The following is a 57,671-nucleotide window of genomic DNA, read 5'->3' on the forward strand; positions in this document are numbered from 1 at the left end:
AGCCTATTCCTTGCTGCTTAAACAAAAAGGGATGAATGATGTATTCTCTGCAGGAAGAGTACAGACACCTACACTAGCTTTAATAGTGAAACGGGAATTGGAGATTGAAAAATTTGAATCTAAGCCATTTTGGGAAGTCATTGCTACGTTTGATATAAATGGGCAGACTTATGAAGGAAAATGGGAAAAGGATCAGGAGTCCAGACTGGATAAGCAGGAGATGGCTCAAAATATTGCAGCTTTTTGTAAAAATAAAGATGCGAAAATTATAGAAATGAAGACGGAGCGTAAAGAATTCCAGCCGCCCTTATTATTTAATTTATCGGCCTTACAGGCAACCGCCAATAAAATGTATAAGTACTCACCAAAACAAACGCTGGATATCACGCAAAAACTGTATCAAAAGGGAATTGTCTCTTATCCGCGGAGTGATTCAAACTACGTGACTAAAGGAGAGGCGGAAACATTCCCGGAGATCCTATCGAAACTTGCTCAGTTCGAGGAATATAAATCATTCATACCCGTTCCAAACGAATCCATTATCAATAACTCTAGGTTTGTTAATGAAAAGAAAGTATCGGATCACTATGCGATTATTCCTACTGAACAGGTGACGAATCCAGCCAAGCTTTCAGGAGAAGAAAGGAATATCTATGATTTAATTGTGCGTCGTTTGATTGCTGCTCACTATGAATCAGCCATATTTGACTATACAACCCTCATAACATTAGTTGATGGAAGAGCAGAGTTCATTTCAAAAGGAAAGCAGCAAATACGAGAAGGCTGGCGACAAATTATTTTCCAGCAAGAAAAGGATGAAGATACCATCCTTCCGAATGTCCAAAAAGATGATGAAGGTAAAGTGAAAAGCGTTAAAGTAAAAGAAGGAAAAACGCAACCGCCTAAACGATATACCGAGGGACAATTAATTACGTTAATGAAAACGGCCGGTAAGCATCTTGATAATGAAGAACTCGAAAAAGTGCTAATGAAATCAGAAGGACTGGGAACGGAGGCAACAAGAGCGGGAATTATTACGATGCTGAAGGATAGAAAATATATAGATGTTAAAAAGAATCAAGTATTTGCGACTGATAAAGCGAAAGTGTTGATCAGAGCGATAGGCGACGAGATATTGGCTTCACCTGAAATGACAGCTAAATGGGAGCAGCGCTTGGCCGAAATCGGGCAAGGGAAAGCATCAGCTGCTCAATTTATGGAGCAGACAAAGAAATTAACGGGGAAGATTATTGAGGATGCTGTAAAAGGCTTTGAAACCTGGGATTTTACAGGATTAAAGGTTGAAACGATTGAACGTACCTCTTCTAAGTTTACAACAGGGAAAAAGGTAGGCGCCTGTCCGCTGTGTAAAGGGGATATAGTCGATAAGGGTGAATTTTATGGATGTGCGAATTATAAGCAAAACCAGTGTAAATTTACATTTTCGAAAAAAATCCTTGGAAAAAAGATTTCCCAAACCAATATGCAGAAATTATTAAAAGATGGGAAAACCAATGTCATAAAAGGGTTTAAAAAAGGAGAAAAATCATTTGACGCGGCGATTGAATGGAAGGACGGTAAAATTAATTTCCTGTTTTCAAATGAAATTGCTCCAAAAACTTAAAAATTTTTGTGCATTCAGGTATAATGGTCGAAGAAGTTTCCATTTGCGCTGGTAAATGGAGTACATATTATATTAAGGGAGTTTTTGTAAATGAGTAAAGTATTGATTTTTGGACATAAAAATCCAGATACTGACACAATTTGTTCAGCAATCGCTTATGCTGAATTAAAAAAAGAGTTGGGTGTTGAAGCAGAACCGATTCGACTTGGTGCGATTAATGGTGAAACACAATATGCACTTGATACATTTAAAGTGGCAGCTCCCCGTTTGGTTGAGAAGGTTGCGGAAGAAACACAGGAAGTTATTCTTGTAGACCACAATGAAAGACAGCAAAGTGCGGATGATATCGATCAGGTTCGAGTATTAGAGGTTATTGATCACCACCGTATTGCAAATTTCGAAACAGCTGATCCATTGTATTACCGTGCTGAGCCGGTTGGATGTACAGCAACCATTTTAAATAAGCTATACAAAGAAAACGGAATTCAAATCAAAAAAGAAGTAGCTGGCTTAATGTTATCCGCTATTATTTCTGATTCTTTATTATTTAAATCTCCAACTTGCACGGAGCAAGATGTTGCTGCTGCAAAAGAATTGGCTGAAATAGCTGGTGTTAATGCAGAAGAATACGGATTGGAAATGTTAAAAGCTGGAGCAGATTTAAGCAAGAAAACTATTGCAGAATTAATTTCTTTGGATGCTAAAGAGTTCTCCATGGGCACATCAAAAGTGGAAATTGCACAAGTGAATGCAGTTGATACAAACGATGTAATGGCGAAGCAAGCTGAACTCGAAGCAGCTATGCAGGCAGCTATTAATGAAAAGGGTCTGGATTTATTTCTATTAGTTGTAACAGATATCCTAACAAATGATTCTGTTGCCCTTGCTATTGGTGATAAAGCTGCAGCTGTTGAAAAAGCTTTCCATGTAACATTGGTAAATAATACAGCTGTTCTAAAAGGGGTTGTTTCCCGTAAGAAACAGGTAGTTCCAGCATTAACAGAAGCATTATCGTAAATTTTACTTGCAAAATTTCTGGCATGATGTTATATTAATATATGCGATGAGCTGAATTGTGTAAGTCGAGCACATACCTTATGGTACACACTATGTGGAGTGTGGTGACTCGCCTCAATTTTTTCGAACAAGGCACCTGTTTTTAACAGGTGCCTTTTTATATATTCATATCCAGAGTGTCGATTGGACATATCAATAATGGTACACAAATAGCGAGCTTTAAAATACATAATGCAGGCAGATCAATCAAAAAATAGTAAAGATAATAATCAGGTTTTCCGAATAGGAAATCGTTGAGAAGGCATTTAACCAAACTAATACATAAGCTCAAGTTAAGAACGATTTACATATGTTAATTAGTATTCAAGGAGGAAATAAAATGAATAAGAAAACAGTAGATGATTACTTACAGGAAGGGATACATGGCGTTAAAGAAATAAAGCCTGCTGAACGGAAAGAATTTCTTGGGAGCTTACGTGAACGTGTGGTTGTCGCATTAACACAGGCTCAGGTTTTTCAAAAACAAATCCCACATGGATTTATTGACCTATTGAAAAAAAATAAGGGCGCTAAGCTTTATTTAAATGGCCACATTAATTATTCCCATCTATCGAAATTCGTTAAAGCAGCAGATGAACATGGGATTCAATTTAAAATCGTGACCAATAAAGACTATAATTCACCTAATGGTTTGGTATTGGCCTATGATCATGCAATTAATAACGATAACATTACATTAGAAGAACCGGCACAGGAAGAAACTAATACTGAGGAGACAGAAAAAAAGACAGGTTTTTTTGAATCACTTAAGCAACTCTTTACAAAAAAATCATAAACAAAATGTCATAACTGTGCACCCCTTAATACGAGAAACAATACGGTGTCTGGATGCATGTTTCGGTTAGGTGAGTATGTGCCATCGACTATTCTAGTTTTAGTTTGTATGGTATAGTTATCAAATTAGAGATAATTTAGGTTTATGATTTGAGGGGCACAAAGAATGAATTCAACACAAGAGTATATTGAAGAATGGCAGGAAGCACTTGAAGAAGAGATTCAGTATTTAAAAAAATATGGAAGTACCCGCTATCACCTGATGAATGGCAATAAGATTATGTCAGGTGATTCTTTTACGTACTATTTTGAGTCATCCAGTATTTTGCGTATACCTGTTGGAACGATTGCTAAGCTGGAATGGGGCGGGAGTCGGTTTGATGCCAGAATCCTATCCTCTGAGGGCAATAGTTTGCTTCTGTCTCTTGAACAATCAATAGGTGAATTGATTGAAGAGGCTACGATTTATCATGACCCATGGGAACTTTTAGATCAGCTGATTGAAAGACTGGATGATATCAGGAAAAGTAAGCGGAAAAGAAGTCGGGTTAAACGGATCATGGAGCCTTCCATGCCTGATAAACGAACGGACAAAACAAGTAAAAGCGCGGTACGCGAATTATATGCCAGATCAAAATATAACCCGGTCACATATGTTTGGGGACCGCCTGGTACAGGAAAAACGTATACTTTAGCACGAACGGCAGCCAATAAATATTTTAAAAAGAAACGTATATTAGTTCTCTCTCACAGTAATCAGGCTGTGGATGTCCTGCTTGCCGAAATTACGGCATTTGTTAAACGAGCGGATCGTTTTCATGAAGGAGATATTTTACGTTACGGCTCTCAAACTGGTGAGGGTCTTCTGATGCATGGGGATATATTGCCGGCTAAATTATTGGAAAGTCATGATGGACATTTAGTGAAGGAAAGGGATTCGATTAATGAAGAAAAGAAACTGCTAAAAAAAGATCTGTCTCTGTCTTTTAGCGTACGTGACTCGGAGCAGCTTCTTGACCTTGAAAAAAAACTGGGCAGAATCTTAGAGAAAATAAGGCAAAAAGAAATTCATTTAGTCAAAAATGCCTTCATTGTTGGGACTACCTTGGCGAAAGCAGCAATGGACCCGAGTATTTTTGAACAAGAGTATGATCTAGTTATCATTGATGAAGCCAGTATGGCCTTTATCCCGCAAATTGCCTTTGCCGGCGCACTTGCCAAGCGTTGTATTATTTGTGGGGATTTTAAGCAATTACCTCCTATTGCGGTTTCGAGGGGAGAGCTTGTAGACCGCTGGCTGAAGGAGGACATCTTCCATCGTGCCGGTGTTGCTGATATTGCACGTGGGGGAAAACTTCATACTCATTTGTTTTTATTAAAGGAACAGAGGAGAATGCATCCGGATATCTCCGCTTTTACGAACCAATATGTTTATAATTCACTGGTTGGCGATCATCCAAGTGTTCATATAAATAAAAAAGATATCGTTTCAAAGACACCTTTTGTAGATCGTGCTTCCGTACTGTTAAATACGAGCTTCACAGGGGAACACTGCTTTACGGGCACTTCCTCTGGTTCTAGAATGAATTTGATGAATCTATTGTTATCCTTTCAGGTTATTCATGAAGCCTACAGCAATGGGAGTAAATCAATCGGTTATGCAACCCCTTATCGTGCGCAGGCACAATTGATGGAAACATTAATTAAAGATCTATATGAGGAAGAGAACGGCCTGCATGATATATTGGCTGCCACTGTCCATCGTTTCCAGGGAAGTGAACGGGAAGTAATGGTATTTGATAGTGTAGATAGTTATCCGCAAAATCGGGCAGGGATGCTTTTAACGGGCAGGGAAAGTGAACGGCTGTTAAATGTTGCAATTACCAGAACAAAAGGGAAACTGATTCATGTCAGCGATGTGGAGTTTATAGAATCAAAAGTTTCGCATACAAAAACTCTTCATCAGCTCGTTCAATATCAAATGAAACGGAATCAAATGGTCAATATGGATCAAATAGGCAAATGGATTGCCAACCATCATCCAAAATTACAATGGATTTATGCAAGAAATTTGGAAGGGTTCTATCAAGATTTAAAAAAAGCCCAATCTTCCATTATCCTTTCCTTGCCAAATTCCAGTGTGTTATCATCGGATTTTGTTCAAAGAGTGAAGACGAGGAACTCAAGAACAAGACTGATGATGTATTCTCCAGATTCCCATTCCTATTTGGATCCGGATATCCATCTTCAGAATGGGCCAAGCTTCACATTTGTCATCCTTGACCAAAAAGTATTGTGGTTGGGGGTTCCTCTTGAAGCCAATAAACGTGTTCATCCGCCATACATTGGAATTCGATTGGAATCCGAAGCATTTATCAATCAATTTCTCCAGCAATTGCCTAAATAAATTGTCGGAATTTTAGTTGCTATTTTCACATATAAGATTTATAATTCTATATGTTGTTATCATTTTATATCTAAAATACTATATATTGATTTTAACGTGTTTAAGGTGTCGTATTACGACTTAATAGGGAATCCGGTTAAAATCCGGAACTGTACCCGCAACTGTAAATGCTGATGAAATAAGTAAACCACTGTAGAGAAATCTATGGGAAGGACTTAGAGTAAAGCGAAGCATGAGTCAGGAGACCTGCCTTTTTCACTGGTTTGCCTTTATCGGGAGCAATGAGGGTGGAACGGATGAAATAGCAATATTGAACAGTTCAATCTTGTTATTATTTCTTTTCCCATTGCTTATTTTTAGGCAATGGGATTTTTTGCGTGGAGGGAACAGACGTTTTTAATCGATTTATCGGCAAACAATAAGGGGGAAATTAGTATGGCAGTATCTTACGAATCAAACTATGCAAGTCTGGAAGTCATAAATTTAAAAAGCATAGAAACATACATAAAGGAATGTGTTAGTTCCTATACATCTATTTATTCAGCAGAGGAATACTTAGAAAAAATCAAGACAGCACTTGAGTATAAGTCTGACTATAGCAAGAAAGAGTTGGTGAATTTACTGGTACTAAGCGCCGTAGAGCGTATCTCTGCTGATGAGCCTGATTGGACATTTGTGGCGGCAACTATTTATTTAGACCAGTTATATGATAAAGCTTCAAAAAGCCGGGGATATGATTTAACACACAAATATGGGAGCTTTCATCAGCTTGTTGAACTATTGACTGATATGGGGATTTATAATCCAGCATTGTTAAATGAATATACGGAAGACGAAATCAATGAACTCGAAGCAGTCATCGATTCATCAAAAGATCAGTTGTTTACGTATATTGGCATTCGGACGCTGGCAGATCGCTATTTAGCCAAATCTCATCATGGAAGCTTATATGAACTTCCTCAGGAACGGTTTATGATTATTGCCATGACATTAATGATGAATGAGCCTAAAGAACAGCGAATCAAATTAATAAGAGAAGCATATTGGGCCTTATCCAATCTATATATGACGGTGGCAACTCCTACGCTTGCTAATGCTGGGAAAAGCTATGGCCAATTATCCAGTTGTTTTATCGATACTGTTGATGATAGTTTGCAAGGTATCTATGATTCAAACACCGATATTGCCAATCTATCTAAAAATGGCGGAGGAATAGGTGTTTATTTAGGGAAAATTAGAGCGCGAGGCAGTGATATTAAAGGATTTAAGGGTGTTTCCTCAGGAGTTATACCATGGATGAAGCAATTAAATAATACCGCCGTCAGTGTGGACCAACTGGGCCAAAGACAGGGTGCCATTGCAGTTTATCTGGATGTTTGGCATAAGGATATATTTGCCTTCCTCGAAGCGCGTTTAAATAATGGGGATGAACGTTTTCGAACGCATGATTTATTTACTGGTGTTTGCATTCCGGATTTATTTATGGAAATGGTCAAGGAGCGGGGTACCTGGTATTTATTTGATCCGCATGAAGTAAGAAAAGTAATGGGATATTCTCTTGAAGATTATTTTGATGAAGAAGCAGGGGATGGCCAATTCAGACAAAAATATACTGAATGTATCAATCATCCGCAGCTTTCCAAAAAAGAAATACCTGCCATTGAAGTGTTTAAGGCGATCATGATTTCTCAGCTTGAAACAGGAACATCTTATATGTTTTATCGGGATACGGTCAACCGCTCTAATGCTAATCGCCATAAAGGAATGATATATTGCAGTAATTTATGTACGGAAATTATGCAAAATCAAAGTGCTACCAAAGTTATTGAACAAAGAACCGAGGATGGGAAAATTATTATTGAAAAAACACCGGGTGACTTTGTTGTATGTAATCTTTCGTCTATCTCCCTTGCCAAAGCTGTAAAGGAAGATGTCCTTGAACGCTTAATTAAGATACAGGTGAGAATGCTTGATAATGTCATTGATTTAAATAATATCCCGGTCATTCAGGCAAATATAACGAATAAAAATTATCGTGCTATAGGACTTGGGACATTTGGCTGGCATCATTTATTAGCGCTTGAGGGCATTGCCTGGGAATCAGAGAAAGCCGTTGAATACTGTGACCGATTATACGAAAAAATCGCTTATTTAACGATTAAATCAAGTGTGGATTTAGCTGGTGAAAAAGGTGCTTACCCATTTTTTGAAGGATCTGATTGGGATAGCGGATTCTTTTTTGACCAAAGAGGCTATGATTCAGATGCTTGGAGTCAATTGAAAAATAGAGTGCATACATCCGGAATTCGAAATGGCTATCTTATGGCCGTAGCACCAAATTCTTCAACTGCGATTATTGCCGGTTCTACATCCGGAATTGATCCAATTTTCAGAAGGGAATATTCCGAAGAGAAGAAGAATTACCGTATTCCAGTGACTGCACCTGACTTGAATCTGGAGACAATGTGGTATTATAAATCCGTTTATTTAATTGACCAAAAATGGAGCATTCTCCAAAATGCACGTCGTCAAAAACATATCGACCAAGGAATCTCGTTTAATTTGTATGTCCGTAATGATATTAAAGCACGTGATTTATTAGACTTGCATCTGCTTGCATGGGAGACCGGATTAAAAACAACATACTATGTACGTTCTACTTCAAGCGCTGTTATAGAAGAATGCGAAAGCTGCCAATAAGGATGGGGGAAATATAATGGATACAAAAACAATAGTGGAAAAACGTAAATTAGTCGATCGGGAAGCACCGAATAGTTCAACGGGTATTATTAATGGCAGAAATTCAAATATTTTAAATTGGGATGATGTGCGCTATCCATGGGCATATCCTAAATATAAAGTAATGCTATCTAATTTTTGGACGCCTTTTGAAATTAATATGGTGAATGATGCGAAACAATTTCCAAATCTTTCAGAAATTGAACAAGAATCCTTTCTAAAAATTATAGGCTTGTTGGCATTGCTTGATAGTATCCAGTCTGACTATGCCAGTAAAGTCGCCGACTATCTGACCGATTCATCTCTGAATGCATTGATGATTATGCTGGCGCAGCAAGAAGTCATTCATAACCATTCCTACTCCTATGTATTGTCAAGTATTGTCCAGGAAAGCAAGCAAGATGAAGTTTTTGAATATTGGAGAACTGAAGAGATTTTGCGTAAACGAAATGATTTTATTACTGATGGCTATCGGGATTTCACAGAAAACCCAACAATTGAAAATCTGCTTAAATCGATTATCTATGATGTAATCCTAGAAGGGCTCTTCTTTTACTCAGGCTTTGCTTTCTTTTATAATTTGGCCAGAAACCAAAAGATGGTGGCAACTTCAACGATGATTAATTATATAAATCGAGACGAGCAGATCCATGTTGGGCTGTTTGAGAAGATTTTTAAAGAAATAGTGGCTGAACATCCTGAAACAAATACAGAAGAATTGAAAAATTTTGCGATTGAAACCTTCCGAACTGCTGCAGAGCTTGAGATTGAATGGGGTTATAAAGTTATAGGAAATAAAATCGAGGGAATTACGATGGCTGAGCTCGAACAATATATCCAGTTTATGGCTAATAAGCGTTGCAATCAATTGGGGTATGGAAGATCTCCGTTTCCAGAGGTTCCGAACAAAAATCCATTAAGATGGATTGTTGCCTATCAGGAAGTGGATTTAGGCAAGACGGATTTCTTTGAGCAGAAATCAAGACAATATACAAAAACAACAGATACCAATGGATTTGATGAACTGTAAATGTAAAAAGACGCCATTACGGCGTCTTTTTGCTTGAAGGCATCCTTACCAGCGGTGAGCTTTCGCATTGCTCCTCAAAATGATATTGGTTTGGGACATTGCAGTATGTCCGTTAACCTGTGATTTTGAGCGCTTCCGCCTTGTCCAGTTATGGTGAAAAAGAGAAGAGTGTGGATCTAAATGATTCCGATAACTCATTGCTTATCACCCCATCAGTAGGATACGTTCTGATGTCCCTTTTGAGGACATCAAGTATAGGATATACAAAATGAGTGCCTTTTAATCTCGGGAAAAGTTCACGAATTATTTTCTATATTATGATAAAATATATATAATATGGATATTGATGGTGGATAATTATGCGAAATTTGGAATATGAACAATAATAACGGAGAAATCTATGCCGCGGTCTCCCATTTTGACAGAATGATTTATAAAATCATCTGTTAAAGGGGAAAATACGATGAAATAGCACTGAAAGAAGTCCGGAAGAATGATATGACTGTTGTTTATAGTCAAGAAGCCTATCCAATCCAACGTTTTATGATGTTGGTACTTTTATATCTAAAAGCCATTCCCTGGAAAGTACCGAGTTTTGAGTTGGATCATTAATTGGATGTATGATATATAATCCACCAGATTATTCAGTCGGATGGGTACTTTGATGTAACACATCATCGAATTATCCTTATTGCGGAACCTGTATAAGTAAATGTGTTATTGAATAAAAGTCGGGCTTTCTTATAGTTTGTTTTCTGCTTATGAGCCAGCACTTCTTTCAGATAAAATTTGTCCAAAAGAAAGATTGCTGTTTCTAATTTTCGTAAAATTAAAGTTAGCATATTTATCTGAAACATCAATTTTTACAGATATGTTATAGTAGCTTAGTGATTGATTTTAATTTATTGGCAGAAATCCATACAGAAACATTCCTCGATATTGTCAAGAAAGAACAGCTTGTTCTCTTTTCAATTTCTTCACCATGTAAAATACACTCTCCCGCAAAATGATAACTAACATCTAAAGAGGTATGTTATATTTTTTTAAAACTATATTAATTTAGGAAATTTAACTCATATTATACTTGTAGCAGCCAGCCTTAAATAGATACTTTTGGTCTTTAATTAATGTGTCAGTTGGCTTATTATAAATGGTATTGGTCTTTCATAGTATATATGGTAGACCTATTATAATTTGGAAAATGTTTGAAAAGTGAGCGCGGTGATAAATATATAGATATCTAGCACTCTAAAGAATCAGTTTGTACTAATAGGAGGAAGTATAAAGTTGTTTAAAGAATTTTCCATCTCGCGGACATCATGTCTTGGCAAATCCCCGATTTATCAGGCAACCATCACAAGTGAAGGGCATGTAAGTTGGCAGGGTGAGAAGTATGTTTCATATATAGGCGTTAAGAACTTTATGGTTTCTAAGCAAAGAGTTAAAAAAATTGAAGATCTCTTGCTATCATTCGATTACAAAAACTTCATTTATAATACTACTGCACAAATTGTGCCGGATAGCCCGACTTGTGTTACCCGATTGGTATATCAATTTGGCGAACATAAGACAGTGGTACATGATTTGGGTGACGAGGATGCTGCTTGTGATAATAGTAAGCATACATTGAAAAAATTGGATGCCTTTGAAAGAAAAATGGAAGAATTATTGGGATTAAAGAATTTAATTAAACAACCTCTCTATCTCTTCCATATTAAAAGAAAGTCGAACTCACATGAGGAATATGTAATATCCAGCTCCAATCAAGCTGATGCATTTCAAATGATTAATGTGAATGAGGCTAATTATCATAACTGGCAGATTGATAAGTTAGGAAAAGATAGTACAGGTCGTATACATCCATATATCATTATGAGCTCGGAGCGCTAAAACATTTGATTATGAGAAATAGTCGATGAATTGGAGTTTTTTTATTAATTTTAAGTTTGCTACTTGCAGGTTCCCTATTTGAGGAGTACAATTAATTTTATTAATTATTCTGACAATTTAAAGGGGACATCACATGGATACTCAACTAATTTCTATCACAAAAACCAATTATAAAAAAGAAAAGCCCAATCCTGAAACACTTGGCTTCGGAAGAATTTTTACGGATCATATGTTTATTATGGATTATGATGAAGAATTGGGTGGGTGGCATGATCCGAGGATTATTCCCTATCAACCTATTACACTTGAGCCTTCCTGCATGACTTTTCACTATGGACAAACGGTTTTTGAAGGGCTAAAAGCATATCGTACTCACGATAATCGGGTTTTTCTGTTTAGACCGGAAAAGAATTTTGAACGGATGAACAAATCTAATGATCGTTTATGCATCCCCCATATAGATGAGTCGTTTGTTATCAAGGCATTGGAAATCCTAATCGATATTGATCGTGAATGGATTCCGGACCGGGAAGGTACTTCTTTATACGTACGGCCGTTTATTATTGCAACAGAACCTTATTTGGGTGTTGCACCGTCCAAGCATTATCAGTTCATAATCATTTTGTCACCAGTGGGAGCGTATTATAAAGAGGGAATCAATCCCGTTCGAATTGGTGTTGAGAAAGATTACGTACGATCTGTAAAGGGCGGTACAGGGATGGCCAAAACAGGCGGTAATTATTCATCCAGTCTTAAAGCACAGGAATTGGCAGAAGCACTTGGCTGTTCACAGGTGCTTTGGCTTGATGGAATTGAGAAAAAGTATATCGAAGAAGTCGGAAGCATGAACGTCTTCTTTAAAATAAATGGTGAGGTTGTCACGCCTGCATTAAACGGCAGTGTATTGGATGGTGTGACTCGTCAATCAATTATTCAGCTATTACAACATTGGAACATCCCAGTTACAGAACGTCGAGTTTCTATGCAGGAGATTATTGAGGCTAATAAAAATGGGAAATTGGAAGAAGCCTTTGGGACAGGAACAGCAGCAGTAGTTTCGCCAATTGGTGAATTATTATGGGATAATGAAATTTTAACCATCAACAAAGGGAAAATAGGAACGTTAACGCAAAAATTATATGATACCATCACAGGAATACAAAATGGAAAAGTAGAAGATCCATTCAATTGGATAAAGGAAGTCAAAGAAGAAAGCCAGATACATGTATATAAATAAAAAGTTTTGAAAGAGAATCGTGGGTAACCACGGTTTTTTTTATGCCTTTTTGTTTGGTTAATATTAATTTGGAAAGTGTATATATAAGATAGTTAAACTATTTAATTATAATATGGTATAATAATTAAGCAAAAAAATTAAAATTATTCTCGATGTAAGAGAGGACAATATAGGATGGATGGTAAAGAAAATCAAATAGAAGAATTTGAAAGTATATTGATTTCAACAATTAGAACAATCATGTCGGAGATTACGCAGCATCAGGATTTGGGGATTACCGGATCGCAATTTCATTTGTTAAATAAAATTGAAAAAGAAAAAGTGACAAACGTTAAACATTTAGCGAAAATCCTCAATGTGAAACCAAGCGCGATCACCGTCATGCTTGAAAGGCTGGTGCAGCATGGATTTGTTTCAAGAGTTCAAGATGAGAAGGATAGAAGGTTTGTCGCTGTAACACTTACCGAAGAGGGGGTTCAAGTTCTTCAGAAGGCAAGAGAGAACTCCCGAGAAATTTTAAAAAAGTATGCAGCTTTACTGGATGAACACGAACTGAAGATATTAAATTCTATTCTTCAAAAATTTACTGATTATCAATCAAAATAATAAATATTTATAAAGAAAGAAGGAATAGTTTTGCCAAAAACACATAAAAAAGCATCTATATTAAAAATACTAACAAGATTTTTCTTCATTACACTTGGTGCAGTCATGATGGCTGTTGCATTGGAACTCTTCTTGGTACCAAACAGTGTCATTGATGGTGGAATAACTGGGATATCCATTATGCTTTCACATATAACCAAATTACAGTTGGGACTATTCATCTTTATTATTAACTTGCCATTCCTTTATATTGGATACAAACAAATTGGTAAAACTTTTGCGATTTCCTCTATTTATGGTATTGCTGTCCTTTCTGTTAGTACAGCAATGTTGCATCATATTGAGCCATTTACAGATGAGAAAATCCTGGCTGTGTTATTTGGAGGATTGATTCTTGGACTTGGAGTTGGGATTGTCATTCGTGTTGGCGGTGCCCTTGACGGTACAGAAATCATAGCGATTTTATTATCTAAGAAATTAAGATTACCAGTTGGACAAATCATTATGTTCATAAATGTTTTCATCTTTATAGCTGCAGGTTTCGTATTTGAATGGGATTCTGCAATGTATTCTATTTTCGCGTATTATATGGCCGCTAAGGTTATGGATATCGTAGTAGAAGGTTTAAATGAATCTAGATCTGTAACGATTATTTCCAACGAATATGCAGAAATTTCAGAGGCTATTCAGGATCGCCTTGGAAGATCGACCACGTTTATTTATGCAAAGGGTGGCTACCTAAAGGAAGATACGCAAATGGTTTATTGCGTAATGACACGTCTGGAATTGGCTAAATTAAAAGATGTTGTACATGATATTGATGAAAATGCCTTTATAGCGATTCAGAACGTTTCTGATGTTATGGGCGGTAACTTTGAAAAGAAAAACATACACTAATATTTAATACGATAGCAGCTCATCATTGGGCTGCTATTTTTGTTAGTTGAATAAATTACAAATATTTCTAGAGTAAAAATAATATTTAATGGGAATAGAAGTGAGAGATTAAGGGAGGAATTTAGATATGAAAAATGATAAACCGATTATTGGGTTAACAAGTAATATATTAAAAATAGAAGGAAACAATACAACAACTGTATTTTTAAGTTATTCAGAAGCAATAAAAAAAACAGGTGGAATTCCATTGATTTTTCCATTGGGTAATGAGGAACTCGCTAAGATTTGGGTTTCGATGGTTGATGGGATTTTATTAACGGGTGGTATTGATGTGAATCCGATATTTTACAATGAACCACCAAGTGAGGATTTAGGAGACACACATAAGGGGCTAGATCAATCACATTTCCAAATCATTGAAGAAGCACGCAAGCAAGGGAAACCGTTATTTGGAATATGCAGGGGTTCACATTTAATTAATGTAGCAGCAGGTGGAAGTCTCTACCAGCATGTTGAAGAAGATAAAGAAGATGATAATTCTGATGATTTGGAGCATCTATCAAATGTAGAGCGGCCTGAGCCAGTTCATACAGTTTTTTTAGAACAGGATAGCCAACTATATAGTATTGTCAAAAAGGATAAAATGGATGTGAATAGTTTTCATCATCAGGGCATAAAAGAGTTAGGTAAAGGCTTAAAACCAGTCGCGAAGGCTGAAGATGGATTAATAGAAGCGTTTGAAGGAATTGATGATTCAATTATGGCAACACAATTTCATCCAGAAGAATTGCGTAAACATGATGCCAGCATGGATCAATTGTTAAGACATTTTATTGGTGTTTGTAAGCAAAACGCTTTATGAGAAATTAAGTAAGCTAAACGAAAAGACTGTCATTTGGCAGTCTTTTTCTATGTGTAGTATATTGGGATAAATAGAATATACTGGGTTAGGGGTCGAGCGCCATGTTGGATGAAGGCAAAGTACCAAGTAATTCAAAAGCTTATTTGACTGATTTAGTTTTACCTGCTGATACAAATCAGTACAATTCGATTTTTGGTGGTAAGGTAATGGCGTATGTTGATAAAATTGCAGGAATTGCTGCGATGCGTCATTGTAGAAAACCAGTGGTTACAGCTTCAAGTGATTCGTTCGATTTTCATGCTCCTATTAAATCTGGGCAGGCTATCTGTTTGGAGGCGTTTGTTACTTGGTCACACAATACCTCAATGGTGGTGTATGTAAGGGTTGAAGGAGAGAATCTGATGACTGGAGAGAGAAGACTAACGTCTGAGGCATTCTTGACCATGATTGCGATTGATAAAGATGGAAGGCCCTCTTCAGTTCCTAAAGTACTGCCTGAAACCGAGCTTGAAAAAGAGCTGTATAATCGTGCTGAAGCGAAGTATCAAGAACGGAAAATGAGAAAGCAGAAATCTAAATAAGGGAGTCACCAAAGCCTTGGAAATATGTTTTTCAAGGTTTTATGATGATTTTTGTAACGGCTAATACTCCTCAATTATTCCTGCTTTTTAAAAAGAAATAGTCCTAAATTAGAAGGAAATTTCTAGAGATGAATAGCTATAGTTGAGTTACTTCTACCAAAGAAGAGAGAAAACATATACATAGATCCAGACCGAATTCAGTAACCTGAGGGAGCTAGTTTACTATTATAGAGATTAACACAGATGATAACAGGGAGGGCTGAGGCCTTCCCTTTTTTATTTCTGAAAAATAAATAATGGTATCTGACTCCTCTAGATATTTCATATTAACCATGTGTATACCTCCGAAACTGAACAGGGTTTACAGAGAGTGATATAGACTCAAGATCAGATGTTCTCAGTATTAATTGGATGATTATCCTATCATAAAAATCTTAGGATCGTCAGATATAAATAACTCAAACGAAGGTACTATATTATATGAAAATACTAATTGTGAATGCTGATGATTATGAGATTTATTGCATTTGAAATTTCTGGTTAGTAAGCCTTTAAAAAGGGTATTGTTTTATCAACGTTATGAATGATTTTTCGACTATGGAATATTGATTGGAAATTCCAATCTGATACGTATTAAAAGATATGAAAATATGGATAGCATAAGATAAAGCAGGAGAATCAGAGATGAGGACTGCAATATTATAAAATATCAAATCTATCTAAATGGAGGGAAAATGATGAATGAAGTAGAAAAATTCAGGTTAATTCTCCATGGTGGAGACGGTCGAAGCTGTGCGGTGGAAGCAATTGCTGCAGCGAAGCACGGAGATTATAGCCTAGCTCACCAAAAATTGAAAGAATCAACAGATGCTATTCTAATGGCTCATCAAACGCAAGTTTGTTTATTACAGAAAGAAACGGAAGAAGTTATGAATGTATCATTCTTAATGCTACTTGCACAGAATAATCTGATGAAAACCTTGACAGTTAAGAATATGGCTGCTGAATTTGTAGAATTATATGAAAGCAGCGAGTTACACACCGGAATTGATAGAAAAATTTATAAAAATGTATGAGGAATAAATTGGCTGTGAAGGGATTATGGTTTACCGATATTGAAGATGGCAAATAAAAACTGGAAAGAGTAGGAACGTTGCCAAATTAAAAAGAAGGTTTGCTTGTATTATCATTGAATTGATGGGTAGAAAGGCATTACAACAAGCTGTCAATGAATAAAGGAGCAATCAGGAAGTTTACTCTATGACAGCGTTGTTGAAATCAGCTGTATTATTACAAGTAAGGGCCTTACCAATAGCAATTGGCGATCTTCCGGTTGCGTCTGAGTACAGTAAAGTAAATTAAATCATTTGAGAGTGAAACGGTAATTTTGGAAAACAGGATTAGCTGTAATTGAGTTAACGAGCAATCAACTTGTATCTTCGGGGGTTAACAAAATAGTTGAAAAACTCTGTAGCTCTATAAATTTCAGCTTTTATAATTCTTCACTTAACTTTTTTTGAAGCCTGAGAGGCTTTTTTTATTGCCTCAATATATTTTCCTTTGCCAATTTGGTTAATTCCTTCACCATGCTTCCACCTAGTTTACCGCCGATTTTTCCTGCATCTGCTGCAGCAATGCGACCATTATATCCTTCATTGAGGGGAATGCCAAGATCTTTAGCTACTTCATATTTTGCTCTGTCCGGGTGGTCGGCTTGCGCCACTTTTGCTTTCAGCTGATCTAATTGTTCCCTGGATTCAGGTACTAAAATTTTTCTGCGTTTGGCCATCGTTAATCACGTCTCCTTTAAATATAAGGTGCCCAAACCGCATTTTATCTACTCGATTTGTTATAATGAATTTTATATGAATTAGATAGAGATATTTAGCAGGGGGAAAATTGAAGTTATGAAATTTGTTTCTTGGAATGTGAATGGGATAAGAGCTTGCGTTGGAAAAGGTTTTTTGGATACTTTTAAAGAATTAAACGCTGATATATTTTGTTTGCAGGAAACTAAACTGCAGGAGGGCCAGATTAATCTGGAGCTGGATGGCTATTATCAATACTGGAATTACGCTGTAAAAAAAGGATACTCAGGCACGGCAATTTTTACTCGTCAAAAACCATTATCCGTTAAATACGGGATTGGGAATGATGAGTATGATGTGGAAGGCAGAGCCATTACATTGGAATTTGATCAATTTTTCATTGTAAATGTGTATACACCAAATTCACAGCGTGACCTGGCAAGGCTTGGGTACCGTTTGGTTTGGGAAGATTTACTTTATGCTTACTTACATGAATTGAATAAAGAGAAAGCAGTGATTTTAACGGGAGATTTAAATGTTGCTCATAAACCCGAAGATTTACGAAACCCCAAATCAAATAAAGGGAATTCTGGCTTCACAGATGAGGAACGAGGTAAGATGACAGCTTTATTATCTATCGGTTTTGTTGATTCCTTCCGTTATCTCTATCCTGATAAAACAGAAGTGTATAGCTGGTGGTCTTATATGAGCAAAGTCCGCGAACGTAATATTGGGTGGCGGATTGACTACTTTATTGTGTCTGAATCAATCGCTAATCTAATTACCGAAGCAGAAATCCACACGTCAATTATGGGTAGTGACCATTGTCCAATTTCTTTGGAAATGAAAATTTGAGTCGATGTAATTTTTAGTTAGTCGTATAGAGAAGTCCATATTCAAAAGTAAGGCATTAATCTAAAAATTATTTGAAAACAAAGAAACACTTTCAGCATTTCGAGAAAGTGTTTCTTTTTGTTTGTTAAAGCATTCTGTAAATCTCTTTATGGTTTACCGTTTGATTAGAATACCAAAAATGAGGTAGAAGATACTCCATAAAGTAATTCCCCATATCAAAAAGATACCCAATAAGGCTGCAATATCCATTAAAGATTTTATTTCAAACCATCCACTGAAAATAAGACATGGAAAAATGGTCAAAAGCATAAAACCAAAGTGAATTATACTCTGCTTCTTCAACGACCAGCCATCAATACTGTATATAACTGAAAAACCTGCAACTAGAGCACTGATTATACCCACAATAAACGTACTTCTTACCTCATGAACCGGTCCAGAGCCGTAATAAAGAACAATTGATATACTAGTCAAAATTAAAAAAGGTATAAACGCTCTTATCATTCCTGCCGTTACATAAGCTATTGTCTTCACCTCGTTCATATATCATATTCACAAGAGTAGACCTTACCAATAAACAGATTATATTTGTTAACATATTTATAATTTTGCCGTAACAGTAGGGGCATGCTGGGCAGTATTTGGCACACGGAGCATGAAGAGCCCGCCAATGATAAATAGGACCACTAAACTAAGCACACCAATATTTGTATTGCCGGTAATTTGCGTTGTGATTCCCATTAAAAATGGACCGGTAATAGCAGCAAATTTTCCAAAGATATTATAAAAGCCAAAAAATTCATTTGAAGACTCTTTTGGCACAAGTTTAGCGTAATAGGAGCGGCTTAAAGCTTGAATCCCACCCTGTGACGTACCTACCAGGATAGCCAATATCCAAAAATCAAGCGCTGACGTAATAAAATAAGCGTAGATACAAATAAATGTGTAGATTGCTATACCTACTAAAATCATGATTTTTTCATTGTATTTAGCTGCCAGTCTGGCATATAGCAAAGAGAATGGAGCGGCTATGACTTGCGTGACAAATAAAACAATTAACAAGGTAGTCGAGCTAAAGCCTAAATCAGTTCCATAGGCAGTCGACATCGTAATAATCGTATGCACACCATCAATATAAAAAAAATAAGCAATCAGGAAAATAAATAAATGACGATAGGCTCTGATATTTTGGAACGTAGCAAACAGGCGTTTAAAACTCATCCTGATTGGGTTTCTAACCCGTTCAATATAATATGTTTGTTGTACATTTCTTAACAGCGGAATCGTAAATAATCCCCACCATAGTGCTGTGATTATAAAGGCTGCTTGCATTGCTGCTGTAATGGAGAGTGGAATGATTTTTTGTTGAGCGAGCAGGGTGAGGGCAATCCCAATGATAAATGGAATGGTACTTCCTATATACCCCAATGCATATCCGTGAGCAGAGAGTTTACTCATTTTATTATCATCGGTCACATCTACTAAAAAGGCATCATAAAAAATATTTGCGCCTGCAAAACCAATGGAAGTGATGATGTAGCAAATCAATAAAATGATCCATTGATCAAAAGGTACGATTGCTAGCATGAAAGTGAAGAGTATCCCCAGTGAAAAAAAGAAAATAAAGAAACGTTTCTTAAATCCTTTAAAATCTGCAATTGTACCCAAGAGCGGTGCCAAAATAGAGATTAATAATGTACCAATAGAATTGGCATAACCCCAATAAGCAGTTGACGTAGCATTCGATATATTCGCTGCATCTGCGGCTGCTTTGAAATAAATAGGAAAGATGGCTGTCACGATTACAATTGAATAGGCTGAATTTGCCCAGTCATAAAAAGCCCAGCTTTTCTCCTGCTTTGTTAGTGAACTCATACCTTACCTCCTTTATTCTTTTGGCTGGATAAACGCTTCTATCACCTTTCCATCTGTTTCTCCCAGGGAGAGACCCAGCATAGCAGCTAATGTAGGACCTATATCGACAAGGTGCATGTTTGGAATGATTTGTCCGCTTGTGACTCCTTTGCCTGCTGCTATAAATACGGTGCTGTAATCTGGTTTTTGAGGAGAATATCCATGTGTGGCCAATGTATATTTGGGTTCACGCTTCACATCTTCTGCGCTTATATGCTTAATGAAATCGCCTTCATAAGATTCCGTGAAATAGAACCCTTTTCTTGCTTCAAGCATGAAGGCACAAGCTGGGTCTGCCCCTAAATTTTCTGCTTCAGTACCAGTCAGGATTTGTTCAATCCCGTTGTCTTTGTTCTCCATTAATTTAGTCAATAATGACTGAACTCGCTTGTAGGTACCGATATCTTCTTTATCTTTTACGTAAATATATGCTGATCCATCACAGGATTTACAATAAGCCTTCCAATTGATCAATTTTCCTTGTTTGTTAATATGTATAAAATTTTCCCGTTTAAATAGGGTGTTTACTTGTATCGCTTTATTTTCATCTAATGCACTGTGATCCCCAAGGACAATCACTGTTGTTTCTTCATATAATTGTATTTCTTTCAATGTGGTAATAATTTGGCCAAGACGTTCATTATGCCTTGTCAGTGCTTCATTAGCTTCGCTGGAATCAAATCCATGGTCATGTCGCTTTGAATCCAAATCTGTGAAATGAACAAGAAGTAAATGTGGCTGCTTCGTTTTGATTGTTTCAAGGCAAGAGGCCAGCACAAAGTCATCTAAATGTGGTTGACTCAGTCCCTGCCTCAGATGGCCGAATTTTTTATTCAGCTGCCATTGGTAGAGAGGACTGCCGCTGAAGAGTGAGACAAGCAGTTGAGTTTGCCAGGGTCTGTTTGGAAAAATTTCCGGCAAATTGTAATCGATGTTCGCACGGCCAGTGACAGGCCATAAAAGGGAAGCGGTTGTTAGGTTGGCCTTTTTTGCCTGATCATATAAAGTAGTGCCTTTAATAGAAGATCTGTACCATTGCCAATCAGGAGATTTCCGGCCGGGCTGAATAAGCGTATTGTTGATAATCCCATGTCTTTTCGGATAATTACCTGTGATGATGGATGTATGACAAGGATAGGTTAAAGAGGGGTAGATGGTTTGAACATGGTTTGCATAAGATCCTCTCTCAATTATATCCCTGAAGTGCGTTAAATTAGTTAATTTAGGAAAATCCAATGCAGATAAGCAATCAAAAGATATTACAATTATTCGCTTTGTTAGGCCGTTCATAGATACCTCCTTTCCGCTTTATCTTTTATTTTACTATTGTGTAATGAATTGTATAGTTTATTTTTTTTGAAAATACATAAAATTGAGATATATTTATATATAATAGATGATTTTCAAGAAGTAAATTGTGTTATACTAATTGGTAAAAAGTATAACATATTAGTTTGAATTTTAAAAAAGTGGTGATACTATTAAGTTAACGAAAAAATTAATTGAGGTTGATTTAGAGAGGGAGATGAACAGAAAAATAACAGTCATTGCTTATATATTACGAATACATAACTAATTTATGGATAGAAGGGAATTGGCTGATGAACAAGAGGGAAATTGTATACGTTATATCTGATTCGGTAGGAGAAACAGCAGAATTTGTCGTAAAGGCGGTTGCCACACAGTTTAATGGCGGACAAGTAGATATTAGAAGAAATTCATATGTAAAAAGTGAAGAAGATATTGATGAAATTATCAATTTAGCAAAACAGGACTCCTCCATTATTGCGTACACCCTTGTTATTCCTTCCTTAAAAGAGCATGTGGATTTGCGGGCTAAAGAAGCGAATGTAGTAGCAGTTGATCTGTTATCTCCATTATTAAATGCATTTGAGGAAAAATTCCATAAGCCAGCCAATCATCTTTCAGGATTAACCAGACAATTGGATGAAGACTATTTTCGTAAGGTTGAAGCAGTTGAATTTGCCGTCAAGTACGATGATGGTAAAGATGCAAGGGGTCTTTTAAATGCAGATATTGTGATAATAGGAGTCTCAAGGACTTCAAAAACTCCATTATCGATGTATTTAGCACACAAAGGGTACAAGGTAGCCAATGTGCCTTTAGTTCCAGAAGTTTCACCGCCTGATGAGTTATTCAAAATTAAAAAGAGTAAATGTGTTGGTCTGATTATAACTCCAGACCAGTTAAATGCAATCCGTAAAGAAAGATTAAAATCATTAGGTTTAACCTCTCAGTCTAACTATGCCAGTTATGAGCGAATATTAGAGGAATTGGATTATGCCGAGAAAATTATGAAAAGAGTCGGCTGTCCGATCATTAATGTTTCCAATAAAGCTATTGAAGAAACAGCGAGTATTATTTTGGATATTTTAAAAGGTGAGAGGAGCTATGTATGATGACTAAATATGTTTATCTTTTTAACGAAGGAAATAGTAATATGAAAGATTTATTGGGTGGTAAAGGAGCTAATTTAGCTGAAATGACGAATATCGGTTTACCTGTACCATTTGGATTCACCATCAGTACAGAAGCCTGTAACTCTTATTATGAAAATGAAAAACAAATTACTGAAGAGATGGAAGAGCAAATTCTCGAGGCACTCCAAAATCTTGAACAGAGCACTGGTAAAAAGCTTGGCGACCCAACTGATCCCCTCTTAGTTTCTGTTAGATCAGGATCCGTCTTTTCAATGCCGGGTATGATGGATACTGTCTTAAATCTCGGTATGAATGATAAAACGGTTGTTGGCATGGCAGAGTTAACAGGAAATCCAAGGTTTGCTTATGACTCTTATCGTCGTTTCATTCAAATGTTCAGCGATGTGGTTTTGGGAGTTGATGGATTTTATTTTGAGCAATTGCTGGAAGATATACGTGAACAAAAAGGGTATCAAAATGATCCTGAATTAACCGCCGAAGATTGGAAAACAGTTATAGAAGGTTATAAAAATATTGTTAGAAAGCACACGAAACAAAGTTTCCCCGAAGACCCTCGTGAGCAAATGTTTTTAGCTGTTAAAGCGGTATTTGATTCTTGGAATAATCAGCGTGCAAAAGTGTACAGACGTTTAAATAAAATTCCTGGACATTTAGGAACAGCAGTTAATATTCAAAGCATGGTTTTTGGGAATATGGGTGAAGATTCCGGAACAGGAGTGGCATTTACCCGAAACCCATCCACCGGAGAGCATGTTTTATATGGGGAATATTTAATTAATGCTCAGGGAGAAGATGTAGTTGCGGGAATCAGGACACCACAGCCTATACATACCTTGGAAAATGATATGCCAGATGTTTTTGAACAATTCGTAAATACATGCAAGCAGCTTGAAAAACACTATTTGGATTTGCAGGATATAGAATTTACGGTTGAGCGTGGACAATTATACATTCTTCAAACGAGATCCGGTAAACGTACTGCACAGGCAGCCATTAGAATTGCTGTAGAAATGGTGCAGGAAGGGATCATCGATAAAAAAACAGCGCTGTTAAGAGTAGATCCGGAGCAATTGGATCAGCTACTCCACTCCCGAATTGATGACACTTATGAACGAAAACAACTGGCTAAAGGCCTTCCAGCATCACCAGGATCTGCTACAGGCCAAGTAGTATTTGATGCGAATGAAGCAGAAAGATTGGGCAATGACGGCCAAAAGGTCATTCTTGTCCGTCCTGAGACGACACCTGATGATATTCATGGAATAGTTGCTGCCCAGGCAATTGTTACAACCCGTGGGGGAATGACAAGCCATGCTGCCGTGGTAGCGAGAGGTATGGGAAAGCCATGTATCTGCGGCTGTGAGCCATTAAAGATTGATTTAAAAGAAAAGCAATTCAGAGTTGGCGATACAGTAGTGAACCATCATGATACCATTACGATAGATGGATCTACAGGTGAAATCATGCTTGGAGAGATTCCAATGATTGATCCAGAATTATCGGATGAATTTTTAACTTTATTATCATGGGCGGATGAAACTAGAAAACTAGGGGTACGTGCAAATGCCGACAATCCAGAGGATGCAAGAAAGGCTCTCGAATTTGGGGCTGGCGGAATCGGACTATGTCGAACAGAGCATATGTTCATGGATGCAAAACGTGTACCGTTTGTCCAACAAATGATTCTTTCTGAGACCATTGCGGAAAGAAATAAAGCATTAGAATATTTATTGCCAATGCAGCAAGAGGATTTTGAAGGCATTTTTGAAGCCATGCAGGGAAATCCGGTTACTATTCGCTTATTAGATCCACCATTACATGAATTCTTACCTGATAAAGAAGAATTAATCATCGAAGTGACGAAGCTTCAAATTACTGATCCTGATTCAAAGGAATTAATGAAAAAAGAGCAACTGTTAAAAAAGGTTCGTCAATTGGATGAATTTAATCCTATGCTTGGACATCGCGGTTGCCGATTAGGCATGATTCATCCAGAAATATACGGCATGCAGGCAAAAGCTATTTTCTATGCGATTGCTAACTTAATGGAGCGCGGTATTCCGGTTCAGCCTGAGATCATGATTCCGCTTGTTGGACATGTGAATGAATTGAAACAAATGCGACAATTGGTGATGGATACAGCGATTCAGGTAGAGGCAGAAACGGACAAAAAGTTCCAGTACACGATTGGTACTATGATTGAAATCCCAAGGGCAGCACTTACTGCTGATCAAATTGCCAAAGAGGCAGACTTCTTCTCATTCGGTACTAACGATTTAACCCAAACAACTTTTGGATACAGCCGTGATGATGCGGAAGGGAAGTTTTTACAAACATATATAGAAGAAAAAGTCCTGCCTGAAAACCCTTTTGCAGTGTTAGACCAAGATGGTGTAGGTAAGCTGGTCGAAATGGGAGTGAAATTGGGCAGACAAACAAAACCTGAATTAAAAACTGGCATATGCGGGGAGCATGGCGGAGAAAAAATATCAATCGACTTCTGTTATAAAGCCGGTTTAGACTATGTAAGCTGTTCGCCTTATCGTGTTCCATTGGCAAGGCTGGCAGCTGCACAGGCAACTTTGCGATATGATGATATAAAGGAAGCCGTGACTAATTAATTATTTGTTTATCTAAGAAGCGCTGTATCAGGCGCTTCCTTTTTTTATGATTAAAAAATAAACAAAGGGGTATAAAATAGTTGAAAGTCAAAAAAGGTCAGAGTATAATGTAATTAAGGTCAAAGATAGTCAAAGTCAAATTGACCAATTTTCAAATGAGTTTAGTAACTGTAAAACGATAAAATAAATTTAGAATTATAAGGAGGATACATCTATGGTTTGCGAAAAATGCCAACAAAACCAAGCAACTGTACAGATGCAATTAAGGGTGAATGGACATCAGGAAAATCATCATTTGTGTTCTTCATGCTATAAAGAGGAACGCAATAAATTAGGAGCTCAAATGGGAGGAATGAATTTACATCCATTTAAGCCATTTACATTAGAATCATTTTTCAACCAGGGTAACGGAGATTCATTTATGTCAGATATGTCTGGCTCAATGGACCAGACAAATCACAACCAGCATAAACAGGTCAGAACACAAACACAGCCGCCTAATGGTGGAGGATTACTTGATCAATACGGTCGTAACTTAACTTATAATGCAAAAGCAGGACTCATTGATCCAGTGATTGGACGTGAAGAAGAGGTTAAACGTGTAATTGAGATATTGAACAGACGTACGAAAAATAATCCAGTCCTGATCGGTGAACCAGGGGTTGGTAAAACAGCGATTGCTGAAGGACTTGCGCTTAAAATTGCGGAAGGGAATGTTCCCTTAAAACTAAAGGATAAAGAAGTATATCTGCTTGATGTTGCTTCCTTAGTATCCAATACTGGTATTCGTGGGCAATTTGAGGAACGGATGAAGCAGCTTATTCAAGAATTGCAAACAAGAAAAAATGTGATTCTGTTTATTGACGAAATTCATCAGCTTGTAGGTGCCGGATCTGCAGAAGGCTCCATGGATGCAGGGAATATTCTGAAACCAGCGCTTGCGCGTGGAGAGTTACAATTAGTAGGTGCAACAACATTAAATGAGTATCGTCAAATTGAAAAAGATGGGGCACTTGAAAGACGTTTCCAACCAGTAATGGTTAATGAGCCTACAACTGCAGAAGCGTTAGATATTCTAAAAGGATTAAGAGAAAGATATGAATCCTACCATTCCGTTGAATTTAGTGATGAAGTATTAGAAGCAGCGGTAGAACTGTCACACCGCTATATTCAAGATCGTTTCTTGCCGGATAAAGCCATTGACTTAATGGATGAAGCTGGTTCTAAATTGAATTTGACAATTGAAAATCAAGGTGAAGAATCAGTAAAAGAAAGATTGGCGCAAATTCACAAAGAAAAAGAACAGGCATTAAAAACAGAAGCCTATGAACAGGCTGCCAAACTTCGAGACGAAGAAGAAAAACTTGAAAATATGCTTAAAACAGGAACTGGTGAAAAGCCGAAGGTAACTGTAGAAGATATCCAGAAAATCATCGAACAGAAAACAGGTATACCAGTAGGTAAGCTACAAGAGGATGAAGCTGTTCGAATGAATAAGCTTCAAGAGGAACTTAAAAATAAAGTAATCGGTCAGGATGAGGCCGTTCAAAAAGTGGCGAAAGCTGTTCGTCGGAGCCGTGCCGGCTTAAAAGCCAAAAATCGCCCAATTGGATCATTCTTATTTGTAGGTCCGACTGGAGTTGGGAAGACTGAGCTATCAAAAGCATTGGCAGAAGAATTGTTTGGCACAAAAGACTCTATGATTCGTTTAGATATGAGTGAATATATGGAGAAACACAGTGTGTCTAAATTAATCGGTTCTCCTCCGGGATATGTCGGACATGAAGAAGCAGGACAATTAACCGAAAAGGTTCGCCGTAAACCATATAGCATCATTCTTTTGGATGAAATTGAAAAAGCTCATCCAGATGTGATGCACATGTTCTTGCAAATCCTTGAAGATGGACGTTTAACAGACAGTCAGGGACGCACAGTAAACTTTAAAGACACAGTGATTATCATGACAAGTAATGCAGGAGTCGGTGAGAAAGTTAAGAAAGTTGGTTTTGGAGCAGGAGGAGTAGAGGAAGAAGTATCTATTCTTCAATCTCTTGGCAGCTACTTCAAGCCTGAATTTTTAAACCGTTTTGATAGCATCATTGAGTTTAAATCATTAACAAAAGAAAACTTACTTGAAATTGTAGATATTATGCTTGCTGAACTATATGAAATGCTTGATCATGAAGGATTTAAACTGACCATAACAGATGAAGTAAAAGAAAAACTGGCTGAGCTTGGATATAATCCTGCTTTTGGAGCACGTCCATTACGTCGAGTTATTCAGGAACAACTTGAGGATGGAATTGCGGATTGTGTCTTCAATCACCCAGACAAGAGAACATTTAAAGCAGAAGTGATCAAAAACGAAATAAAAGTAGTGACTGTCTAATAAAAATGCCTCCTATCCTTGAGATAGGAGGCATTTTTTGATGAGATTTTGTTCTTTAACCTATCATAGTTTTGAAATAGGATACTAACTTCTAATCTTACTATTATTCTTCATTATCAGTATTTTTCTTTCGCAGTAACTGTTTTACGCTGCGTTTTTTTAACTTAGGTGTCAATACATAGAGAAAATCGCCTTCTTTGATCACTGTGTCACCGGTAGGGGTAACCAATTTGTCATCTCTTATGATTGCATTGACCAATGTATGGTCAGGGAATGGTATTTCAATTAGTGTTTTCCCAATCAAGAAAGAGTCCGGTTCCATTTGATATTTCACCATTTCAGCATTGGCCTTACCCAGTGAGACAATTTCAAGTGAATGCTTAGGGGTTTCACTGGCAGGCTCGGCTAATCCAAGTTTGCCAGCCACGAAGGATATGGTGGATCCTTGTATTAAACAACTTGTTAATACAACAAAGAAGACAACATTAAAAATCAGGTGGCTGTCTCCAATGTTTGCAAGTAAGGGAAATGTCGCCAGGACAATTGGTACGGAGCCTTTTAAGCCAGCCCAGGATAAAAATACTTTCTCTTTAAAATTGAAATTCATTTTAATAGTAGAAATGAATACAGCTGCCGGCCTTGCAATCAGGATTAAAATAACAGAAAGCAATAAGCCTTTTAAGATAATTTCAAGTGAAAATAAATCGTCGGGATTAACAAGTAAGCCTAATATAATGAACATTAAAATTTGCATCATCCAGGCAAATCCTTCGGCAAAGAATTGTGTAGCTTTTTCATAGGCGACCTCAGAGTTTCCAATGATAATAGCCATTACATAGACGGCCAGTAATCCACTTCCGTTTAGATTCGCAGTAATACCGTATGTTAATAAAGCGAATGTAACAGCGAAAACAGGGTAAAGGCCAGTTGATTCCAAATTGATCCGATTAAGCACAGCAACGGCTATTTTCCCGAATATCCATCCAAGCAGTAAACCAAGTCCCATCTGGACAATAAAAGATCCAATTAGATTAACTACATTTACTTCAGAAGAGGTAATCATTTCAATACAGGACACGGTTAAAAAGATTGCCATCGGGTCATTGGAACCAGATTCAGCCTCTAATGTTTTACCTGAATGGTCTTGTATGTTTTGTCCTTTTAATACAGCAAATACTGCTGCTGCATCCGTTGATCCAACAATTGAACCGAATAACATAGCTATCAGCCAATCAACATTAAGAATATAATGAGCTGCTATCGTAACTATTGCAGAGGTTATCAAAACACCAATGGTTGCCAGTGAAAGGGAAGGGAGAATAATTGGCTGCAATGATTTCCATTTAGTTTGTATTCCACCTTCAAACAAAATAATAATCAAGGCCAGAACACCAATCGTTTGTGCTAATCCTGCATTCGAAAAATTAATTACGCCGAAGGTATCATTTCCCATGGCCATTCCGACAAGTATAAAAAAGACGAGTGAAGGGACTCCTAATTTTGCTGAGAATTTGGTAGACAGAATTCCGAGGATTAATAGGATCGCTGCTATTAAAATATAAAAATCAGTTGTTAGTACTTCAGATGGCATGAACAATCGACTCACTTTCTGTAAATCTATATAAGCTGTTAATAGAATATATATACCTATCTCCATAATTGCATAATCTTTAAACTTGTTTTTCGAGAATTGCTTTTTATTGAAAGGGAGCAGAAGAGGGGAGAAAATGAAAAACAGGTGCTTTTTTAGCACCTGCTTTCATTAGCGTTTGATAACTACTTTTTCATTTTCAACATCAAATTGTTGAACATCCGCCTTGCTGGCAATTTGAAAATCGCCGATAATGGTATGTTTTAAGGCGAATGATGATAGGGCAAAATTAATGATTTCTTGAGGACTGTATTGATTGTTGATTCCATATAATACGCCAGCTACAAATGAATCGCCCGTACCGATTCGATCAAGAACATTTACTTTAACCGGACCTGCTGTGAAGTGCTCTGTTTCAGTTATAATGGCACATCGTAATTCTTGTACATTGTTACCAAGAATATTTCTTTCAGTTGTGTAAATTTGGTCAAACTGATACTCTTTTTGAAACTCTTTTAATAAAGCGATTTTTTCTTCGAATGTGTTAACTTCTCTTTTTTCCTGTCTGATTGTTAGAACGTCCAGGTAACTTCCGATAATAACATCAATATATGGCAGGATTTCGATGTAAGCTTTTCTTGCTTCATCTAATGTCCATAATTTTGCACGATAGTTAAAGTCAAAGCTGATTTTAATGCCTTTTTGTTTTGCCGCCTTGACCAATTCCATAGTCGTTTCACGTGCATTTTTACTTGCACCTAAACTAATTCCGCTGACATGGAGCCATTTAACTTCGGAAAGCATCGCTTCAAAATCATAATCATTTGGCAAAGCTTCAACAAAAGCGGAGTTTTGGCGATCATAAGTGACTTCTGTAGGTCTGATGGAATGACCTTGTTCAACAAAATATAAGCCCATTTTCTTGCCTTTATAGACGATATGATTAGTGTTTACACCATATTTTCTTAACTGTGTGACAGCGGCAAGTCCAAGGTTATTATCTGGTAAGCAAGTAGCATAGGAGGTTTTTTCACCCCAATGACTGAGAGCGACAGCAATATTTGCTTCAGAACCACCATACATCATATCCAGCTGGCTTGCCTGAATTAACATTTGATGATTGGTTGGTGTTAAACGCAACAGCATTTCACCAAATAACATGATTGATTTCAATACGTGCACCTTCTTTATTTGACTAAGAATATAGGAAAGATAGCGACCGGGTATAAACCCAGATCGCTATTTCCATTTTTTAAATTAAGCTTTTTTAATTTTAATTAACTCTTTGTTAATGGCATACATCATTTTTTCAGTAAATATATCATCCGCCATGGATGCCAGCATATCAATTGACATACCTTCTGCCATACCGAACATTGGATTATCCTCATTGAATCCTTTTAAATACTTCTCTAATACTTTCTTAGTTTCTTCATTTTTATATAACTCACCGAGTGTATTGCGAGTAGAATATACATCATCAGTGATAACAAGTTCTTCAATTTCCATGTCTTCATCTAAATCAGGCATGTCAAACCAGTTAGCAACCACTCCGCCACCATCACTTTCTGGAACTAGGTAGCTTGGATTTGGCTCATCCACTTTATTGAAGTGAGCAGTATCTTCGAATGTATTTCCTTCGGATGTACCGATTGCCTTTACAGTATTCATGCCGTCTTCCAGTGCCACATCATTAAAGGTAAAGGCAGCGCGGTTACGTTCTGTTGTATAGGTAGTCCCGTTTACTACTAACGTTACATCCTCGCAGTTAGAATACACTTTAACTGTAATTTTTTCGTCTGCACGGTCTACAAATCGTTTGCTTGTAATATGCACGAATTTTTCATCAGACCAATTTGCTTTGTACATATAGAATGCATCTTTTTTAATTTTACGGTCGTAAGTCATTAAACCTTTATTATTTCTGCCTTTTACACCGCCTTCATCACGAATGTTGGCTCCGAAATCAAACATATTCCATACATATGTTGACCAAAGGAATGGGCGGTCAGCGAATATATTCCATACAGTTTCATGATATAGAGTATGGTATTCTTCTGTGTAATCTTTTACTTTTGGATCGTTTGTATGGTACTGGATAATACCTTCTGCACCGTACTCAGAGATACCAAGGCTAACTTGTGGGTTCGTTGCATGATAAGCATCAATCCACTCAGCAAAATCTTCTGCCTTACCTTGATACCATCCGTAATATTTATTGTAACCAATCGTGTCGGTGATATAGTTGTATTCATCTGTATCAGGAACAAACATAACGTTGGCCTGTGTAGTTAAACGTGTTGGATCTTCTTTTTTCGTTAACTCATTAAGTTCTTTAACAAGTTTTCTTACTTCTGGTCTGTTACCGCCAATTTGAATCTCATTTTGAACACCCCAGAACATAATGGAAGGGTGGTTGTAATTTTGTCTGATTAACTCAACCATTTGTTGTTTAGCGTTTATACCCTCAAGCTCAGTCTTGGACATGATAGAGATAAACGGAATCTCGGCCCAAACAACCATACCTTCACGGTCACATAAATCATAGAAATATTGATCGTGTTGGTAGTGAGCCAAACGAATGGAAGTAGCGCCCACTTCTTTGATAAATTCCATATCTTCTTTGTGCTCTTTTTTAGTGATTGCCCAGCCCATATCTTTACGATCCTGGTGACGGGAAACCCCATTCAGACGAAGGTGTTCTCCATTTAAGAAGAAGCCTTTTTCAGGGTCCACTTTAAAGAAACGGACACCAAATGGAATGGAAAGTTCATCAATTACATCGTTATAGCTTGTTAAAGATAGGTTAGCTTCATACATATAGGCATTTTTACGGCCATTCCAAAGGATTGGGTTTTCGATTTTGATTGGCAATTCAACAACAGTAGTTTGTCCTGCTGGAAGAACAATCTCTTTTGCTCCATAAGCAGCTGTCTTACCTTCTGCATCAAGCATATCAGCCCATAAACGAACTTTTTTCTCTTCTTCATGATCATTTGTAAGTCTAGTTTTTAGGGTAATGGATGCTTGTTCCTTCGTCACTTCATCTTGAACGATATAAACACCTTGGGAACCATGATCCATTAAATCAAAGTGAACATGGCTAGCAATAACTAAATTAACATCACGGTAAATTCCGCCAAAGAAAGTGAAGTCAGCCATTTGAGGATATACATCTTCAACAACTGTATTGTCGACTTTTACGGCAATCGTATTTTTACCTCCGAAAGTAACAACATCTGTAATATCGAATCTGAAAATAGAGTAACCGCCACGATGTTGGCCAAGGTGTTGTCCATTAACATAAACGTCTGTGACACTATTGCTTCCATTAAATTCGATATATACTTTATTGCCGGCATTTATAGTATCTACAGTAAATTCTTTTCTGTACCAGCATGCTCCTTTATAAAAATCAAATCCATTTGCGCCATCAATCGCATTCCACGTATGAGGGACGTTTACGGACTCCCAATTAGCATCATCATAAACTTGGTTCATTGCATCTTGTACGTTTTCTTTAATGAATTTCCATGCGTCATTCAGATTAATTACTTTTCTCATGTATTGAACTCCCTGTTTATAAATTAATTCAGTAAACAATCAGGATATAAGAACAGATTGTCTTCATATATAGTGTTTACTGAATTAATTTCATTATAGGTATTAATTTTAGAAAAATATCGTACAATTTTTGTTTTTTTAGTATTATTTTTAGTTCGTGATGGCGTTTTCATTGTATAATGAAAATAAAAAAGTGAATTTTAAAGGATGATTTAGATTGAATCAGGAACAGATAAAAGTATACGCTCAGCTATGTAATCTGGTCAGTTCAATTGTTAAATTGGATGTAAAACTGCTTGACCTGGATGGAAATAAAATTATCCTAATGGCTAAACACCAGATACCAAGTGGATTGGCAAATAACGAAGAGGAAAATAAATCAATCACGGAATTTTTAAAGGCAAGTAATAAAAATGAATATTTACATTATATTAATTCGGCTAAATTGGAATGTATTTTTGCTGGAATCTGGAAAGATGATCAATATGCAGGCACAGTGATGGTTGGCCCTTTTTTGTCTGATTTACCTTCAGATTTATTTATCAGCCAAATTATCTCCTCTCAAAGTTTACCCATTAGTGACAGAAAGCAATATCAAGATTTCTACGAGACTTTATCAATCCTAAGTGATGAAGAAATAAGAAGTATTGGAGAGTTATTAGTAAATTTGTGTCCTCACGACTATATTTCGTCATCACAGCTGGTTACACCGACTATTAATAAACAAAGTAATCCAGTAAAACCTATTCAGCATGAAGAAGAGGATCGTGAAAAGATCATTGAACACCGTTATAAAATAGAAAAAAGAATTATAGATGCCATTGCAAGAGGGGATAAGGAAGGGGCATTAAACCAATTAACGGGTTTAACTGATGTACATCTAAAAAATAGGGTGCCGGAAAATCCAATTCGATCGACTAAAAATTTAACGTTTGTTCAGAATACATTATTTAGAATTGCTGCTGAAAAAGGCGGAGTTCATCCGGTTTATCTACATGATATTTCAGAAAAATATGCTATTCTGATTGAAAGAGCAGATAATCTTCCATATTTACACAAGCTTATGAGGAGTATGCTTGATGCATATTGTGAACTCGTCAATGAGTTCTCAACACGAAAGTTTAGTCCAATTGTCAAAAATGCTGTGCAATATATTAATTTCAATTTGGAAAGCCCCTTGATGCTTAATGAAATAGCAGAGTCTATTCATGTGAATCCATCACATTTATCAAAAAAATTTAAAATGGAGACAGGCAAAAGTATCACCGATTTCATCAATTTAAAAAGAATAGAGGCGGCCAAGTTATATTTATTAAATGGAAATATGTCAATCACAGATGTTGCTTACCTAGTTGGATTTAATGATGTAAATTACTTTAGTAGGATTTTTAAACGGATTACATCTATGACACCTTCTCAATATGTAAAAGGAACCGGATTAACAGGTGAGTAAATTTTTTTCTACGGCAAAATAGACCCGAATTAATAATTCTATTTAATTAGTAAGATTGGCCATACACTTAATAATAGAAAGAGAGAATCAATCTTTGAAAGTAATAGACTATCTGAAGGAGAAATTTCCATCTATCGAATTAATGCCAAGTATATATAATCAATGGGACATAGGAATCCACTTTACGCTCGGTGGCACTAATTATCAGTTCAAAAAAAATGGTGAACTAAATTGTGAAAGATTTAGGCTAGTGTACAAGCAACTTGATACGATCTTTAATCAATTATTTGAGCAATATGATGACGTATTCCTTGTAACGAATATGTACACGTATAAAACTAATGTAAAGCATACGAGAAAGTTGAAGGTATATGAACCTTTTCTAAAGTATAGAAATTCTTTAAATCATATTCAGGTGAGAACATGTCCATATCCTTTTGAGTTAGATGAAGAAGAATATGAAACGCAGCAATTTTCCTTATTGTGTAAAACAAAGGACATACGCATAACTGAATTATTAAAAGCAGCAACTCACGAAGATTTTCCTCTAAAGCCAAGATTCGGAGGGGACGCCATTCATTATCCGGATGTCTTCTTAGTGAACATCACTAAAGACCTTATTTTATTTGTCTATGATGACCGTGGGTGTGAGGTTATTGCTATAGACGCTGAACGACTGCGCCCGCTATATGAACAACATAAGGATTGGGTGGAAGATGTGGATCGGCAGAAGATTGAACGAGCGTTGAACCGGAGAAGCAATTGATAAATTAAAAGAAGTGCAGTCATCGTCTATGATGCTGCACTTCTGCTGTATTGCTTATTTTTTCTGATGCAATATATACATATTACCTTGGTCCCAGTTTAATTAATAAAATCACCTTAAATTATAAGTGGCTGTTTGGCATAAATGCTGAACAGTTTTTTTGCCGATTTCAAAATAGCAGAGAAAGAATTTTGTCGAATCTTTTTCATAATTAACAGCAGGTTATTTACATAAATGTAACGAAATGGTAATAGTCTTCAATTTAAAAATCAGTGAAGACAAAAAGGGGAGAAAGAATGAAAAAGATAGTAGCTGTCATAGCCGCTACCGCATTGCTGCTCACGTCGGGTACAAGTGGGGTATTTGCTGCGGCAAAGGTGAGTTCAATAAACCAAAAGGGAGATGAAATCCGCAGTTCCGAAAAAATTTACAAACCAACAACGAAGAAATATGACGAATATATTCAGGCAGACACCTTGGTTATTAAGCATAGTGGATCGTTATCTAAGAAAACCCTGACCAAATATAAGGGGAAAGTGATGAAGGCTGGCGGGAACCTTGGTTATTCAGTTGTAAAATTTAAAACAGCATCCGCAGCTAAACAAGCTTACACGGAATTAAGTAAATCTAATTCGGTCACATCGATTTCGCCGAGCGTAAAGTATAAAACTTCTTCTGTCAAAACCGATCCTAAGATCAGTCAACAATATTATAACAAGCTGTTAAACTTACCTGCTGCACAGAAAAAAGCAGGGAAAAATAAAGTATTGGTGGCTGTGATTGATACGGGAATTGATAAAAATCATCCTGAATTAAAAAACAAAATTGTATCAAGCTATAATGTCCATAATCCAGTTAACGCCTCATTGCCGGAGGATCATGGCACACATGTAGCCGGCATAATTGCAGCTGAGAAGAATAATGGAATTGGCGGATATGGCATAAATCCAAATGCCTCGGTTTTATCTATTGATGTATTTAATAGAGAATGGGGTGCGTATGATTACAATATCGCAGAAGGTGTTTTATATGCGATTAAAAAGAAAGCGAAGGTAATTAATTTAAGCTTAGGTGGCCCATTCAGTTCACCGGTTCTTGAAGCCGCAATCAAAAAAGCGAAAGCGGCTGGAATTGTGATTGTTGCTGCGGCTGGTAATGAAGGATCTGATATGAAAGGTTACCCGGCTGCATATGAAGGAGTCATTAGTGTCGGTGCTGTGAATAAAAGCAAAACACTGACATCCTGGTCATCCTATGGTGTATCGACAGATTTGGTAGCACCTGGGGATAATGTTTATGCACCAATCTATGATTATGAGAAAAAATCGACTTTTGCTTCATTTAGCGGCACATCGATGGCAGCTCCAATGGTGACTGGTACGGTTTCTTTATTATTATCTAAATATCCTAAATTAAAACCGGAACAGGTAGAATACATCTTGAAGAAAACAGCTACCGATTTGAGTACGAAGGGCTACGATAAGAAATATGGATATGGACTAATCAACCCATCATCTGCTTTAAGCTTTGATATTAAAAAAATTCCATCCTTAACTACTGCCGTGTGGAATAAGGATACAATTATGAAAAGTGCTAAAACGGTTGGCAGCAGCTATACGGTGAAAAAAACATTTATGAAACCTTTGGAACAGCACTGGATTAAGCATACCGTAAAAAAAGGTGAAACATATCAAATCAATTTAATGGGATCTAAAGTGTTTGATTCCCAATTACTTGTGAATATGTATGGAAAGGATAAATCAAGCACGAAAAAAATCGATGATGTCACTGAAGGTAAAACAGAGGGTTATTACTTTAAAGCACCATACGATGGTACTTTGACCGTTGGTGTTAAAGATATTAGCGGAAATTACGATGTGGCCGGAAGCAAATTATCTGAATATGAATTAGTATTCAAAAAAGTAACTGTTTCAAAAGATGAATCCGGTAAAGAAAACCCGATTATAATACCAAAATTGTCATATGATACTACCGGTAAAAAAATGCATCTTGTTGGCGAAAATGGAGATGATGATTATTTTCAATTTACAACGGGTGAAAAAGAGGAAAACATTAAGCTTTCTGTAAATGGTACACCTGGTGCAGACGTCAGCATGTTTGTCTATGCTTTGACAGACATTAGAGATGAAGAGGAGTTGGAAGAAAAGGAGGAAATTACTGAAGGTGAGGGTATGAGTAAGGAAGCAGATGGAGACATAGAGGATGGTAACTCAGAAGAAGAGCCAACGCATGTTAATATTCTTGAACAGGAAATTAACAGCGGCACCATCGGAGAAAGTGAACAGGATGTATTCACTGCTGAGCCTAAAACAACCTATACCATTAAAATTTCTAACAAATATGAAGGATATTCCGAAAGTTTCTTTGACTTTTTTATCCTTTCAGAAGGATTCGAATCATCGGCTACCAAGATAACTGGTGCAATCAGACAAAACGGTGATCCCTATATTTTCAAGGCCAGCCTAGTCAAAATGCCAGCGGACGAGGATGGAATTCATTCCATTTATGATCGTGATGAAGAGTATGACGAAGAAGAAGAATATGTTGGTGATGATGAAGAATATTGGGAAGAAGAAGGCGACGATGAAGTAATTGAAATGCTGAATGAAATGGCCATTCCGTATAAATTAACAAGTGAAAAATCGGGTTATTTACAGTCACGCTATGATGAAGATTGGTATAAAGTCAATGTAACATCAGCAGGAATCCATGCCTTTGATTTAGGTACAGCTAAACATTCGTACTCCATTTATCAGGTCGTTGAATCTGAAGGTGAAGACGGAAATGAAATCCGTTTACTAGAAGCAGTTGCTGATAATTATGATCCATTTACCGGCAAAAAGCTTAATACGTTTTATGCCTCACTTGAAGCTGGAAAAACCTATTATATGAAGATTGAGATGGATTGGATGTCTGATTCCTATTCTACGGATAAATATTTCTTTGAATCAAGATTGGTAGGTAAGCCTGCTGATAAATACGAGAACAACGATTCTATGAAAAACGTAAAGACTCTTCCTGGTACTACTGTTAAAGGAGATTACGCAAAATTATCGGATACGGATCTGTTTAGATACACAGCCAAAGCATCTGGTAACTATGCATTAACGGTGGATAATAATAAACCAAGCACACCAGGACTCCCTGCACTAGTTAAAGGTGATGTTTATTCGTATATTGCCGTAATGGAAGATAAAAATAATAACAAGAATGTAGATGATGCGGATTTAGATACGATTAAATATATAGATTCCTATTATGATCCTGCAGGTGCATATGGCTCACATTATTTCCAAAAGGGTAAAGCGTATTTTATCGCGATTATGGGTGATGGGGAATATTTACCATTCTCTTTAACTCAATATACGTTTAAGCTCAGTCAAGTGAATCACAAAGATGAAGATGCCGGGACTGTTATTAAGAAAAATAAACCATCAAAACCAATCAGCTTTAAGAAATCGAAGGGAAAATGGGAGAAAACAGGCCGATTTAACGCATTTAATACAAAGAAAAATGATGAAGATTGGTACAAGCTTAAAGTGGATAAAGCCTTCAGCGGTCAAATCACTTTAAGTGGCGGCAGGGAATTGGATGGAGCCTTTGAGGTTTATCAAAATGGCAAAAAAATCGCCGGCTCTGACCGATATGCTGGAAATGATACAGAAGTTTTAAATATCAGTCTTAAAAAAGGTACCTATTATATAAAATTAAAAGATGCTCAAGGTTCTGCTTCTCTGTCACCGTACACAATCCGCGTGCAAGAAAAGAAATAGGTACTTAGAAGGTTTCCAGGTTTTCTGGAAACCTTTTTTACACTTCTTCCTTCTGAATGGGGAGTTGGTTTTGAAGATTTCGTTCGTTTTTAATTAGTTTGACAAGAATGCTCCAGAATTGTTTTTGGATAATGGGATCTGATGTGATTGGCTTAATTTTCTCCCATAAATGATGAAGGTCATTCTGTCTCATGTTTTTCACCCCACTTTTGCTTTGCCATCTTTTTGCATATTTTTTTGATGAAACGATTCGGATGAGAATTGGATAGTTCTTTTATTAGTTTGGATGCTATTTCTTGATCTGTTTGGTGTTGACTTTGAGAAATCAATATACGAGCCATTGACGAAATAGCCATTATATCTGAATCTCTTAATGTAGCCAATTGGCTGGCCGCCTTTAACTCTTCCGGTGTTTTTTTAAACGGTGAAAGAGTAGTTAAAGAGTAGCTTATTTCATTATTTAAGTCACTTATAATTGCATCGATTGATTCTGGTTTTTCTATATTCAATGAAAATCTCCTTTCAGAATAACTATGTTGTTATTTTTTAAGCTTACTATAAAGGCTATTGCGGAGTAAAAGATTGAGCAAAAAGCATGATTAGATTATTCATGGTGTGAATAACTATCGTATTTCATTAATAAAAATTTTTTGAATTATTATAATATTGTAAAATAATTGAAACTTTCAGTGATATTCAACCGTATAAAATGGTAAGATTATCCTAGGAGGTTGATAAGATGTTTGAGTTTTTTAAACGAATGAAGACGGTGGTCAGTTCAGAATTGTATGCACTCATTGAAAAAGCAGAAGATCCCATTAAAATGGCCGACCAATACCTAAGAGAAATGAATCATGAAATTGAAGAAGCAGAGAAGACAACTGCAAAGGTCATGGCTGAGGAGAAATTAACCCACAGAAAAATCACCGATTTAAAATTACTGATTGAAAAACGTAATACTCAGGCAATGGAAGCCATTCAAGCTGGTAAAGAGACGCTTGCAAAACAAGCTTTAGAAAACAAACTTCAGCTCGGGATTGAGCTTGCCTCATTGGAGAATTTGCATGAACAGGCTAAACAAAATGTCAAGGATTTGCAAAATCGACTGCGAGAAATGAAAGCTGATTATCAGGAACTTGTGATGCGCAGAGATACATTAAAGGCAAGAGCGCTTTCTGCTAAAGTGCAAGCTTCAGTAAATCGTTCTTTCCATACAGAAAGTCGAAATTCGGCCAAAGCTGGATTTGAACGAATGGAACAAAAAGTAATGGAATATGAAGCAGAAGCGGAAGTCAGTAAAGAGCTTAAAAGTAATCATCTTGAAATTGATAATGAGTTTAAAAAGATGGAAACCGAAAAATTAGTTGAATCAGAATTACAAAGATTAAAGGATTCATTGAATAGCGAAAAATAACTGATAAAGGGTTGATTAGTATGGAATTTTTAGGGGTGGAATTAGCTGATTTTTTCTTATATTCACTGATTATATCCGGTATCCTTACGTTTTTCTTCATATTATTTAATGATCTGTTTGCCGGATTAGACCTCCCTGACTTTTTAAACCCAACCCTTATACTAAGCTTTTTGACCATTGCAAGCGGATCAGGGTATGTGCTTGTTTCTTTAACCTCATTGCGGGCACTTCCCATTTTTTTTATTTCCTTCGCAATTGCTTTTATACTTGTCTCTATTATTAATCTATTCGTTTTAGTCCCCTTGTCGGCAGCTCATGAATCTTTAACGATAACCGAGGATGAACTAAAGGGACGGTTGGGAAAAGTGATAACATCAGTACCTGTTAATGGGTATGGTGAAGTATTAATAACAAGTAAAAGCGGAACGTTTTCAAAGCCGGCCGTAAGTTTTGACCAAGAAGCGATACCATCTGAGACAAAGGTATTAATCATTGATATCCAAAATGGTGTTCTGCATGTCAGTCCACATGAAGAATTAAATGAACTGGGATAGGAGAGTGGGAGTAGTATGACATTAATCTACGGTATTGTTGGTGCAGTGGTATTTATTTTATTAGCCCTTATAGGAGTTTTTGTTACAAAATATAGAACAGCTGGTCCTGATGAAGCATTGATTGTCACGGGCAGTTACTTAGGCAGTAAAAATGTACATATTGATGAATCCGGAAATCGAATCAAAATTGTACGCGGAGGAGGGACCTTCGTTCTTCCAGTATTCCAGCAAGCTGAGCCGTTGAGCTTATTATCGAGTAAATTAGAGGTTTCAACACCGGAAGTATATACCGAACAGGGTGTGCCGGTAATGGCCGATGGTGTATCCATTATTAAAATAGGTAATACCATTTCTGAAATTGCAACGGCTGCTGAACAATTTTTAGGGAAAACGAAGGATGACCGTGAACAGGAAGCAAGAGAAGTACTGGAAGGGCATCTACGCTCCATTCTTGGTTCGATGACAGTTGAGGAAATCTATAAAAACCGTGAAAAATTTTCACAGGAAGTGCAGAGGGTTGCCTCACAGGATTTAGCGAAAATGGGATTGGTTATCGTTTCATTTACAATTAAAGATGTACGTGATAAAAATGGATATTTGGAATCGCTTGGTAAACCGAGAATAGCTCAGGTGAAAAGGGATGCGGATATCGCAACAGCCGAAGCCGATAAAGAAACACGGATCAAACGGGCTGAAGCATCCAAGGAAGCGCAAAAAGCTGAACTTGAACGTGCAACTGAAATCGCAGAGGCAGAAAAATTAAATCAATTGAAAATTGCTGAATTCAGACGTGAACAGGATATTGCTAAAGCAAAAGCCGATCAGGCATATGATTTGGAGACTGCACGTTCTAAGCAAGATGTTACGGAACAAGAGATGCAAATTAAAATCATTGAGCGGCAGAAGCTGATTGAATTAGAAGAAAAAGAAATTTTACGCCGTGAAAAGCAATATGATTCTGAAGTGAAGAAAAAGGCGGATGCAGATCGCTACGCAGTTGAACAAGCAGCTTCTGCGGAAAAAACAAAGCAATTAACTGAAGCCGATGCCAATCAATATCGCATCGAAGCAATGGCGAGAGCGGAAGCAGAGAGAGTACGTTTAGATGGTCTTGCAAAAGCAGAAGCACAAAGAGCACAAGGGGTTTCCGAAGCGGATATCATTCGTTTAAAAGGTTTGGCGGAAGCGGAAGCAAAGCAAAAAATCGCAGAAGCCTTCGAGCAATTTGGTCAGGCTGCTGTTATGGATATGATGTTAAAAATGCTTCCGGAATATGCAAGGGAAGTGGCTAAACCGCTGAGCAGTATTGATAAAATTACGATTGTTGATACAGGGAGCGGCGGTACAGGCGGCGGCGCCAATAAAGTGACCGGATATGCGACGAATTTAATGGCAACTTTACAAGAGTCATTAAAAGCATCCTCCGGTATCGACATGAAAGAGTTAATTGAAAGCTTTGCAGGTAAAAATTCAGGCGTCAGTCCCAGAATAAACCTTGAAGAAGAGTTGGCTAAAACTGAGATTCCTATTGTTAAGGGACTTGATCGTACTCCAGATCAACTCTAAATAAACAAACCTGAGTTCATATGGGCTCAGGTTGTTTCTTGTTTATTACGGATATTAGGATTGAATAAACTCAAAATCTTCTAGAGTATATAACCATTATTCAGAAATACGCTTAACCGTGATTTCTAATTCTATGTCTACATTGTCTTTGAGAGCACGGCTGACCATGCAGGATGCTTCAGCTTTTTGGGCTAGTTTTTGGACAAGTCCGATATCTTCTTTTGTTGCAGAGTCCTTTAGTATAATCGTTGGCCGATGAATGATCTTTTTATAGGTAAACACACCGTTTGTTACATCGACAATTCCCGCTGACTGTAAGGTTAACCCTTCTTTTTCTAAATAGCTGCGTTCCATCATGGCTGCCAGCGTAATAATATAACAGGTTGCTGCAGCACCAAGTAACATTTCATCAGGATTTGTTCCGATTCCAGGTCCATCCATTTCCTCCGGTATCGAAACTTTAGTATGAAGGTTTTTAGTATGTATTTCTCCTATATCGTTTCGTAATCCAGGCCAAACAGCCTCTAAAATAAATTGATGCTCTGCCATTATAAAGTCCCCTTTATTTTACTATTATCTTCATTTTAATGCGTAAATGAATCTTATTCACACAAAGTGCTTAAATATAGTTGAAAAGGAGTTTTTATTTTTAATCGTCTAACCATACTTTAGGACAAGGTTGGAACATATTATTATGTTAGAAAATTAATGGTTGAAGATCTATTTTTGTAGAACAGTATCCTTTAGGGAGTGAAAACATACAGTGCAAATTCAACTAGTGGTTATATTTTCACTTTATGATATTTTTATATACTATATTAGATAATATTACATATAGTAATGCTAATAATATTCATTGTTTCATTGACTAAACAATATTTGACAGTGGGTATTTTATATTTGACATATTCCTGACACATTATATGATTATAGTATTGTTAACAGACAACATAAATTTTATTTCGATAGGAGTTATATTATGACCAACGAGACAAAGAATACTTCAGATACAGAAGAGAAAGCTACTGAAATAAAAACAGATCAAACAAAAAAACGTAAAAATAAAAAATGGATTGCTGGTATTGCAGCAGCTGCCGTATTAACTGCAGCTATAGCTGGCGGAGCATATGCTTATACTAAATCTCAAACAGTAGGCAGTGTCAATGGCGACCGTATTACTAAAAGTGAATTATATGACACAATGGCCAATGTGTATGGAGCTTCTGCTGTAGATAGCTTAGTTACGATGAAGGTTATTGAAAAGGAAGCAGATGAGCGCAATATAAAAGTTAATGATAGTGAAATTAATAAAGAAGTAGATGCATATATAGAAAGCTATGGTGGAGAGGATGCTTTAAAATCAGCACTTGAAGCTAGCAGTTTAACTCTTGATGATTTAAAAGAGGATATAGCGGTAAATATTAAAATCGAAAAGTTAATGCAGGAAGATATTGAAATCACTGAGGATGAAGTAAAAGCTTATTATGAAGAGAATAAAGCAAATTATGATCAATCTGAACAAGTTGAAGTTAGCCACATCCTTGTTGAAGACGAAGACAAAGCAAAGGAATTATTGAAAAAAATCAAAGACGGCGAGGATTTTGCTGAACTCGCCAAAGAAAATTCCACTGATACAGCATCTGCTGAAAATGGTGGAGAGCTCGGCTATATTTCTGAAGGAGAAATGGTAGAAGAGTTTGAAAAAGCAGCATTCGCTTTAGAAGTTGATGAAGTAAGTGATGTGGTTAAATCAGAATATGGCTACCACATTATTAAAGCTACAGGCCATAAAGAAGCTAAAGAATCCACTTATGAAGAATCAAAAGAGGATGCTAAAGAAGCCGCTCTAAGCGAAAAGATATCTTCTGAGTACAGCACATGGTTGGAAGATTTAAAGAAAGATTATAAAATTAAAAATAAATTTGAATAATTATGTATAAATGATTAAGAGCAAGCCGTTACTGGTTTGCTCTTTTTTGTTTGAGAAGAAGAAATTTTTGTACTTTCTAACATAGGGATATATAGTATAGTAGTAACTAAATTTTACAAAATATAGAGAGAAATAGATAGGGAGGTAATGTTTATGGAACTATTTGAAGCCATTAAAGGAAGAAGAAGTATTGGCAAGGTTAAAAATGAGCCGATACCTGATGAGCTCATACATAAAATTATTGAAGCGGGAACATGGGCACCATGTCATCATCGTACAGAACCATGGAAGTTTTTTGTTTTGAAAGAGGATGGCAGAAAAATCCTCAGTGATGTGTTAGTGGATATCCTGAAATCTGAATTAGATGATCTTGAGTCAGAAGAAAGTAAAAAAAGATTAGAAAAAGTAAGCAAGAATCCCTATCGTGCTCCTGTTATCATAGTGACTGCCGTTGAACCAGTGAAGAATGAAAAGGTTCTGATTGAAGAAGAATACGCTGCTGTCCATGCAGCTACACAAAATATCCTGCTGGCAGCTCACGCTCTTGGACTGGGTGCCGTATGGAGAACCGGGAAACAATGCCATGATAAACGGATGAGTAAGGCTTTTAATCTCTCTGAGGATGGTGCTGTAACTGGGTTTATCTATTTAGGATATCCAGATATGAATCCTAAAGAAGGTTCAAGAAAATCTATTGATGAAGTGACCACATGGATAACCAATTAAATTAACGAAAGCCGGTACAAAGAGGATATTCACTCTGTACCGGTTTATTTTTTGGAAAAAGTTTGATTACTATAAAAGTAGACATAAAATATATTAATCTGATAAACTTAGTATGGAATAAAATCGGTAAAAGGAGGGGTTAATATGGACCGAAGTTTTCTCATAATACATGGACTTGGCGGAAGCGGACCTGAACATTGGCAATCCTGGCTGTATAATGAGCTGGTGGATGCAGGTGAAACAGTTTATTATCCGACCCTTCCTGAATATGATGATCCTTATAAAGATAAGTGGATAAAAAAATTGGAAGATACCTTTCAAACTATTACCTCAGACCATATAACCGTTGTTGCTCACAGTTTAGGATGTGTCCTATGGCTTCATTTTGCTCTCAAAAATGCTCATAAGATAAAAAAATCGGTTAACCGTGTTATTTTAGTGGCACCGCCCTCTCCCTATTTAAAGCATGAAATCATCCAAAGGTTTTTTCCCCTTCCAGTTAAGGGTAAAGAATTAATACAGTCTATTGATCATACACTGCAAATTCAATCCACAAACGATTCTTATTGCTCTGTTGAAGACAGTCAATTTTATAAAGACTTGGGTATTATACAACTTTTGGTTGTGAATAAAGGTCATATCAATATCGACTCCGGTTTTGGAAAATGGCAGTGGATTCTTGATTATTGTCTGGATCAAAATCATGATTTTGCAGTAAATGAAGGCTGAATGTATGGATAGGACGGTGATTGTTTCTATGAATATAGTAGTAGTTGGTGCAAATGGACAAATTGGCAATCAATTGGTTCACCTCATTAAGGAAGATGGACAACACAATGTAAAAGCGATGATCAGAAAAGAAGAGCAGGTAAAATCATTTGAAAATAGTGGTATACAGACTGTTCTTGCTAATTTAGAAGATAGCGTAGAAAATCTGGCGAAGGAAATTGAAGGATCAGATGCGATATGCTTCACAGCTGGGTCAGGAGGAAGCACAGGTCATGACAAAACGCTTTTAATTGATCTTGATGGTGCAGTGAAAATGATGGAATCAGCTGAAAAGGCTGGAATCAAACGATTTATTTTGGTCAGTGCCCTTCAGGCTAACAACCGCGAAAACTGGAGCGATGAAATTAAACCTTATTATGTTGCCAAGCATTATGCAGATCGAATTCTGGAAAACAGCCCATTAACATATACGATTATAAGGCCGGGTGGATTGCTGAATGAACCTGGAAACGGGAAAATCCGTACTGGGGATACAATAAAGGCTGGAACGATACCGCGTGAGGATGTGGCACGAACTATTTTGGCTTGCCTCACGAATGAGGCAAACTATAATCGTTCTTTTGATCTAATATCAGGTGATACCCCGATTGAGGAAGCTCTTAACCAACTATAAAATTTGTCGAAGCAGTTCAGTTTTTAGCTGAACTGCTTTATTTGTTTGTCATAAAAAATATGAAAATCTTTCGACTTAAATTGTCAAAATTTTTTGTCATTGACAGTGTAAGGTTAGAGGTGATAGGTTGAGATTGGGTTAAATACACCATATTTTCATTCACTCATATATTAGATTTTGTATCTGTAAATCAAAATTAAATGTTAATCTTCATTCCGTAGGAGACTTCTTTTCAGCGCTCAGCTCAGGAGCTGAATGATTTAGAATGAGCTTACCATTCAGATGGAGTACAATTTACCAATCGAATGACAATAAAGCCACCGATATGGTTTTTCTGAGCAAAGCTCGAATAATTATCCATTCACATAGCCGAGATGTTATGGAATACGTACCATGGGAGGGAGAATAGTGGACTATAATTTATACAAACCTAAACGCCATTGGAGTGAAATCGAGTTATGGAAGGATGTAGCGGATGATCAGTGGAATGACTGGATTTGGCAGTTAACCCACACCATCAAAACACTTGATGATTTAAAAAAGGTGATTAATCTTACACCAGAAGAGGAAGAAGGTGTACGGATCTCAACTAAAACGATTCCCTTGAATATAACGCCCTATTACGCATCTTTAATGGATCCTGATGATGAGCGCTGTCCAATCCGTATGCAATCCGTTCCCATAGGAAAAGAGCTCCACAAAACGGTGTATGATTTAGAGGATCCCTTACATGAAGATGAAGATTCCCCAGTTCCAGGGTTAACTCACCGTTATCCGGACCGTGTCTTATTTTTAGTAACAAATCAATGCTCCATGTACTGCCGTTATTGCACAAGAAGAAGGTTTTCTGGTCAGATTGGTATGGGAGTTCCGAAGAAGCAGTTGGATAAAGCAATCAATTACATCAGCCAAACACCGGCAGTCCGGGATGTTTTAATCTCTGGTGGTGATGGCCTTCTCATTAATGACAGTATACTGGAATATATATTAAAAAACTTACGCGCCATTCCTCATGTAGAAATTATTCGTATTGGAACTAGAGCCCCGGTCGTGTTTCCGCAAAGAATCACTAAAGATTTATGTACCATTCTTAAAAAGTACCATCCCGTTTGGCTGAATACACATTTTAATACATCGATCGAAATTACAGAAGAATCAAAGCGTGCCTGCGAGCTGCTTATTGATTCGGGAGTACCTGTGGGCAATCAGGCGGTTATTTTGGCTGGGATTAATGACAGTGTCCCAATCATGAGAAAATTAATGCATGATTTAGTCAAAATAAGAGTTCGTCCTTATTATATTTACCAATGTGATTTATCAGAAGGAATTGGACATTTCAGAGCTCCTATTAGTAAAGGCTTAGAAATTATGGAGGGGCTGCGCGGTCATACAAGCGGATATGCTGTGCCGACTTTTGTGGTTGATGCACCAGGCGGGGGTGGAAAAATACCGCTTCAGCCGAACTACATCATTTCACAAAGTTCAAATAAAGTGATCTTACGTAATTTTGAAGGTGTGATTACATCATATCCAGAACCGGAGAACTATGTGTCCGGTCGTGCAGATGAATATTTCAAACAAACATACCCAAATGTATATGAAGATTACAACAGTACAGGTATCTTGTCCATTATGGATGATGAAAAGTTTAATATTACTCCGGATGGATTAGAAAGATACAACAAGCGAAACGCCTATCAACAAAATCCGGAGCATTCGTCACTAAAAGATCAACGAGATAAACGGGACGTTCTAAAAGAAAAGAAATTCAAGGCCCAACAAACAAAAACAACTAAAACTGATCAAGAGGATTCAAAAGTATGAAATGCCAATGGTGTGAACAAGATGGGGCAATTGAGACCAATACCACTGTATTTTGGGAGCTGCCAGATGGAACGCAATCACTAGAAATAAAGGAAACACCAGCCATCCATTGTGGCAATTGCCAAATGGAATATTTAACGGATGAACAGACTGAGGAGATTGAGGACCATTTATTGCTCATTAATACAAAACAATTAACAGGCACTGTACATTTTGAAGAATTGATGAAAGTACCAAGGTTATTAAAGCGAAACTATTTCAAATAGACAAAATATATGTAAGCGATTTCAGTTATTCAACGTCAAAGAAAAGCTATATTCTTTGGCGTTTTTATTAAAATGAAATGGACAGAGGTGAATAGGTTGAAACCGGTACTTTTACCTGATGCAGCAGCATCCTTGCTAAAGAGCGGAGCCCGTATCATGGTTGGGGGCTTTGGATTGGTGGGATGTCCAATAACATTGGTACACGCTCTTGACCGAAAAGGGATAAATAATCTTGAAATTATCAGCAATAATCTCGGTGAGCCAGGCAGGGGACTTGGAGTGCTTGTTCAAAAAAAGAAGGTAAGAAAGGGGATAGGTTCTTATTTCACATCCAACCCGGATGTAGTGGAGGCTTATTTGGGGGGAGAGCTTGAGATTGAACTTCTGCCGCAGGGCACACTGGCAGAAGCGATTCGTGCGGGTGGAGCTGGAATACCAGCATTCTATACACCCGTTGGAGTAGGCACTGACTTATCAAATGGGAAAGAAGAAAAAAAATTCAATGATAATAAATATATATTGCAACATTCTTTGAAGGCTGATTTTTCACTGATTAAGGCCTATAAAGCAGACAAACTTGGTAATTTAATTTATATAAAGTCTGCCCGGAATTTTAATCCTGCTATGGCGACGGCCGGGAATATCGTGATTGCTGAAGTTGATGAAATAGTAGAAGCGGGAGAACTCGATCCTGAGGAAATTATCACACCTCATTTGTATGTTGATTACTTAGTGTTAAAGGAGGAGTCGTTGTGAGTGCAAAAGAGACGATTGCCAAACGTGCTGCACGATTCCTTGGAAATGGTGATATTGTCAACTTGGGGATTGGGATTCCAACATTGGTGGCAGATTTTATCGCTCCTCATCTATCCGTATTTCTACATACAGAGAATGGGATTCTTGGGGTGGGACCTACCCCATTAAATGAACCAGATCCCAATTTGGTGAATGCAGGAAAGCTTCCTGTAACTGTCATGACTGGTGCATCTTATTTTGATAGTGCATCATCTTTTGCGATGATACGTGGGGGCCATATTGATGTCTCGATTTTGGGTGTTCTGCAAATGGATGAAATGGGCAGGATAGCAAATTGGGCAGTTCCAGGAAAAGCGGTTTTGGGTGTAGGAGGAGCGATGGATCTATTAGAGGGCTCTAAAAGAATTATCGTAACAACCTTACATACAACAAAAGCGGGGAAGCCGAAGCTCGTTAAGAATCTTAATTATCCGCTTACATCTGAGCGCAGAGTGGATTTCATTATAACTGAATTGGCCGTATTTGCAGTCGATGATAGGGGGCTTATTTTAGTGGAAACTGGTCCAGGAATAACAGTGGAAACTGTTAAAGAAAAAACGGAAGCGGATTTCAGAATTCAATTAAACAGTGAATTTGTTGGCTTTGATATGTAGCATAAAAAAGTCTTGAACTTGCTTTTTAAGCATATCTTGTATGTAGAAAAATGATAGAACAGCTCTATGAAATGGAGAGACGCAAATGGCTGACCATGTATTTCATCGTGATTTTACGAATAAATACCCAATCATAACGCATGGGCAAGGGATTTATTTATACGATCAGGATGGCAAGCAATATATTGATGCATGCTCCGGTGCTGTTGCCGCAAATTTAGGTCACGGGGATGTGAAAATTGCTGAAGCGATGGCTGAACAGGCAAAAAAAGCAGCCTTTGTACATTCGATGCGTTTTGAAACCGAGGTATTGCATCTTCTGGCAGAGAGAATTGCGGAGATTGCTCCCGTTCCATTAAACAAGGTTTATTTCACCTGTGGCGGCTCGGAGGCGAATGAAAGTGCTATTAAACTTGCAAAGCAATATCATAAAGGTGCAGGAAATCCGGAAAAACATATTGTGATTGGCAGATGGCAATCTTATCATGGGAATACTTTAGGATCCTTGTCTGCTGGAGGCGATATTAAAAGAAGGCAGGTATACACTCAAAATCTACTTGATTTTAAACATGTTTATTCCCCTCATTGTAAACGATGCCCATACCAAAGAAATCTCGATGATTGCAATCAACAACACAATTGGTCATGCATTAAGGATATAGAAAAGTTGATTATTGAGATAGGTCCGGAACAAATTTCTTGCTTCATAGCTGAGCCAATCGTCGGGAGCCAATTGGGAAGTGTAAGTCCGCCAGACTCTTATTTTAAAGAGGTCAGAAAGTTATGTGACGATTATAATATTCTTTTGATTGCAGATGAAGTGATGACGGGTTTTGGGAGAACAGGGACCTATTTTGCTGTAGAGCATTTTGATTTCATACCGGATATTATTACGTTTGGCAAGGGAGTATCAGCCGGCTATTCGCCTCTTGGCGGTATGATTGTTCACGATCGATTAATTAAAGGGATTATTCAAAACAGCAAGGGGAAATTTGCGCATGGATATACATACAGTGGCCATCCGGTCTCTGTCGCTGCCGGATTGGCAGTTCTGAAAAAATTAGCTCACAATAAAATCCTTCCCAACGTAGTTATGCAGGGTGAATATTTAATTAAACAACTTAAACTGCTTCAGGACCGTTACCCTGTCATTTGGGATATAAGGGGTAAAGGCCTTTTGATAGGCATTGAATTTGCTTCCAGTCCGAAAGGAGACCCATTCCCTCCCTCTAGCTCAACATCTGAAGTGATTAATCGGATTGCCATGCAAATTGGAGCTGTCTTTTATCCTGGAAGTGGATCAATCAATGGCTATGAAGGTGATCATTTGTTAATTGCTCCGCCTTTAACAGTCTCCAGGGAAGAAATCGATGCAATCATAAATATATTAGAACTTGCTCTGCAACAATTTATGTATTCGAGGGGGAAGTAAATCATGAGTCATTCTGAAAAAGTTACTGAATTAACAGAGAAAGCGAGAAAACATATATCTCCAGTTAGCACAAGAGTGACAGAATTAATTATAGATCGAGGTAAGGGAGCACGTTTTTGGACGAAGGATGGAGAAGAGTATATTGATTTTGTTTCAGGGGTAGCAGTTAATGCACTCGGCCATTCTCATGAAAGAATCGTTAACGCTATAAAAACACAGGCGGAGCGACTCGTTCATTTTGGTTTGAATTATGGCTATTACGAGACTGTGATCGGCTTGGCTGAAAAGCTGGCACAAATCACGCCAGGTAATTTAGATACTGTATTCTTCTCAAATTCAGGCGGTGAAGCCATTGATGGAGCATTGAAGCTGGCACGTGCGGCTACTGACCGCCCGGGAATTATCGCTTTCAATGGGTCCTTTCATGGACGTACGTTAGGTGCTACTACTGTAACAGGATCAAGCAGTAAATATAAAAAGTACTACGAACCGCTGGTAGGAGAGGTTTACCATACACCTTATCCATATCCCGGTTTAGTAAAAAATATCGATAATGCTGATTTGACAAATTATTGTATTAACCAATTACGTTCGTTATTTGATTTACATATTGACCCATCGAGAGTGGCTGCTATACTTGTTGAACCGGTTTTGGGGGAAGGCGGTTACTATCCCGCACCTCCATTGTTTTTACAGGAATTAAGGAGTATTGCTGATGAGCATGGTATTTTATTAATATTTGATGAGGTTCAAACAGGATTTGGCAGAACTGGGCGGATGTTTGCTTCGGAACACTCAGGAGTAACTCCAGATATTCTCGTTTTAGCAAAGGCTTTATCAGGCGGACTGCCTCTTGGTGCAATTGTGGCAAATAGGGATTTACATAATAAATGGCCTGTAGGGGGGCATGGCTCCACGTTTGGAGGCAACCCAATCTCATGTGCAGCTGCCCTAGCAAGTATACAGGTGATTGAAGAAGAGAATCTGGTAAAGAGGAGTAAAGAACTCGGTGAGCAAATTGTTAATAGGCTGCAAAATAGTTTGCTAGGATACGAGCCAATAAAAGAAGTCCGCGGAATCGGTATGATGATTGGCATTGAATTCAATGAATCCTATAAAAAGTCCATTGTGCCGCTTATCAAAGCACGATGCCTGGATAAGCATTTACTAATCATGAACTGCGGAGTTAACGGGCAAACCATCAGGCTCATGCTGCCATTAAATATATCAACAGAAGAATTGGATGCTGGGTTAACCATTCTCGAAACCGTTATTGGAGACGTGGTAAAGGAGGGTATTTAGTAAATGTCCAAAGAATTTACAAAACAGCTGCTTTACATGAATGGTCATTGGACTCACGATTTAAATCAGAATTATCGGGAAAGCAAGAATCCTGCAACGAATGAAGCGGTGGGTATGTATGCAATCGCAACTTCAAGCCAGGTAGACCAGGCTGTACAGCATGCTCACCTTGCCTTTAAAAGCTGGAGACGAACACCCGCGCCGGAACGTGCTGTATTTTTATGGAAGGCAGCAGAATTATTTGAACGAAAAAGAGATCAATTAGCCGAAGTTATGACCAAAGAAATGGGGAAAGTTCTGGCGGAAACACGCGGGGAAGTGAATGTCGTCATAGAAACATGCCGCTATATGGCTGGGGAAGGTCGCAGAATGTATGGTGAAACCATTGCTTCCGGCAACAACAATCGAACGATTACGATGAATCGTGAGCCGCTTGGTGTAGTTGCATGTATCACTCCATGGAATTTTCCGGTAGCGCTTGCCGCTTATAAAATTTGTGCTGCTTTAATCAGTGGGAATACGATTGTGTGGAAACCAGCTTCTGAGGTTGCACTCTCAGCAGGTATATTTATGCAAGTCTTTCATGAAATTGGTCTCCCAAATGGGGTTTTAAATCTCATTACAGGGAGCGGCAGTCAGGTGGGAATGCAGCTTGCTGAACATGAAGATGTCAAAGTGATCTCTTTTACAGGCTCTACTGAAGTAGGCTTGCTGCTTTCACAGGTAGGTGCCAAACAATTAAAAAGGGTTTCCCTTGAGCTAGGTGGGAAAAATGCAGCAATTGTTCTACAGGACGCTAATTTAGATTATGCAGCAGAGTGTATTGTTAAAGGTGCATATGGAACAACTGGCCAAAAATGTACGGCGACAAGCCGGGTTATTGTTGAACAATCGATTAAAGTGGATTTATTGAAAAGGGTCGTAAAGTTAACGAAGGAATTGAAAATAGGTAATGGCCTTAATGAAAATATAGATATAGGTCCTTTAGTAAATGAGCAGCAAATGAAGGTGGTTGAGAAATACGTAAGGATAGCTACAGAAGAAGGAGCCTTATTGGAGTGTGGAGGAAAGAAATTAGCGAACGAAGAAGGGTGTTTTTTTGAACCAACTATTTTCAGTGATGTGAAAAAGGAACATACGATTGCTAAAGAAGAAATATTTGGACCTGTTCTTGCCTTTATTGAAGTGGACAGCTATGAAGAGGCGATTGAGGTTAATAATGATACGAAATATGGACTGTCGACATCAATTTTCACAAGCAGTTTGTCTATTGCTAACCGAGCTGCTGCTGAAATTGAAAGTGGATTGGTTTATGTGAATAACGGAACTGCTAATGCTGAAATTGGTGTTGCGTTTGGCGGGATGAAGTATTCAGGGAATGGCCATCGTGAAGTATCCCATCATGCTTTGGATAGTATGACGGAATGGAAATCAGTGTATATGACTTATCTATAGGAGGGATTCCCTTGTGAAACAAATGAGGATTGGAATAGCTTTTTTTTATCATGAATCCCATAGTTTCTCTAGAACTAAGACGACTATTCAGGATTTTAAGAATGAGGGTTATTTTAAAGGGAACCAAATTTTTGACGTTTATACAAATACAAGGACAGAGGTTGGCGGGTTTATTGATGTTCTGAGGAAACTTGAAGAGGTAGAGATAGTCCCCCTTCTTTGTGCAGCAGCTGTTCCTTCGGGTCCGGTAACCTATGAAACATACGAAGAAATTGAAACAGAGCTTATGGGTTTAATGGAAGCGGCAGGAAAGCTTGATGGATTATTGATTGCCCTGCATGGAGCAATGGTCATTGAGGGAATTAATGATGCAGAAGAATATTTACTTTTAAAGATTAGAGCAAAACTTGGGGTAGATATCCCGATTGCAACGACCCTGGATCTACATGCCAATATTAGTCCGGCCATCGTTGGAATTACACCCTATCATTTTGGATTTAAAACCTATCCGCATATTGATATGTATGAGCAAGGAGTAAATGCCGCGAATGCATTAATGAATCATCTTTCGCTTGGTGTAGATTATGTAGCGAGATGTGTTAAAATTCCCATGCTGCTTCCCTCAATCAATATGAAGACAATGGAAGGTCCAATGGCAAAAATGATGAAGCTTGCTCACCGTTATGAAGAGGAAGATGGTATTTTAAACATTTCCGTATTTGGTGGATTTCCATATTCAGATGTACCGAGCGCAGGTGCAAGTGTGATAGTAATTGCTAAAAATCAGTTGTTGGCCGAACGTACTGCCAGTGACTTGGCCAAAATATTTTGGAAACTAAGGGAAGAATTTATCGTCAAATTGCCTGATGTTAAAGAAGCATTTCAGCTTGCGTTAGCAATGAAGAAAAATAAACCAATCGCATTAGCTGATATTTCTGATAATCCGTTGAGCGGTGGCAGTGGAGATACAACGAAGCTTTTGAGAGAATGTATAGAATACAATAGAGAGAAAACGCTTTTTGGAGCATTAACGGATTCTAAGGCAATTGATATATGTAGGAGTGTGGGAGTTGGTGGAACCGTCCAACTGTCACTTGGCGGGAAAATCTATCCTGAGTTTGGATTACCGGTTGATGTGCAAGCAACTGTTATCAGGTTAACTGATGGTGTATTTTATAATAGTGGACCATTTAATAAAGATTTGAAAGTAGATGTTAAGGGTGCTTGTTGGATTCGAGTAGGAAATATAGATATTCTCCTAATTGGAAGACCTATGTCTGCTAATGATCCTGAACTTTTTCGTCATATTGGGATAGAACCAAGTGCGTACAGGTATTTGATATTGAAAGCTAAAAATCATTTCAGGGCAGCTTTTGATCCGTTGATAAGTGAAGTCATTTATGTTGATGCACCGGGCGCGGCCACTAATAACATCGCACAGCTACCCTATAAAAATATCCCGGAACAAACATGGCCCTTAAAAAATATAGAATTTCTAAAGGTAGAAGAGAGGAAAAAATCATGACACAAACGAATTCGATGTATTACATTGAAATACCCGAATCCCTAACGCCTGCACAGCAGAACATGATGATGGAGCTCGAAAAGGATGCATTTCCTGGGTTGGGAGCGGTAGATGAACAAACACTGGTTCCTTTGGCGAGATACGGAAAACTAATCCTTTATAGACAACAGGGGGATGAACGACCAGTTGCGGTTTGTGAATGTATGAGAGATTATAATCAGCCGGATAAAGCTTATATATTTGGCTACTATGTACGGTCAGATCAGCATGGGAAAGGATTGGGGACACAATTTTTACATGAGGTTCTGAGCATTCTGAGGGATGATGGTTTTCATAAAGTCAGTTTAACTGTAAGCGAAGCAAACACGGCTGCTGTTAAATTATATAAAAACATCGGTTTTACTGTAAATGAATTAAGGTATGGTGAATTCGGAGACGGTGAGGATCGGTTGTATATGGAGAAAATTTTATAATCAACAACAGGACGTGTGACTAATCACACGTTTTTTTCGTTGATGATTATTGGCTGCAAAGGGACTATTACAGCCAGTGTGGCTCTTCTTTTTATAAAACAAAACCTTCAAATGAAGATAAAAAGTACCTTGATAAATAGATTGTATTGAAACATAAACAGATGAAAAAAATGAACGTTTTTGGGCATACTAGCAAGTGAAAGAAAAAAGCAAAATAAATTATATTTATATAATATAACTCGGTGATTTCCCTCACGTTTTATCATTAAAATACAATTCAATTGATAAATTTACTGTATCGACAGTAATTATGTTTGATCCTGATTACCGTTTATATAGAGAGTTTTTATTGAGTTTACCTAATGGAAAGAGCGGAAAATTTTAAAGGAATATGATAATAATTATAAATAAGCAATTGACAAATTTCTTTTTAATAATTATTATAATATAGTATTAAACATCACTTAGATGATGATATTGTTTAGGAGGATATACGATATGTCACTTATTAATAAAAAATTAGAGGATTTTACAGTACAGGCTTACCATGATGGAGAGTTTAAAGAAGTAAGTCTTTCAGATGTTCAAGGTAAATGGTCAATCTTTTTCTTCTATCCAGCTGATTTCACTTTTGTGTGCCCAACTGAATTAGCTGACCTGCAAGATAATTATGATGCCCTTAAAGAAATTAACTGCGAAGTGTACTCCGTATCTACGGACTCTCATTTTGTACATAAAGCATGGGCAGACGCTACAGATACAATCGGCAAAATTAAATATCCTATGCTTGCAGATCCGGCGCATGTTCTTTCTCGTCAATTTGAAGTATTAATTGAAGAAGCTGGTCAAGCGCTTCGTGGAACATTCATTGTGAATCCTGAGGGTGAAATTAAAGCATATGAAATTCACGACCTAGGTATTGGCCGTAATGCTGAAGAAGTTGTGCGTAAAGTACAAGCTGCTCAGTTTGTTGCAGAACACGGTGATAAAGTATGTCCAGCAAAATGGACTCCTGGTGAAGAAACACTTGAGCCAAGCCTGGACCTAGTAGGTAAAATATAATTATTAATCATTTGCATTTATCTTTCTTAATGGAAGATGAGTGCAAATTTTATCTTAAGGACTGACAGCTGCTTGTCCAGTTTTTGAATGTTTTTTCTATCAGATGATCAAATGAGGTACTTAAAATGATAAGTACCTTTTTTATTAAAAAGTTTACTAAATTAGGTGAGTATTTTGACAAAAGGAATTTTAGATTTAATTATCATTGGCGGAGGTCCTGCTGGATTGTCAGCGGGTATTTATGCCGGACGTGGAAAATTAAACACTCTTATTATTGAAAAAGGAAATATGGGTGGCCAAGCTGCAACGACAAATGAAATTGTTAACTATCCGGGTGTTCGTAAGACGACTGGACCTTTATTAATAGAAGAAATGAAAAAACAATGTGAA

49 protein-coding genes and 1 riboswitch (2 of these 50 cut by a window edge) are annotated in these 57,671 nt (G+C 37.3%); of the genes, 38 read left to right on the forward strand and 11 right to left on the reverse strand.

What is annotated here, in order from left to right:
* From A8L44_RS06945 to A8L44_RS06970, 6 genes are all read left to right on the forward strand, one after another.
* Positions 1-1,624, forward strand: the 3' portion of a protein-coding gene (locus A8L44_RS06945; protein WP_066104290.1) for a DNA topoisomerase III. Its footprint begins 539 nt before the window's first position; the window shows 1,624 of its 2,163 coding nt (coding positions 540-2,163); its start codon lies beyond the left edge, outside the window; the stop codon is at positions 1,622-1,624.
* A 90-nt stretch (positions 1,625-1,714) separates the two neighbouring features.
* On the forward strand, positions 1,715-2,641 hold the full coding sequence (locus A8L44_RS06950) for a manganese-dependent inorganic pyrophosphatase (protein WP_066103560.1): 927 nt from the start codon (positions 1,715-1,717) through the stop codon (positions 2,639-2,641).
* A 379-nt stretch (positions 2,642-3,020) separates the two neighbouring features.
* The gene (locus tag A8L44_RS06955) at positions 3,021-3,476 is read left to right on the forward strand and encodes a YueI family protein (RefSeq protein WP_066103561.1); all 456 of its coding nucleotides are present in this window, start codon (positions 3,021-3,023) and stop codon (positions 3,474-3,476) included.
* Positions 3,477-3,641: 165 nt separating this feature from the next.
* Positions 3,642-5,882 (forward strand): DEAD/DEAH box helicase, encoded by a 2,241-nt coding sequence (locus A8L44_RS06960; RefSeq protein ID WP_066103563.1) that lies wholly within the window; start codon positions 3,642-3,644, stop codon positions 5,880-5,882.
* A gap of 86 nt (positions 5,883-5,968) precedes the next feature.
* Positions 5,969-6,150: riboswitch (cobalamin riboswitch) on the forward strand.
* Between the two features lie 167 nt (positions 6,151-6,317).
* The gene (locus A8L44_RS06965; RefSeq protein WP_077248013.1) at positions 6,318-8,582 is read left to right on the forward strand and encodes a ribonucleoside-diphosphate reductase subunit alpha; all 2,265 of its coding nucleotides are present in this window, start codon (positions 6,318-6,320) and stop codon (positions 8,580-8,582) included.
* A 16-nt stretch (positions 8,583-8,598) separates the two neighbouring features.
* Positions 8,599-9,651 (forward strand): ribonucleotide-diphosphate reductase subunit beta, encoded by a 1,053-nt coding sequence (locus A8L44_RS06970; protein WP_066103565.1) that lies wholly within the window; start codon positions 8,599-8,601, stop codon positions 9,649-9,651.
* Between the two features lie 45 nt (positions 9,652-9,696).
* Here A8L44_RS06970 and A8L44_RS18450 read toward each other — a convergent pair whose 3' ends face one another.
* Positions 9,697-9,849 (reverse strand): YpzG family protein, encoded by a 153-nt coding sequence (locus A8L44_RS18450; RefSeq protein WP_077248014.1) that lies wholly within the window; start codon positions 9,847-9,849, stop codon positions 9,697-9,699.
* 1,089 nt (positions 9,850-10,938) lie between these two features.
* Between A8L44_RS18450 and A8L44_RS06975 the strand changes: the two genes are divergently transcribed.
* From A8L44_RS06975 to A8L44_RS07005, 7 genes are all read left to right on the forward strand, one after another.
* Positions 10,939-11,541 (forward strand): DUF6438 domain-containing protein, encoded by a 603-nt coding sequence (locus A8L44_RS06975; RefSeq protein WP_066103567.1) that lies wholly within the window; start codon positions 10,939-10,941, stop codon positions 11,539-11,541.
* A gap of 133 nt (positions 11,542-11,674) precedes the next feature.
* On the forward strand, positions 11,675-12,778 hold the full coding sequence (locus A8L44_RS06980; RefSeq protein WP_066103569.1) for a branched-chain amino acid aminotransferase: 1,104 nt from the start codon (positions 11,675-11,677) through the stop codon (positions 12,776-12,778).
* 174 nt (positions 12,779-12,952) lie between these two features.
* Positions 12,953-13,384, forward strand: coding sequence for a MarR family winged helix-turn-helix transcriptional regulator (locus A8L44_RS06985; protein ID WP_066103571.1), 432 nt, complete (start codon positions 12,953-12,955; stop codon positions 13,382-13,384).
* 30 nt (positions 13,385-13,414) lie between these two features.
* Positions 13,415-14,281, forward strand: coding sequence for a YitT family protein (locus tag A8L44_RS06990; RefSeq protein WP_066103573.1), 867 nt, complete (start codon positions 13,415-13,417; stop codon positions 14,279-14,281).
* 127 nt (positions 14,282-14,408) lie between these two features.
* Positions 14,409-15,143, forward strand: coding sequence for a gamma-glutamyl-gamma-aminobutyrate hydrolase family protein (locus tag A8L44_RS06995; RefSeq protein WP_066103574.1), 735 nt, complete (start codon positions 14,409-14,411; stop codon positions 15,141-15,143).
* Positions 15,144-15,244: 101 nt separating this feature from the next.
* The gene (locus A8L44_RS07000; protein WP_066103576.1) at positions 15,245-15,724 is read left to right on the forward strand and encodes an acyl-CoA thioesterase; all 480 of its coding nucleotides are present in this window, start codon (positions 15,245-15,247) and stop codon (positions 15,722-15,724) included.
* Between the two features lie 737 nt (positions 15,725-16,461).
* The gene (locus tag A8L44_RS07005) at positions 16,462-16,800 is read left to right on the forward strand and encodes a PTS lactose/cellobiose transporter subunit IIA (protein ID WP_066103577.1); all 339 of its coding nucleotides are present in this window, start codon (positions 16,462-16,464) and stop codon (positions 16,798-16,800) included.
* A 461-nt stretch (positions 16,801-17,261) separates the two neighbouring features.
* On the opposite strand, the gene A8L44_RS07010 is transcribed toward A8L44_RS07005, so the two are convergent.
* Positions 17,262-17,513, reverse strand: a complete 252-nt coding sequence (locus tag A8L44_RS07010) for an alpha/beta-type small acid-soluble spore protein (protein WP_066103579.1) — start codon at positions 17,511-17,513, stop codon at positions 17,262-17,264.
* Between the two features lie 118 nt (positions 17,514-17,631).
* Here A8L44_RS07010 and A8L44_RS07015 point away from each other — a divergent pair, with 118 nt between their 5' ends.
* Entirely contained in the window at positions 17,632-18,387 is a 756-nt protein-coding gene (locus A8L44_RS07015; RefSeq protein WP_066103581.1) for an exodeoxyribonuclease III, read from the forward strand.
* A 153-nt stretch (positions 18,388-18,540) separates the two neighbouring features.
* On the opposite strand, the gene A8L44_RS07020 is transcribed toward A8L44_RS07015, so the two are convergent.
* From A8L44_RS07020 to A8L44_RS07030, 3 genes are read right to left on the reverse strand one after another with little or no spacing between them, the layout of a single operon-like run.
* The gene (locus tag A8L44_RS07020) at positions 18,541-18,930 is read right to left on the reverse strand and encodes a DUF3021 family protein (protein WP_066103583.1); all 390 of its coding nucleotides are present in this window, start codon (positions 18,928-18,930) and stop codon (positions 18,541-18,543) included.
* 57 nt (positions 18,931-18,987) lie between these two features.
* Positions 18,988-20,262 (reverse strand): MFS transporter, encoded by a 1,275-nt coding sequence (locus A8L44_RS07025; RefSeq protein WP_066103586.1) that lies wholly within the window; start codon positions 20,260-20,262, stop codon positions 18,988-18,990.
* 12 nt (positions 20,263-20,274) lie between these two features.
* Entirely contained in the window at positions 20,275-21,591 is a 1,317-nt protein-coding gene (locus tag A8L44_RS07030) for an alkaline phosphatase family protein (protein ID WP_066103587.1), read from the reverse strand.
* 311 nt (positions 21,592-21,902) lie between these two features.
* Here A8L44_RS07030 and A8L44_RS07035 point away from each other — a divergent pair, with 311 nt between their 5' ends.
* From A8L44_RS07035 to A8L44_RS07045, 3 genes are all read left to right on the forward strand, one after another.
* On the forward strand, positions 21,903-22,721 hold the full coding sequence (locus A8L44_RS07035; protein WP_066103589.1) for a pyruvate, water dikinase regulatory protein: 819 nt from the start codon (positions 21,903-21,905) through the stop codon (positions 22,719-22,721).
* The gene (ppdK, locus tag A8L44_RS07040; protein WP_066103591.1) at positions 22,721-25,384 is read left to right on the forward strand and encodes a pyruvate, phosphate dikinase; all 2,664 of its coding nucleotides are present in this window, start codon (positions 22,721-22,723) and stop codon (positions 25,382-25,384) included. The genes A8L44_RS07035 and ppdK overlap by 1 nt, the downstream gene beginning before the upstream one ends.
* Before the next feature lie 214 nt (positions 25,385-25,598).
* Positions 25,599-27,773: an ATP-dependent Clp protease ATP-binding subunit gene (locus tag A8L44_RS07045; protein WP_066103592.1), complete on the forward strand. Its 2,175-nt coding sequence runs from the start codon at positions 25,599-25,601 to the stop codon at positions 27,771-27,773.
* 103 nt (positions 27,774-27,876) lie between these two features.
* Here the strand turns inward: A8L44_RS07045 and A8L44_RS07050 are convergent, their stop codons facing one another.
* The 3 genes from A8L44_RS07050 to A8L44_RS07060 form a co-directional block, all read right to left on the reverse strand.
* Positions 27,877-29,364 (reverse strand): potassium/proton antiporter, encoded by a 1,488-nt coding sequence (locus tag A8L44_RS07050; RefSeq protein ID WP_066103593.1) that lies wholly within the window; start codon positions 29,362-29,364, stop codon positions 27,877-27,879.
* A 171-nt stretch (positions 29,365-29,535) separates the two neighbouring features.
* Positions 29,536-30,537, reverse strand: a complete 1,002-nt coding sequence (locus tag A8L44_RS07055; protein WP_066103594.1) for a sugar kinase — start codon at positions 30,535-30,537, stop codon at positions 29,536-29,538.
* A gap of 84 nt (positions 30,538-30,621) precedes the next feature.
* Complete coding sequence (locus tag A8L44_RS07060) at positions 30,622-32,928, reverse strand: glycoside hydrolase family 2 protein (protein WP_066103596.1); 2,307 nt, start codon at positions 32,926-32,928, stop codon at positions 30,622-30,624.
* A gap of 217 nt (positions 32,929-33,145) precedes the next feature.
* On the opposite strand from A8L44_RS07060, the gene A8L44_RS07065 reads away from it, so the two are divergent.
* The 3 genes from A8L44_RS07065 (at position 33,146) to A8L44_RS07075 (ending at position 38,941) form a co-directional block, all read left to right on the forward strand.
* Positions 33,146-34,381 carry a helix-turn-helix domain-containing protein gene (locus A8L44_RS07065; RefSeq protein WP_066103598.1) on the forward strand — a complete coding sequence of 412 codons (1,236 nt, stop codon included), beginning with the start codon at positions 33,146-33,148 and terminating at the stop codon, positions 34,379-34,381.
* Positions 34,382-34,475: 94 nt separating this feature from the next.
* A complete protein-coding gene (locus A8L44_RS07070; RefSeq protein WP_066103600.1) occupies positions 34,476-35,147 on the forward strand; it encodes a DUF3885 domain-containing protein in 672 nt (223 codons plus the stop codon).
* Positions 35,148-35,443: 296 nt separating this feature from the next.
* Entirely contained in the window at positions 35,444-38,941 is a 3,498-nt protein-coding gene (locus A8L44_RS07075) for a S8 family peptidase (RefSeq protein ID WP_066103602.1), read from the forward strand.
* A gap of 37 nt (positions 38,942-38,978) precedes the next feature.
* Here the strand turns inward: A8L44_RS07075 and A8L44_RS18890 are convergent, their stop codons facing one another.
* Together A8L44_RS18890 and A8L44_RS07080 are read right to left on the reverse strand one after the other, a co-directional pair.
* Positions 38,979-39,134: a hypothetical protein gene (locus A8L44_RS18890; RefSeq protein WP_175354253.1), complete on the reverse strand. Its 156-nt coding sequence runs from the start codon at positions 39,132-39,134 to the stop codon at positions 38,979-38,981.
* Positions 39,121-39,450, reverse strand: coding sequence for a hypothetical protein (locus tag A8L44_RS07080; protein ID WP_066103604.1), 330 nt, complete (start codon positions 39,448-39,450; stop codon positions 39,121-39,123). Before A8L44_RS07080 ends, A8L44_RS18890 begins: the two co-directional genes overlap by 14 nt.
* Positions 39,451-39,680: 230 nt before the next feature.
* Here A8L44_RS07080 and A8L44_RS07085 point away from each other — a divergent pair, with 230 nt between their 5' ends.
* From A8L44_RS07085 to A8L44_RS07095, 3 genes are read left to right on the forward strand one after another with little or no spacing between them, the layout of a single operon-like run.
* On the forward strand, positions 39,681-40,355 hold the full coding sequence (locus tag A8L44_RS07085; protein ID WP_066103606.1) for a PspA/IM30 family protein: 675 nt from the start codon (positions 39,681-39,683) through the stop codon (positions 40,353-40,355).
* Between the two features lie 20 nt (positions 40,356-40,375).
* Positions 40,376-40,909: an NfeD family protein gene (locus tag A8L44_RS07090; protein ID WP_066103608.1), complete on the forward strand. Its 534-nt coding sequence runs from the start codon at positions 40,376-40,378 to the stop codon at positions 40,907-40,909.
* A 15-nt stretch (positions 40,910-40,924) separates the two neighbouring features.
* On the forward strand, positions 40,925-42,475 hold the full coding sequence (locus A8L44_RS07095; RefSeq protein ID WP_066103610.1) for a flotillin family protein: 1,551 nt from the start codon (positions 40,925-40,927) through the stop codon (positions 42,473-42,475).
* 96 nt (positions 42,476-42,571) lie between these two features.
* Here the strand turns inward: A8L44_RS07095 and A8L44_RS07100 are convergent, their stop codons facing one another.
* Complete coding sequence (locus A8L44_RS07100) at positions 42,572-43,024, reverse strand: OsmC family protein (protein ID WP_066103613.1); 453 nt, start codon at positions 43,022-43,024, stop codon at positions 42,572-42,574.
* A 430-nt stretch (positions 43,025-43,454) separates the two neighbouring features.
* Here A8L44_RS07100 and A8L44_RS07105 point away from each other — a divergent pair, with 430 nt between their 5' ends.
* The 15 genes from A8L44_RS07105 to A8L44_RS07175 form a co-directional block, all read left to right on the forward strand.
* The gene (locus A8L44_RS07105) at positions 43,455-44,405 is read left to right on the forward strand and encodes a peptidylprolyl isomerase (protein WP_077248015.1); all 951 of its coding nucleotides are present in this window, start codon (positions 43,455-43,457) and stop codon (positions 44,403-44,405) included.
* Positions 44,406-44,558: 153 nt separating this feature from the next.
* Positions 44,559-45,131 carry a nitroreductase family protein gene (locus A8L44_RS07110; protein ID WP_066103616.1) on the forward strand — a complete coding sequence of 191 codons (573 nt, stop codon included), beginning with the start codon at positions 44,559-44,561 and terminating at the stop codon, positions 45,129-45,131.
* A gap of 144 nt (positions 45,132-45,275) precedes the next feature.
* On the forward strand, positions 45,276-45,860 hold the full coding sequence (locus A8L44_RS07115) for an RBBP9/YdeN family alpha/beta hydrolase (RefSeq protein ID WP_066103618.1): 585 nt from the start codon (positions 45,276-45,278) through the stop codon (positions 45,858-45,860).
* Positions 45,861-45,888: 28 nt separating this feature from the next.
* The gene (locus A8L44_RS07120; RefSeq protein ID WP_066104299.1) at positions 45,889-46,533 is read left to right on the forward strand and encodes an SDR family oxidoreductase; all 645 of its coding nucleotides are present in this window, start codon (positions 45,889-45,891) and stop codon (positions 46,531-46,533) included.
* Positions 46,534-46,941: 408 nt separating this feature from the next.
* Entirely contained in the window at positions 46,942-48,357 is a 1,416-nt protein-coding gene (gene ablA, locus A8L44_RS07125; protein WP_066103620.1) for a lysine 2,3-aminomutase, read from the forward strand.
* Entirely contained in the window at positions 48,354-48,623 is a 270-nt protein-coding gene (locus tag A8L44_RS07130) for a YokU family protein (RefSeq protein WP_066103622.1), read from the forward strand. Before ablA ends, A8L44_RS07130 begins: the two co-directional genes overlap by 4 nt.
* A gap of 72 nt (positions 48,624-48,695) precedes the next feature.
* Positions 48,696-49,379 (forward strand): CoA transferase subunit A, encoded by a 684-nt coding sequence (locus tag A8L44_RS07135; protein WP_077248016.1) that lies wholly within the window; start codon positions 48,696-48,698, stop codon positions 49,377-49,379.
* A complete protein-coding gene (locus tag A8L44_RS07140) occupies positions 49,376-50,032 on the forward strand; it encodes a 3-oxoacid CoA-transferase subunit B (protein ID WP_066103624.1) in 657 nt (218 codons plus the stop codon). The genes A8L44_RS07135 and A8L44_RS07140 overlap by 4 nt, the downstream gene beginning before the upstream one ends.
* An 85-nt stretch (positions 50,033-50,117) precedes the next feature.
* Complete coding sequence (locus A8L44_RS07145) at positions 50,118-51,464, forward strand: aminotransferase family protein (protein WP_066103627.1); 1,347 nt, start codon at positions 50,118-50,120, stop codon at positions 51,462-51,464.
* Positions 51,465-51,467: 3 nt separating this feature from the next.
* On the forward strand, positions 51,468-52,766 hold the full coding sequence (locus tag A8L44_RS07150; protein ID WP_066103629.1) for an aminotransferase class III-fold pyridoxal phosphate-dependent enzyme: 1,299 nt from the start codon (positions 51,468-51,470) through the stop codon (positions 52,764-52,766).
* A gap of 3 nt (positions 52,767-52,769) precedes the next feature.
* Positions 52,770-54,221 (forward strand): aldehyde dehydrogenase family protein, encoded by a 1,452-nt coding sequence (locus A8L44_RS07155; RefSeq protein ID WP_066103631.1) that lies wholly within the window; start codon positions 52,770-52,772, stop codon positions 54,219-54,221.
* 22 nt (positions 54,222-54,243) lie between these two features.
* Positions 54,244-55,746, forward strand: a complete 1,503-nt coding sequence (locus A8L44_RS07160) for a M81 family metallopeptidase (RefSeq protein WP_066104305.1) — start codon at positions 54,244-54,246, stop codon at positions 55,744-55,746.
* Positions 55,743-56,219 (forward strand): GNAT family N-acetyltransferase, encoded by a 477-nt coding sequence (locus tag A8L44_RS07165; protein ID WP_066103634.1) that lies wholly within the window; start codon positions 55,743-55,745, stop codon positions 56,217-56,219. Before A8L44_RS07160 ends, A8L44_RS07165 begins: the two co-directional genes overlap by 4 nt.
* Positions 56,220-56,717: 498 nt before the next feature.
* The gene (gene ahpC, locus A8L44_RS07170) at positions 56,718-57,281 is read left to right on the forward strand and encodes an alkyl hydroperoxide reductase subunit C (protein ID WP_066103636.1); all 564 of its coding nucleotides are present in this window, start codon (positions 56,718-56,720) and stop codon (positions 57,279-57,281) included.
* Positions 57,282-57,455: 174 nt separating this feature from the next.
* Positions 57,456-57,671 carry the 5' end (the start) of an FAD-dependent oxidoreductase gene (locus tag A8L44_RS07175; RefSeq protein ID WP_066103639.1) on the forward strand. Its footprint extends 1,452 nt past the window's final position, so only the first 216 of its 1,668 coding nucleotides appear in the window; it begins with the start codon at positions 57,456-57,458; its stop codon lies beyond the right edge, outside the window.

Origin of the sequence: Bacillus sp. FJAT-27986 (assembly GCF_001685035.1) — a bacterium.
In the GTDB taxonomy this organism is placed as follows: domain Bacteria; phylum Bacillota; class Bacilli; order Bacillales; family Pradoshiaceae; genus Pradoshia.

What these genes read in the sequence shown, in the direction of transcription:
- A8L44_RS07110 (WP_066103616.1), top strand. Translation starts at nt 44,559, where the DNA reads ATGGAACTATTTGAAGCCATTAAAGGAAGAAGAAGTATTGGCAAGGTT.
- A8L44_RS07105 (WP_077248015.1), top strand. Translation starts at nt 43,455, where the DNA reads ATGACCAACGAGACAAAGAATACTTCAGATACAGAAGAGAAAGCTACT.
- A8L44_RS07025 (WP_066103586.1), bottom strand. Translation starts at nt 20,262, where the DNA reads ATGAGTTCACTAACAAAGCAGGAGAAAAGCTGGGCTTTTTATGACTGG.
- A8L44_RS07120 (WP_066104299.1), top strand. Translation starts at nt 45,889, where the DNA reads ATGAATATAGTAGTAGTTGGTGCAAATGGACAAATTGGCAATCAATTG.
- A8L44_RS07090 (WP_066103608.1), top strand. Translation starts at nt 40,376, where the DNA reads ATGGAATTTTTAGGGGTGGAATTAGCTGATTTTTTCTTATATTCACTG.
- A8L44_RS07005 (WP_066103577.1), top strand. Translation starts at nt 16,462, where the DNA reads ATGAATGAAGTAGAAAAATTCAGGTTAATTCTCCATGGTGGAGACGGT.
- A8L44_RS07075 (WP_066103602.1), top strand. Translation starts at nt 35,444, where the DNA reads ATGAAAAAGATAGTAGCTGTCATAGCCGCTACCGCATTGCTGCTCACG.
- A8L44_RS07160 (WP_066104305.1), top strand. Translation starts at nt 54,244, where the DNA reads ATGAGGATTGGAATAGCTTTTTTTTATCATGAATCCCATAGTTTCTCT.
- A8L44_RS07150 (WP_066103629.1), top strand. Translation starts at nt 51,468, where the DNA reads ATGAGTCATTCTGAAAAAGTTACTGAATTAACAGAGAAAGCGAGAAAA.
- A8L44_RS07035 (WP_066103589.1), top strand. Translation starts at nt 21,903, where the DNA reads ATGAACAAGAGGGAAATTGTATACGTTATATCTGATTCGGTAGGAGAA.
- A8L44_RS07030 (WP_066103587.1), bottom strand. Translation starts at nt 21,591, where the DNA reads ATGAACGGCCTAACAAAGCGAATAATTGTAATATCTTTTGATTGCTTA.
- A8L44_RS07100 (WP_066103613.1), bottom strand. Translation starts at nt 43,024, where the DNA reads ATGGCAGAGCATCAATTTATTTTAGAGGCTGTTTGGCCTGGATTACGA.
- ppdK (WP_066103591.1), top strand. Translation starts at nt 22,721, where the DNA reads ATGACTAAATATGTTTATCTTTTTAACGAAGGAAATAGTAATATGAAA.
- A8L44_RS06965 (WP_077248013.1), top strand. Translation starts at nt 6,318, where the DNA reads ATGGCAGTATCTTACGAATCAAACTATGCAAGTCTGGAAGTCATAAAT.
- A8L44_RS07050 (WP_066103593.1), bottom strand. Translation starts at nt 29,364, where the DNA reads ATGCCATCTGAAGTACTAACAACTGATTTTTATATTTTAATAGCAGCG.
- A8L44_RS07130 (WP_066103622.1), top strand. Translation starts at nt 48,354, where the DNA reads ATGAAATGCCAATGGTGTGAACAAGATGGGGCAATTGAGACCAATACC.
- A8L44_RS07015 (WP_066103581.1), top strand. Translation starts at nt 17,632, where the DNA reads ATGAAATTTGTTTCTTGGAATGTGAATGGGATAAGAGCTTGCGTTGGA.
- A8L44_RS07045 (WP_066103592.1), top strand. Translation starts at nt 25,599, where the DNA reads ATGGTTTGCGAAAAATGCCAACAAAACCAAGCAACTGTACAGATGCAA.
- A8L44_RS07085 (WP_066103606.1), top strand. Translation starts at nt 39,681, where the DNA reads ATGTTTGAGTTTTTTAAACGAATGAAGACGGTGGTCAGTTCAGAATTG.
- A8L44_RS18450 (WP_077248014.1), bottom strand. Translation starts at nt 9,849, where the DNA reads ATGAGTTATCGGAATCATTTAGATCCACACTCTTCTCTTTTTCACCAT.
- A8L44_RS06995 (WP_066103574.1), top strand. Translation starts at nt 14,409, where the DNA reads ATGAAAAATGATAAACCGATTATTGGGTTAACAAGTAATATATTAAAA.
- A8L44_RS07135 (WP_077248016.1), top strand. Translation starts at nt 48,696, where the DNA reads ATGAAATGGACAGAGGTGAATAGGTTGAAACCGGTACTTTTACCTGAT.
- A8L44_RS06985 (WP_066103571.1), top strand. Translation starts at nt 12,953, where the DNA reads ATGGATGGTAAAGAAAATCAAATAGAAGAATTTGAAAGTATATTGATT.
- A8L44_RS06980 (WP_066103569.1), top strand. Translation starts at nt 11,675, where the DNA reads ATGGATACTCAACTAATTTCTATCACAAAAACCAATTATAAAAAAGAA.
- A8L44_RS07095 (WP_066103610.1), top strand. Translation starts at nt 40,925, where the DNA reads ATGACATTAATCTACGGTATTGTTGGTGCAGTGGTATTTATTTTATTA.
- ahpC (WP_066103636.1), top strand. Translation starts at nt 56,718, where the DNA reads ATGTCACTTATTAATAAAAAATTAGAGGATTTTACAGTACAGGCTTAC.
- A8L44_RS07020 (WP_066103583.1), bottom strand. Translation starts at nt 18,930, where the DNA reads ATGAACGAGGTGAAGACAATAGCTTATGTAACGGCAGGAATGATAAGA.
- A8L44_RS06970 (WP_066103565.1), top strand. Translation starts at nt 8,599, where the DNA reads ATGGATACAAAAACAATAGTGGAAAAACGTAAATTAGTCGATCGGGAA.
- A8L44_RS07145 (WP_066103627.1), top strand. Translation starts at nt 50,118, where the DNA reads ATGGCTGACCATGTATTTCATCGTGATTTTACGAATAAATACCCAATC.
- A8L44_RS07115 (WP_066103618.1), top strand. Translation starts at nt 45,276, where the DNA reads ATGGACCGAAGTTTTCTCATAATACATGGACTTGGCGGAAGCGGACCT.
- A8L44_RS06950 (WP_066103560.1), top strand. Translation starts at nt 1,715, where the DNA reads ATGAGTAAAGTATTGATTTTTGGACATAAAAATCCAGATACTGACACA.
- A8L44_RS18890 (WP_175354253.1), bottom strand. Translation starts at nt 39,134, where the DNA reads ATGAGACAGAATGACCTTCATCATTTATGGGAGAAAATTAAGCCAATC.
- A8L44_RS07000 (WP_066103576.1), top strand. Translation starts at nt 15,245, where the DNA reads ATGTTGGATGAAGGCAAAGTACCAAGTAATTCAAAAGCTTATTTGACT.
- A8L44_RS07155 (WP_066103631.1), top strand. Translation starts at nt 52,770, where the DNA reads ATGTCCAAAGAATTTACAAAACAGCTGCTTTACATGAATGGTCATTGG.
- A8L44_RS06960 (WP_066103563.1), top strand. Translation starts at nt 3,642, where the DNA reads ATGAATTCAACACAAGAGTATATTGAAGAATGGCAGGAAGCACTTGAA.
- A8L44_RS07060 (WP_066103596.1), bottom strand. Translation starts at nt 32,928, where the DNA reads ATGAGAAAAGTAATTAATCTGAATGACGCATGGAAATTCATTAAAGAA.
- A8L44_RS07165 (WP_066103634.1), top strand. Translation starts at nt 55,743, where the DNA reads ATGACACAAACGAATTCGATGTATTACATTGAAATACCCGAATCCCTA.
- A8L44_RS06955 (WP_066103561.1), top strand. Translation starts at nt 3,021, where the DNA reads ATGAATAAGAAAACAGTAGATGATTACTTACAGGAAGGGATACATGGC.
- A8L44_RS07010 (WP_066103579.1), bottom strand. Translation starts at nt 17,513, where the DNA reads ATGGCCAAACGCAGAAAAATTTTAGTACCTGAATCCAGGGAACAATTA.